We start from the raw sequence: 57671 nt of genomic DNA on the forward strand, positions 1-57671 counted from the left end.
AGACGGTGTGCCGGTCGGTGGCCGGGGTTCCGAACGCCACCGAAGAGCTGCTGCAGCGGGTGATCGCTGCCGCGTCGCGGTGCACTCCGGGTGCGGTGGCAGCGGCGGTCGATCGGATTCTCGCGGAGTTCGACGCGGAGTGGCACCGCATCGCTCGGGGGCGCGCGACGACGGAACGGTACGTCTCGGTCAGGAAGCTGCCGCGAGGTCAAGCCGAGCTGAAAGTTCGTGGCCCCGCAGAGCAGATCGCCGGGATGAAGCGGGCCATCGTCGAGGCGGCCCGAGGGGTGTGCGATCCGAGTTCGCTGCCGGCGCGGTTGTTCGACGCTGCGCATGCGATCATCACCGGCACACCTCTGCCGTGCGACTGCGTTGACGAGAGGTGCGCCCACGCGCCGTCGCCGGCCGCACCGGCCCATCATGCCGTCATCGTCCTCGACGCCGCCACGGCGGCGGGGTTGGCAGGGGAGCCGGGGCACCTCGTGGGTTGGGGGCCGGTTCCTGCGGACACTGCACGGAGGATCGCCGGGGATGCGACGTGGCAAGCACTCATCACCGCAGCCCGCGGAACTGAACCGCGGGCGGGATGCAGCTGCCGTTGCCCGGAGCACGACCCACCCACCGTCCCCGACCCGCCTGTGCCGATCACGGGTCGGGAAGTCCGCCGCACCCACCGTATGCCCGCAGGCTGGACACCGACCGCGGGGAAGCTGGGCAGCACGACAGCCCGCAAAGCCAGGGAGCAGGTCGACTATCTCCGCGCGCTCCCACCATCGGCGCTGGACCGCGCCGTCGCCGACCCCGACGGCCACGGTGACTTCGCCGTACCCCCGGCCGGGGCGTTGACCTACCGGCCGTCCGAGGCGATCGCGTCGCTGGTGACAGCCCTGTATCCGACGTGCGTCCATCCGGGATGTGCTGTGCCCAGCGAGGACTGCGACCTCGATCACGTCGTCCCGTTCGACCACACCGACCCCCGGAGAGCCGGATGACGGTCGCCGCCAACCTTCAACCCCTGTGCCGCCGGCATCACGGGTTGAAGACACGGGGGCAGTGGCATTACCGGAAGCTTTGCAACGGCATCGTCCACATCTGCGACTCGCAGGGGAACGACTACCTCACCGCGCCCGGCGAATGATCACCAGGCGCTGGTGCGCATCACGATCTCGGTGGCCAGTGCTGCGGCCGCGGCGTCCGGGGTCGACGAGTCGAGCGTGACGACGCGGTAGTCGCCGTAGACGTAGCGGCTCGTCGCGGACGCCTCCTCCGCGAAGGTCGGGTCCACGACCACCATCGTCGTACGCAATTCGACTGCCGGGCAACCGGAGCCGTCACGAACAGCCGGGTGACCCCGGTCGATGACGACCAGGCTCGACACGCGCCCGAACGTGCGGGCGGCGAGCGACCAGGCGCGGTCGGCGCCCTCTCCCCTGCCGACCAGATTGACCCACGGCAACCCGAGAGCATCGAGCAGCGCCACGAGATCGGTGTCGTTCGGACTCACGCCGGGCTCGAGCGTGACGGTGCGCAGATCCGAGGTCGTCAGCCGCGCCGCCGTGTCGTCGAAGACGTCTGCGCCGTCGTCGTCGGCCGGGAGCAACAGCACCGCGTGGCCACTGTCCGGCCCGTCGATTCGCACGGTCAGATCGCCGGAGGGCAGGGAGACGGTCTGCTGCTGCATGGGACTGGACGCTACCCGACCGTCGGCGGGGAGGACGTCAGCGCACGTCCAGGATGCGCAGCGACGGTGACGCTCCGTCGGCGACGAGCGTGAGAAGCGCGTCGACGTCGAGGGAGCTCTCCATGAGGTCGGCCAACAGGTCCACCTGGGCGGTGCGCATCGCGTCGACATCCGTGTCCGGGGCCACCACGAAACCGGTGCGGCCGGCCTGCTCCGCCACCTCCGTGAGGAAGGCCCGACGGAAGTCGTCGTTCTCCAGGAGGCCGTGCCAGTGGGTGCCGCGCACCCGTCCACGAACGCTGCCCTCGGGTTCGTCACCGGTGCCCGTGAACCAGGGCTCGTCGCCGCTTCGGGTCACCCGGCCGTGGTGGATCTCGTAGCCGGTCACGGGGACCGCGCCGGCATACCCGCTGACCCGGGAGAGCACCTTGTCCGCCGCGAATTCGATGTCGAGGTCCAGGAGGCCGAGCCCCTGCACCTGCCCGGCACCCGACTCCACGGCGTCGGTGATCGTTCTTCCCAGCATCTGGTAACCGCCGCAGATCCCGAGGACCGGAGCACCGCGAGCCACGCGCCGCGCCAGCTCGTCCGCGATACCGGTGCGACGAAGCCAGTCCAGGTCCTGGACCGTGGCCTTGGAGCCGGGGAGCACCACCAGATCGGCATCTGCCAGTCGGGAGGCCTCGGTCGCCCAGTGCACCGTCACCCCCGGTTCGCACGCCAGGGCCTCGACGTCGGTGGAGTTCGAGATACGCGGTAACCGCACGGCGGCGACGCGGAGCCACTGCGATCCGATCGGAGGAGCGGGCCGGCCCAGCGGTGCGTCGGCCACGGTCCCGAGGGAGTCCTCGGCGTCGAGCCACAACTCGTCGCTGAACGGAACGATGCCCAACGTCGGTCGGCCCGTGAGAGCCTCGAGGGTGTCGAGTCCCGGTTGAAGCAGCGCGGGATCGCCGCGGAACTTGTTCACGACGAACCCCGCGATCAGTGCCTGATCCGCCGCGTCGAGCACGGCCAGAGTGCCGAAGAAGTGGGCCAGCACTCCCCCGCGATCGATGTCGCCCACGACGATCACGGGAAGGCTCGCAGCGCGCGCCAGTCCCATGTTCGCCAGATCGGTGGCCCGCAGGTTGATCTCGGCGGGTGAGCCGGCGCCCTCGCAGATCACCACGTCGAAGTCGGCCCGCAGAGCGTCGAGCTCCTCCGCCACGACCGAGCGCAGATGTTGTCGGTGCGTCATGTAGTCGGCGGCGCCCACGGTGCCGGTGGCACGACCGCGAACAACCAGTTGCGACGTCCTGTCCCCGCCCGGCTTCAGCAGTATCGGATTGAACCGCACGCTGGGCTCGAGGCCGCATGCTCTGGCCTGCAGTGCCTGCGCACGACCGATCTCCCCGCCGTCCAACGTGACGACGGAGTTGTTGGACATGTTCTGCGCCTTGAACGGCGCCACCCTCACACCGCGCCGAGCGAGGAGGCGGCACAACCCCGCCACGACGACACTCTTGCCCGCGTCCGAGGTAGTTCCCGCGACTAGAATGGCGCCGCGAAGGGTCAAGGGAGGGTGAGGATCTCGGCGCCCGTCTCCGTGACGACGAGAGTGTGCTCGAACTGGGCGGTCCAGGATCGGTCCCGCGTGACGACGGTCCAGCCGTCGTTCCACTGGTCCCAGTCGATGCCGCCGAGGGTGATCATCGGCTCGATGGTGAAGACCATCCCGGGCTCCAGCACCGTCTCGACGGTGGGCTCGTCGTAGTGCAGCACCACCAGGCCGTTGTGGAAGGTGGTGCCGATGCCGTGGCCGGTGAAGTCCCGGACGACGCCGTACCCGAAACGATCGGCGTACGCCTCGATGACCCGTCCGACGACGTTCAGAGCGCGACCCGGCTTGACCGCCTTGATCGCCCGCATGGTGGCCTCGTGGGTGCGCTCCACGAGCAGGCGCGCTTCCTCGGAGACGTCCCCGGCGAGGAAGGTGGCGTTCGTGTCACCGTGCACCCCGTCGATGTACGCCGTGACGTCGATGTTGACGATGTCGCCGTCCTGCACGACCGTCGAATCAGGGATGCCGTGGCAGATGACCTCGTTGAGCGAGGTGCAGCAGGACTTCGGAAATCCCTTGTAGCCCAACGTCGACGGGTACGCGCCGTGGTCGACCATGTACTCGTGGGCGATACGATCGAGTCGGTCTGTCGTGACGCCCGGCTCGACGGCCTTTCCGGCCTCCTGCAGTGCCTGCGCGGCGATGCGGCTCGCCAGACGCATCTTCTCGATGGTCTCCGGGGTCTGCACCCACGGCTCGTGGCCTTCGCGCGCAGTCTTCTTCCACGCGTACTCGGGACGCTCGACGGACTTGGGAACATCGAGAACGGGTGAGACGGTGCCGGGTTCGAGAACGGTGCGGACGGACATGGCACCAGCGTAGTCGCCGCCGGTCGAGGTCAGTATCCGGCGGGCAGCGCGGTGATCATGTCCCGCGTCACGGCGACGGCATTGTCCGAGCTGCCACCGCGCACGACAAGGGTCGCGAACGCGAGATCACCGCGGTATCCGACGAACCAGGCATGGGATCCGCCCTCGACCTCGGCCTCACCCGTCTTGCCGTACACCTCGCCCTGGTCGGCGATCCGGTCCGCGGTGCCGCTCGTGACCACCGAGCGCATCATCCCGCGGAGTCCGTCGACCATGGCCGGCTCGATCTGCGGGTGGTCACCGTCGATCGTGGTCTCCTCCCCCTGGATCAGCCGGGGAACGGGCGTCGATCCGTGTGCGACGGTCGCGGCGGCGAGAGCCATGCCGAACGTCGACACCAGCACCTTTCCCTGTCCGAACCCGTCCTCGGTGCGCTGCACCAATTCCTCTGCGGGCGGGACGGATCCCGACTCGGTGGGCAGACCCACGACGCCGTAGTCGGGCCCGACGCCGAACATGGCCGCCGCGTCGGTGAGAGCACTCGCGGACATCTCACTGGCGAGCTTCGCGAACGAGGTGTTGCACGAGCGCGTGAAGGCCGTGTTCATCGAGACGTCCCCGAGGGAGAACTCGTTGTAGTTGGGCACGCTGCGCTCGCCGATGACGATGCGGCCCGGGCACGGCACGGTGGTCTCGGGCGTCGCGAGTCCCTCCTCGATCGCCGCACCCGCCGTGATGATCTTGAAGGTGGAGCCCGGCGGGTAGAGGCCGGTCGAGGCCACGGGACCGTCCCGATCCGCCGCCGGGTTCTGCGCCACCGCGAGGATGTCGCCTGTCGACGGCTGGATCACCACCATCATTGCCTGGTCCCGTGACACGTTGACGGCGTTCTGTGCGGCCACCTGCACCGGACGGTCGAGGCTGATACTGATCGACGGAACCGGCTGCGGCGCCGTCTCGGTCAACACACCGATGTCCGCGCCGTTGGTGTTGACCGCCACGACGCTCCAGCCCGCGGCACCGTCGACGCGGTCCATCACGGTCTTCTTCACCTGGCTCACCAGGTCGGGGGCGAACGTGCGATCGGTGGAGACCAGGTCGGACTGCTCTGTCACCGACACCCCGGACAACGCGAGCAGACCGGGCGCGACGGCGTCGTAGTCCTCGTCCCGGAGGGTCATCAGGCGGTACGGGCCCTGCGTCGCGGTCGCCGACTCCACGATGGACTGCGCCGTGATCGACGCGTCGAAGGGCTTCAGGATGCGTTCGAGGGTGCGCGCCGTGCCCACCACGTCGGTCGACTCGGCGGCGTCGAAGGACACCCCCTGGACCACCCCGGGGACCAGGACGTCCGACCCCGCGTGCTCGTTGACCCGCGCCCGCGGCGCCGACGTGGACCGCAGCACCATCGACTGGGTGTCCCCGAGCTTGGGGTGCAGATCGGTCGAGTTCCACCGGACCACCCAGGCCCCGTCGCGTCGGCCCATCTGCAGGGCCCCGTCGTAGGTCCAGGTGCGGTCCTTCGGAAGGTGCCACGTGTAGGTGTAGTCGACGGTCGCGGTGTCGCCGTTCACGCTCACCGCGCCGGTCGCCGCGTCGAGCGACTCGGCCTGCAGGCCGTCCCACGCCTGATCGACGGCGGCGGTCGCGAGGTCCGGCCGATCCGTGGCCTGCGCCGCGGCGGCACTGTCACGCTCGGCCAGCGCGGAGACGAACGAATCGGCCGCGGACTCGGGGCCCTGCGGTTTCGGGGTGCACGCCGAGGCCGCCACCGCGGTGATCGCCGCGACGAGCACGATCAGGACGCGGGTGGCACGGCCGTGTTCACGAGAGGTCATCGATCCTCATCGTAGGGCGACGGGACGCCCGCGGCCCTCACCCTGACAGCGTGTCAGTCGAGCAGAACTGTGGAGAAGGTGGCGACGCGCTCGAACCCGACACGCTCGTAGGCACGGCGGGCGGGCACGTTGAAACTGTTGACGTACAGGCTGGCCGTGCGGCCGCTGTCGACCACCGCGGCCGCCACGGATGCGGTCCCCGCGGTGCCGAGCCCGCGCCCGCGGTAGAGCGGGTGCACCCACACGCCCTGGATCTGACCGACCGAGGTGGACAGCGATCCGACCTCGGCCTTGAAGACGACGCGGCCCTCCTCGAACCTCGCCCAGGCGCGACCCGCCGCGATCAGCGAGGCGATGCGCCGCCGATAGCCGCGTCCGCCGTCGCCCGCGCGCGGATCGACGCCCACCTCCTCGATGAACATCGCCACGGCAGCGGTGAGGTACACGTCCAGCTCGTCGACGGTGACGCGTCGGACGTAGGGGTCCACGGCGGTAGGCGCGCTCGTCAACGCCAGCAGTGGCTGCTCGGCACGCACCTCACGCGGGGTCCCCCAGTCCGCGGCGAGCATGTCCCACAACGGCAGCGTCAGTTCGGCTCGCCCCACCAGCGACGAGCAGACGCGGGGAGAGCGCAACGCGCGCTCGGCGAAACTCCGGAGATCGTCGTAGGTACCGAACAACGGCACGAGATTGGCTCCCGAGAAACACAGGGACGATGCCGGACCTCCGCGTGACCACAGTTCACCGTGGTTGTCGCGGGGCTCCACGCCCGATTCCTCGACACGTGCCAGCACCATGCACGATGCGACGGGATCACTGCGCAGCACACGGACGACCTCGTTCGTGTCGCGGCTCGTCAGCGCCTTAGCGCCGAGCAGCTTGAGCATCCCGCCACCTCCGTGACCACCGATCCACACCGAGCACACCCGTTGTCATGGTGACACTGCCAGGAAATGTCGCCGCAGACGAGGAGAATCAGCTGACCGACACGACGGGCGATCCGCCGGCGGCTTCCTGGTCGGACTCGTACGACTCGGCGATACGCATCGCCTCCTCGATCAGGGTCTCCACGATCATCGCCTCGGGCACCGTCTTGATGACCTCGCCCTTGACGAAGATCTGTCCCTTGCCGTTTCCGGACGCCACACCGAGATCGGCGTCGCGCGCCTCACCGGGACCGTTGACGACGCAACCCATGACGGCGACGCGGAGCGGGATCTCCATGCCCTCGAGTCCGGCCGTCACCTGGTCGGCGAGGGTGTAGACGTCGACCTGTGCGCGTCCGCAGGACGGGCAGGAGACGATCTCGAGCTTGCGGGGACGGAGGTTGAGGGACTGCAGGATCTGCGTCCCCACCTTGATCTCCTCGTTGGGCGGCGCGGACAGCGAGACGCGGATCGTGTCGCCGATGCCGTCGGCCAGCAGCGATCCGAAGGCGACGGCGGACTTGATGGTGCCCTGGAACGCCGGCCCGGCCTCGGTCACGCCGAGGTGCAGCGGGTAGTCGCACTTGGCGGCGAGCTGACGGTAGGCCTCGACCATGATGACCGGGTCGTTGTGCTTGACCGAGATCTTGATGTCGCCGAAACCGTGTTCCTCGAAGAGGCCGGCCTCCCACAGCGCCGACTCCACCAGCGCCTCGGGCGTGGCCTTGCCGTACTTCTGCATCAGGCGCGGATCGAGGGATCCTGCGTTGACTCCGATACGGATGGGGATGCCCGCGTCACCGGCCGCCTTCGCGACCTCCTTGACGCGGCCGTCGAACTCCTTGATGTTGCCGGGGTTCACGCGCACGGCGGCGCACCCGGCATCGATGGCCGCGAAGATGTACCGCGGCTGGAAGTGGATGTCCGCGATGACAGGGATCTGCGACTTGCGCGCAATGGTCGCCAGGGCGTCCGCATCCTCCTGACGCGGGCACGCGACGCGGACGATGTCGCATCCCGCGGCGGTGAGTTCGGCGATCTGCTGCAGGGTGGAGTTGATGTCGTGAGTCTTGGTGGTGCACATCGACTGCACCGAGATCGGCGAGTCGCTGCCGACACCGACGCTGCCCACCTGAAGCTGACGAGTCTTCCGTCGCGGTGTGAGCACCGGTACGGGTCCGGCCGGCATGCCCAGTCCAACGGTCACTTCGATCCTTTCGAGCTTCTGACGGCATCTGGTGCCGACTGACTCTCCCCACTGTAGTCGCGCCGGGAGGACCGCCGTGTGTTCGCGCCGTCACGCCGGACCTGCGCTTCTAGCGGAAGATCTGAATGGGGTTCACGATGTCGGCGGTGAGGGTCAGGAGCATGAACGCGCCGCCGATGAGAATGACGACGTACGTCACCGGCATCAGCTTGAGGTAGTTCACGGGCGCACCCTTGCCCAGCCCCCGCAGCGAGCGGATCTTGTTCCGGATGCCCTCGTAGACGGTCACCGCGATGTGACCGCCGTCGAGCGGGAGCAACGGGAGCAGGTTGAAGGCACCGAGGAAGAAGTTGAGGGTCGCCAACAGCGTGACGAAGACCTCCCACAGGCCGCGTTCCGCCGCCTGACCGCCGATGACGCTGGCACCGACCACGCTGATAGGAGTGTTCGGATCCCGCTCACCACCGGTGATCGACGTCCACAGTGCACCCACCTTGCTGGGGAGATCGACGATGGCCTGCACCGTCTGCCCCGCGATGAACACTGTGTAGGAGGCCGATCCCCCGATGGCGGACACAGGGTCGTAGTCGAGGGTGAGTGGGGTGCGGGCGACGCCGATGGCGCCGACCGTGCGCAGCTCCGTAGCGTCGGGTGCGCCGTTCTCGACGGCGAAGAGACGGTCCGTCTCCTGCACGTCGACGGGCACGGTGAGTGTCTCACCGGCCCGCTCGACCGTGACGGACACCGATCCACGCTCGTCCTGGATCGCCGCGACGACGTCGCCGAACGTGGGCGTCGACTCGCCGTTCACGGCGGTGATGACGTCACCGTCCCGGATGCCCGCGGCACCCGCGGGACCGGGACCCGAGCAGGGCGCCATGTCGCCCTCGACGTTCTGCGGGGCCACGCACTGGGTCCCCGCCACGGTGGCCGTCGTGTCGCGATTGGGCAGACCCCAGCCGAGGGCGAGGGTGTACACCAGCACGAACGCCAGCACGAAGTTCATCGCGATCCCGCCGAACATCACGGCGAGGCGCTTCCAGGTCTTCTGCTTGTACATCGCGCGCTCGACCTCGTCGGGAGCGAGCTCGTCGACCGCCGTCATGCCCGCGATGTCGCAGAAGCCACCGGCCGGGATCGCCTTGAGTCCGTACTCGGTCTCGCCGCGACGCCAGGAGAAGATCTTGGGCCCGAACCCGATGTAGTAGCGGCGCACCTTCATGCCGGTCGCCTTGGCCACCCACATGTGCCCGCACTCGTGGAGCGCGATCGAGATGCCGATGCAGATCGCGAAGGCGATCACACCGAGAACGAACACCATCTTCTCGTTCAGCCTTTCGATCGTGTGGCGGCGAGTGTGCGGGCGGTGCCCCGAGCCCACGTGTCCGCTGCGAGAACGTCGTCCACCGTAGACGGTTCAGCGGACCAGTCGCCGCGTCCGGCGTCGACCACGTCGGACACGACGTCCACGATCTGCGGGAACGACAGGCGCCCGTCGAGGAACGCCTCGGCGGCGATCTCGTTCGCCGCGTTGTAGACCGCAGTCATGCAGCCGCCCAGCGCGCCGGCGGTGCGCGCGAGCTCGACCGCGGGGAACACCTCGTCGTCGAGTGGTTCGAAGTCCCACGTGTGGGCTCGGGTGAAGTCCAGGGCCGTCGCGGCGCCGGCGATGCGATCAGGCCATCCGAGTGCCAGCGCGATCGGCAGCTTCATGTCCGGCGGGCTGGCCTGAGCGAGCGTCGATCCGTCGGTGAACGTGACCATCGAGTGGACGATGGACTGCGGATGCACGGTGACGTCGATGCGGTCGTACGGGATGCCGAACAGCAGATGCGCCTCGATCACCTCGAGGCCCTTGTTCACCAGGGTGGCCGAGTTCAACGTGTTCATCGGACCCATCGACCAGGTGGGGTGCTTGCCGGCCTGCTCCGGCGTCACGGACTCGAGGCCCTCGCGATCCCAGCCGCGGAACGGCCCACCGGACGCCGTGACCACCAGTCGGGCCACCTCGTCGGCGCGACCGCCGCGCAGGCACTGGGCGAGAGCCGAGTGCTCGGAGTCGACGGGAACGATCTGGCCCGGAGCCGCCGCGGACGTGACCAGCGAGCCGCCCGCCACGAGAGACTCCTTGTTCGCCAACGCCAGTCGAGCTCCCGATTCCAGCGCAGCGAGCGTCGGCGGCAGACCGAGAGACCCGACGAGCGCGTTGAGGACCACGTCGGCCTGCACCTCGCGGACCAACGACGTCGCCGCGTCGGCCCCCGAGCGCAGCCCCGGCGTGTCCACGGTCCGCGCGGCGTCGACGTCGGCCACCGCCACGTCGCGGACACCGGTCTCGGCGATCTGTCGACGCAACAGATCGACGTTGCCTCCGCCGGCGGCCAGCCCGACCACGGTGAAACGGTCCGGTCGAGCCGCCATCACCTCGAGCGCCTGGGTGCCGATGGACCCCGTACTGCCGAGCACCAGCACCCGCACGGGTCCGTCGGTCCCACGTGCCTTCTGTTCCGTCACCTGGACAGTGTGGACGACCTCACTGAGAGCACGGTGAGCGGGCAACTGCGGCTCACCGTGTGAGGATGGACGGCGTGCCCCTGCTCCCGTCCGCCGATCCGGACTCGTACTTCTCGACGCCCCTCACGTACGCCGAGATCGGAGGGACCGCGCACGAGTCGATGCCGGCGGGTTACCACCACGTCGACGTAGAGAAGCGCATCGGGACCGGCCTCGAACTCTTCGAGCGGGCCGGACGCCGCATCGTCGAGTGGGACATGCATCGCGGCGCCGGGCTGCGGGTGCGGTCGAGCGCGGCGTCGGCGACCGTCGACACCGTGGTGGTCCTGCTGCTGGGTCCGGTCCGCATCCCGTGCCGGGTCGTCGAGGTGATCGACGAACCGCACCACCGGGGCTTCGCGTACGGCACGCTGCCGGGTCACCCCGAGTCGGGTGAGGAGCGCTTCACCGTCCGACACGATCCGGTCACCGACGCCGTGACCGCCCACATTCGCGCTTTCTCGCGGCCCGGCAACAGGGTCGTCGCACTGGGCGGGCCCCTCAACAGGGCGACCCAGCGCATCGCGACCGGTCGCTACATAGCGGCCCTCACCGCCTGACACGTCGTGGCGACTGCCCCTACGACGGCCGGTCGTACAGCGCGCTAGGATTCAGCCCACCAGGGACCACCTGCATCACAGACTTTCAGGAGGATCGGCCGTGACCGACATCAGCCGCAACCAGGCTTCGGACGTCGAGCGCGTTCCCACGACCAAGGTCAGCACCGCCGAGGTGCCGTCCGCGGAGTGGGGGTGGAGCGGCGAAGGCCCCCGTACCTCGCGCATCGCGGGCTGGGTCACCGTCGCGATCCTGCTGGTCATGATCATCGGTAACCACACGGGCCGGGTCGAGGACATCTGGCTCGTCGGCTTCGCCGTGGCCATCGCAGGCCTGCTGGTCCGCGACATCCTGCTCCGCCGCAAGCCGCGCCGCTCCTGACGGCTCAGTTCTCGGCGGCCAGCTGCCCGCAGGCCGCCGCGATCTCCTGACCCCGCGTGTCACGCACGGTGCACGAGACTCCGTGCGCACGGACGCGTCGCACGAATTCCTGCTCCACCGGCTTCGGACTGGCGTCCCACTCGCTGCCGGGTGTCGGATTGAGCGGGATCAGGTTCACGTGGACCAGCGCCCCCAAGGCGCGCTTGAGCTTCTTGGCCAGCATGTCCGCTCGCCACGGCTGATCGTTGATGTCGCGGATCAGCGCGTACTCGATGGAGACCCGTCGCCCCGTGGTGTCGGCGTAGTAGCGCGCCGCGTCGAGGACCTCGGCGATGGGCCAGCGGTTGTTGACGGGGACGAGCGTGTCGCGCAGTTCGTCGTCCGGGCAGTGCAGCGACACGGCCAGCGTCACCGTCAGACCCTCGTCGGCCAGCTTGCGGATCGCGGGCGCGAGCCCGACGGTGGACACCGTCACCGAGCGCTGTGACAGGCCGAGGCCCTCCGGCGCGGGCGAGACGATCCGTTTGACCGCCGCGACGACGCGCTTGTAGTTCGCGAGCGGCTCCCCCATCCCCATGAAGACGACGTTGGACAGTCGCCCCTCGCCGCCCTCGACCGCACCGTCGCGGAGATCCGCCGCAGCGCTCCGCACCTGGTCGACGATCTCGGCCGTGGAGAGGTTGCGTTGCAGGCCGGCCTGGCCGGTGGCGCAGAACGGGCAGGCCATGCCACACCCGGCCTGGCTCGAGATGCACAGCGTCGCGCGATCCGGGTACCGCATGAGAACCGACTCGAGCAGTGTGCCGTCGGCGGCCTTCCACAGCGTCTTGCGCGTGTCCCCGCCGTCGCAGGCGATGTGCTTGACGGGCGTGAGCAACGTCGGGAACAGCGCGTCCCCGACCTTCTCGCGGACCGACGCCGGAAGATCGGTCATCTTCGCCGGGTCCGCCTCCAGCCGGGAGTAGTACTGCCGCGCCAGCTGGTCGGCGCGGAACGCCGGCAGGCCCAGCTCGGCGACGGCCGCTCGACGCTGGTCCGCGTCGAGGTCGGCGAGGTGCTTCGCGGGCATGCCGCGACGGGGAGCGTCGAACACGAGAGGGAGAGCGATGGGTGCCATAGTGAGCACCATTCTCTCACTGTTCGGCGACACTGTCGGGCACGGTCGGGGCAGACGTGCATTCGCCACCTCCGTACAGCATGATCTGTACATGGCCCGCTCATCGCACGACGCATCCGATCCGAACGCCCTGACCGGCACGGACGCTCCTCTGGACACCTCCTCCACCGCCGCGGGTCTCCCCGTCGAGCAGACCGGGCCCACGGACACCCGCCTGGCCCAGGGAAAGACGCCCGACGGCGTCAAGCACACCCGTGCGGCGGCGCTCTACACCGGTCTCGTGGTGGGCGCGATCATCCTGGTCGTCCTGATGGTGTTCATCATCCAGAACCTCGACAGCGTCCCGATTCACCTGTTCGGCTGGACCTTCGACCTGCCCATCGGCATCGGCATGCTCCTCGCCGCGGTCGCCGGTGCGCTCGTCATGGCCACCGCGGGTGGAGTGCGCATCCTGCAGGTCCGCCGGGCCGCCAAGCGCAAGTAGTTTCTCGGCCGCCGTCGTGAGCGATCTCACGTCGCGGCCGTCGGTGTTCCGTCGCGCACGTGAACACTATTGACACAACCTTCACGTGTGATGGTCTGCCGTGCACAGTGGTGATCGAACGGTACGAGTCGCAGCTCGACGCGACCCACGAGCGACACACCGAGCGAGGACTGCACACGTGACGACCTTCCTGGAGAACCCCGTGCTATCTGGAGTGGCCGCCGACAAGGCGCGCTCGTGGCTTCTCGTTCCTGCGAGCAAGCCGGAACTCTTCACCCCGGCCGCGGAGTCCGCCGTCGACGCCGTGATCCTGGACATCGAGGACGCCGTCGCACCGGGCGCGAAGCCCGCCGCACGCGATGCCGTCGTGTCCTGGCTCCGTGCCGGCGGCCGCGCCTGGGTACGCATCAACGACGCCACGACGCCGTACTGGGCCGACGATCTCGACGCGCTGCGCGGCATCGACACCCTCGAGGGCGTCATGCTCGCCAAGACCGAGAGCGGAAGCCAGGTCGAGGCCACCGCCGACCGATTGGGTCACGGTTGCCGGATCGTGGCGCTGGTGGAGTCGGCCATGGGTCTCGAGGCTGCCCCCGAGATCGCGCGCGCCGAGGCCACCTTCCGCCTGGCGTTCGGCAGCGGCGACTTCCGGCGCGACACCGGCATGAGCGACGACCCGATGGCGATGGCCTACCCGCGCGCCCGGCTCGTCGTGTCGAGCCGCGCCGCCCGGCTTCCCGGCCCCATCGACGGCCCCACCCTCGCCGTCAACGACAGCATGCTGAGCCGCGACAGCCAGCTCACCGTCTCCATGGGCATGACCGGCAAGCTGTGCATGCACTCCGATCAGGGCCCCATCGTCAACCGCGAACTCGCACCCAGCGCTGCCGATGTGGCGTGGGCTCGGGACGTCATCGCCCAGCTCGGTGAGGACGGCTCCGGCGTGCGCGACGGCAGCGATCTCCCCCGCCTGGCCAAGGCGAAGAAGATCACCGCTCAGGCCGCGGTCTTCTCGATCGGCTGACGGTCACCGCTCGACGTACGCGGCGAGGTGTTCACCCGTGAGGGTGGACCGTGCCGCGACCAGGTCCGCGGGTGTTCCTTCGTAGACCACGGTGCCACCGTCGTGCCCGGCGCCCGGTCCGAGGTCGATGATCCAGTCCGCATGGGCCATCACGGCCTGGTGATGTTCGATGACGATCACCGACTTCCCGGCGTCCACCAGCCTGTCGAGCAGGGCGAGCAACTGCTCGACGTCGGCGAGATGCAGTCCCGTCGTGGGCTCGTCGAGGACCAGGATGCCGCCCTTGTCCCCCATGTGCGTCGCCAGCTTCAGCCGCTGACGCTCGCCGCCGGACAGTGTGGTCAGCGGCTGACCGATCTTCAGATAGCCCAGGCCCACGTCGTTCAGCCGGGTCAGGATTCGATGCGCCGCCGGTAGCGCAGCGTCACCGCCGGCGAAGAACTCCTGTGCCTGCGCCACCGACATCGCGAGCACCTCGCTGATGTCGCGGCCGCCGAGGTGGTACTCGAGGACCGAGTTCTGGAACCGTCGGCCCTCGCACAGCTCGCACACGGTGGCGACTCCGGCCATCATCGCGAGGTCGCTGTAGATCACCCCGTTGCCGTTGCACGTCGGGCACGCTCCCTCCGAATTCGCGCTGAAGAGAGCCGGCTTCACTCCGTTGACCTTGGCGAAGGCCTTCCGGATCGGCTCGAGGAGGCCCGTGTAGGTCGCGGGGTTGCTGCGCCGCGAGCCGCGGATCGCGCCCTGATCGACGGCCACGACGTCCTCGCGTCCCGAGAGCGAGCCGTGGATCAACGAACTCTTGCCCGACCCGGCGACCCCGGTCACGACCACCAGGACCCCGAGGGGCACGTCGACGTCCACCGACTTCAGGTTGTGCGAATCGGCGCCGCGGATCTCCACCGCTCCGGTCGACGTGCGCACCGCGTCCTTCACCGCGGCGCGGTCGTCGAAGTGCCGGCCCGTGATGGTGTCACTCGTCCGCAGCCCCTCGACGGTGCCCTCGAAGCACACCGTGCCACCGGCCGTTCCGGCGCCGGGTCCGAGATCGACGACGTGGTCGGCGATGACGATCGTCTCGGGCTTGTGCTCGACGACGAGCACCGTGTTTCCCTTGTCGCGCAACCGGATCAACAGATCGTTCATGTTGGCGATGTCGTGGGGATGGAGTCCGGTGGTGGGTTCGTCGAAGACGTAGGTGACGTCGGTGAGCGACGATCCGAGGTGTCGGATCATCTTGGTGCGCTGCGCTTCACCACCGGAGAGGGTGCCCGCCGGCCGGTCGAGACTCAGATAGCCCAGTCCGATCTCCCGGAACGAGTCGAGGGTGTCTCCCAGCGAGGTGAGCAGCGGGGCCACGGACGGTGCCGACACTCCGCGGATCCACGTCGCGAGATCGCTGATCTGCATGGCGCACGCGTCGGCGATCGACACGCCGTCGATCTTCGAGGACCGTGCACCCTCGTTGAGCCGCGTGCCGTCGCACTCCGGGCACACGGCGAAGGTCACCGCGCGTTCGACGAACGCCCGGATGTGCGGCTGCATCGCGTCGACGTCCTTGGACAGGAACGACTTCTGGATCTGGGGAATCAGACCGGAGTACGTGAGATTGATACCGTCCACCTGGATCTTGGTCGGCTCCCGGTACAGCAGGTCCTCGCGCTGGCGCTTGGTGAACTTCGCGATGGGCTTGTCCGGATCGAAGTAGCCGGAGCCGCGGAAGATCCTCCCGTACCACCCCTCCATGCTGTAGCCGGGGATCGTGATCGCACCCTCGTTGAGCGACTTGCTGTCGTCGAAGAGCGCCGTGAGGTCGATGTCGGAGACGGAGCCGCGCCCCTCGCACCGCGGACACATCCCGCCGGTGATGCTGAAGGTGCGCTTCTGCTTCGTCTGACGTCCGCCCTTCTCCACCGTCACCGCTCCCGCACCGGAGATGGACGCCACGTTGAACGAGAACGCCTGCGGGGAGCCCACGTACGGCTGTCCGAGACGGCTGAAGAGGATGCGCAGCATCGCGTTGGCGTCGGTGGCGGTACCGACGGTGGACCTCGGATCGGCGCCGAGCCGCTGCTGGTCCACGATGATGGCCGTCGTCAGACCGTCGAGCAGATCCACGTCGGGCCGCGCGAGACTGGGCATGAACCCCTGCACGAACGCGCTGTACGTCTCGTTGATCATGCGCTGGGACTCGGCGGCGATCGTGCCGAACACCAACGAACTCTTGCCCGATCCGGACACGCCGGTGAAGACCGTCAGACGGCGCTTCGGGAGGTCGACGCTCACGTTCTGCAGAGTGTTGACTCTCGCCCCCTGCACCCGGATGACATCGTGGGTGTCGGCGACGTGCCGTGCGGTACTCGACTTCGTGGCCATGGCTGATGTCCTTCGTGGTGCAGCGAACGGGTCAGCGGACACGGTAGCCGGTGCGCATCGGGGCTGCTTCTCGATTCCTGATCGCCGACGCGGCGGCTCAGGCCGTCTCGAGTCCGTGCGGTCTGCGACGAGTGTGCACCCGGTATCCGACCTCGACGGACGTGCCGGTGAGCTGCCGCAGCGCGCGAGCGGCCACCCGCGGCGAGAACTCGATTCCCAGCACCGCAGCGGCCTCCTCGCGGTCCGCGAACGACCACCGCGTCCGGACCCGGCGCAGGTCGAAACCCTGCGCGGCGAAGAATCGTTCGACGGTGAGGGGGTCGTAGTGCAGCAGGTCGCGGCGCATCCATCCTCCGTACGGATCGACCGTGGCGTCGAGATCCACCACCACCAACACACCCCCGGGACGCAGGACCCGCATGGCCTCGGTGATGCCCGGCCCGCATCCCGGCCCGAAGAAGTAGGCCGTCCTGGCGTGCACGACGTCCGCCGAGCAGTCATCCAGCGGCAGCCGATCCGCAGTCCCCCGGAGCACCCGCACAGCGGAGCCCGCGACCCGGTGCCGAGCACGCTCGATCAGTGGTGGGTGTGGTTCGACACCGACCACGGACCGTGCAGCGCGGGCGAACAGAGGCAGATGGAATCCGGTTCCGCATCCGACGTCGACGACGTCGCGTCCCGCCCACGGCGTGAGATCCCGCAGCACCGCCTCGATCTCGCCGGTGACGTCCTGGGCGCGATTCTCGGCCTCGTACACATCGGGCCAGTTCCAGATGTTCGGACTGGCAATCACGCCGTCGCGACCGGGCACAGGATCAGACGAAGATCGTCAGAACGATCCACGTCACGAGGATGCTGGGCAGAACGGAGTCGAGGCGGTCCATCAGTCCGCCGTGACCGGGAAGCATCGTCCCCATGTCCTTGATCCCGAGCTCCCGCTTGACCTGCGACTCGACCAGGTCGCCGAGCGTCGCGGAGAAGACGATGAGCACGCCCAGCAGGGCCCCCACGAACGGGTTCGCGTCCAGCAGGAACGTGACGGTGAGGACGCACCCGACGACACTGAAGAGCAGCGATCCGCCGAGCCCCTCCCAGGACTTCTTCGGGCTGATGGCCGGCGCCATCGCATGCCGTCCGAACAGGACTCCGGCCGCGTAGCCGCCGACGTCCGAACACACCACCGCGATCATGAGCACGAGGACGCGCGAGCCGCCGTCGTCCTCGAGGGTCAGCAACGCCGCGAACGCACCGAACAGCGGCAGCCACGACAGGACGAAGATCGAGATCGCGCAGTCGCGCAGGTAGTTCTTCGGTGCCACGTCCAGACCACCGGACAACAGGCGCCAGACCATCGTGACCAGAACCGTCGCGGCGAACGCACTGAGCGCGCCCAGTGCGCCGAACGGCCACGCGAGCCAGATCATCGCCTGACCTCCGAGGATCACCGGGATCCGGGGCACCGAGATGTCGGACTCCCGCAGCCGCTTCGTCACCTCCCACGAGGCGACGGCGACCGCGGCCGCGGCGATGCCGATGAACACGAGCGGAACCAGGACCAGGACGACGATGAGCGACACGCCCAGTGCGCCGCCGACCGCGATCGCCGCGGGGAGGTCGCGGCCCGCCCGCGAGGTCTTCGGGGCGGGATCGGCGGTCGAACCGTTGTCGGCCGATACGGACACTGCTTCTCGTTTCACTTCATCTGGGCCACCGGGACGTGCGGAGGTCACACCTCCATCAGTTCCGCTTCCTTGTTCTTCACGATCTCGTCCACCTGCGCCACGTACTTCGCGGTGGTCTTGTCGAGCTCGGCCTCCGCACGCGTGACCTCGTCCTCGCCTGCCTCGCCGTCCTTCTGGATGCGCTTGAGCTCGTCCATCACCTTGCGGCGGACGTTGCGGATGGACACCTTCGCGTCCTCACCCTTGCTCTTGGCCTGCTTGACGTACTCGCGGCGCCGCTCCTCGGTGAGCTGCGGGATCGAGATCCGGATGATGTGTCCGTCGTTGGACGGGTTGAACCCCAGGTCCGAGTTGCGGATCGCAGTCTCGATGGGGCCCAACTGGGCCTGCTCGTACGGCTTGACGATCACCATGCGCGCCTCGGGCACGTTGATGCCCGCGAGCTGGGTGATGGGGGTCAGCGAGCCGTAGTACTCGACCACGATCTTCGAGAACATCCCCGGGTTCGCGCGACCCGTCCGAATGGACGACAGATCGTTCTGCGCGACCGTGACGGCCTTTTCCATTCTCTCTTCGGCGTCGAAGAGCGCTTCGTCGATCACGACCGTTCCTTCCGAAAACCTCGAGTGTGCAGCGACTGCACGTGGTGACTCACTTGACCAGGGTTCCGATCTTCTCACCCGACACCGCTCGCGCGATGTTTCCCTCGGTGAGCAGATTGAAGACCATGATCGGCATCCCATTGTCCATGCAGAGGCTGAAGGCTGTGGCATCGGCCACCTTCAGCCCCTTCTCGATGACCTCGCGGTGCGAGATCTCGGTGTACATCGTGGCGGTCGGATCCTCTCGCGGGTCCGCGGAGTAGACCCCGTCGACACCCTTGGCCATCAACACCACTTCCGCGCCGATCTCGAGCGCACGCTGCGCCGCCGTGGTGTCGGTGGAGAAGTAGGGCATGCCCATGCCGGCTCCGAAGATGACCACGCGCCCCTTCTCGAGGTGGCGTTCGGCGCGAAGCGGGATGTACGGCTCGGCGACCTGCCCCATGGTGATGGCCGTCTGCACGCGCGTGGTGATGCCCTGCTTCTCGAGGAAGTCCTGCAGGGCGAGGCAGTTCATGACGGTGCCCAGCATGCCCATGTAGTCGGAGCGGGACCGGTCCATACCGCGCACCTGGAGCTCGGCTCCGCGGAAGAAGTTCCCGCCGCCGATGACGACGGCGACCTGGACACCCGAACGGACGACGTCCGCGATCTCCTCCGCCACCTTCTGCACCACGTCGGGATCGAGTCCGACCTGACCACCACCGAACATCTCACCGCCCAGTTTGAGCAGCACTCGGGTGAATCCGGTGCGGGCGGGCGACGACTCGGTCATGAAGGCTCCTGTCCGTGGGGCGTGTGCGGGTCGGTGTCCGCACGACACTGTTGCGCCTGATCTTGCCCCATGCGTCGGCACGGGGCGCACATGACTGTGCCGTCCACCCCTCGGGGTGGACGGCACGGTCATGACGTCACTCGGGTGTCACGAGGCTCAGTTGGAGCCGACCTCGAAACGCACGAAGCGCGTGATGGTGACTCCGGCGTCGGCGAGAAGAGCCTTGACGGTCTTCTTGCTGTCCTGGACCGAGGACTGCTCGGTCAACACGACGTCCTTGTAGTAGCCGTTGACGCGACCCTCGATGATCTTGGGCAGTGCCTGCTCGGGCTTGCCCTCCTCGCGGGCGGTCTGCTCCGCGATGCGGCGCTCGCCCTCGACGATGTCGGCGGGGACCTCGTCGCGGGTGACGTACTTGGCCTTGAGCGCGGCGACCTGCATCGCGGCGCCGCGAGCGGCCTCGGCTGCGGCCTCGCCCTCACCGGTGTACTCGACGAGGACACCGACGGCGGGCGGGAGGTCAGAGCTGCGCTTGTGCAGGTAGGTCGCGACCGGACCGTCGAAGGAGACGACGCGACGGATCTCGAGCTTCTCGCCGATCTTGGCCGAGAGCTCCTGCAGTGCGGCGTCGACGGTCTTGCCGTCGAGCTGCAGCGCCTTCAGGGCGTCGACGTCGGCCGGCTTGCCCTCGGCCGCCACGTCCGCGATGGACTGCGCGAAGTTCTGGAACTCCTCGTTCTTGGCGACGAAGTCGGTCTCCGAGTTGATCTCGAGGAGGACACCGTTCTTCGCGACGACGAGACCCTCGGCGGTGGAACGCTCGGCGCGCTTGCCGACGTCCTTCGCGCCCTTGATACGGAGCTGCTCGACGGCCTTGTCGAAGTCGCCGTCGTTGTCGGCGAGCGCGTTCTTGCAGTCCAACATGCCGGAGCCGGTCAGCTCACGGAGCCGCTTGACGTCGGCGGCAGTGTAGTTCGCCATCGTGGGCGAGCCTCCTTGCATTGCTCGTGGAGACGCACGGGTGATGCGTCTCGTGTGTGACGAGAGAGGGGGTGAATCAGAACGAGACCCGGTGCGCCACTAACGGGCACACCGGGTCTCGACCGTGATCAGTTCTGCGCGGTGGGAACGTCCGCGACGGGTGCCTCGGTCTCGGCGGGAGCCGCCGCACCGTTCGCGCCCTCGGCGGCCGGAGCCTCCGTGACAGGTGCGTCGGTGGTTGCCGGGGTCTCGGCAGCGGCCTGCTGCGTCGCCTCGGCGGCCGGGGAGGCCTGCGAGAGCTGCTCGAGCTCCCACTCGGCCAGGGGCTCGCCGGCACCGACCTCGGGCTTCTCGTCCGTACCGGCGTTGCGGCCGGCACGCGCCTGCACGCCCTCGGCCACGGCGGACGCCACGACCTTAGTGAGGAGTGCTGCGGAACGGATCGCGTCGTCGTTGCCCGGGATCGGGTAGTCGACGACGTCGGGGTCGCAGTTGGTGTCCAGGATCGCGATGACCGGGATGTTCAGCTTGCGAGCCTCGGCGACCGCGAGGTGCTCCTTGTTGGTGTCGACGATCCAGATCGCCGACGGGACCTTGGACATGTCCCGGATACCACCGAGGGTGCGATCGAGCTTGGTCATCTCACGCGTGAGCATGAGGATTTCCTTCTTCGTGCGGCCCTCGAAGCCACCGGTCTGCTCCATCGACTCGAGTTCCTTGAGCCGGATCAGACGCTTGTGGACCGTGGTGAAGTTGGTGAGCATGCCGCCGAGCCAGCGCTGGTTCACGTAGGGCATTCCGACCCGAGTCGCCTCGGCCGCAATGGACTCCTGTGCCTGCTTCTTGGTCCCGACGAAGAGAACGGTGCCACCGTGGGCGACGGTCTCCTTGACGAATTCGTACGCCTGATCGATGTACGTCAGCGTCTGCTGCAGGTCGATGATGTAGATGCCGTTGCGATCGGTGAAGATGAATCGCTTCATCTTCGGATTCCAACGACGGGTCTGGTGCCCGAAGTGCGTGCCGCTGTCGAGCAGCTGCTTCATGGTAACGACAGCCATAGCTGTGGATCTCTCTTTCGTGTGCCGGTTGATGCGCGAGCACCGTCGATCGCCGAACCCGTGGGTCCGTCGTACCGCAGGTGTGTCGTGCCCTGGCGCTCGTCGTCCGTCGGACCTGCAGTGCAGGACCAGCCGACGAACCCGTGCTCCGGTGGAGGATCGACAGGTGCCGTTCCGTACCGAAGCGCGACGAGCGCGCGAAGTCGACCCGTGTGGACAGGCCGCAGAAGTCAGTGTACGTCCGCGACGCCGCAGGTCATAACCGGGTCGACCGCCTGTGCACGGAGGACGGTCCGTCCCCGGGTGCGGTGGCTCGACGCGGGACCACTGTCGTCGCGTTCGCAAGAGTGCGGGGATGACCTGTCTCCGCTCCGCCCGCCGTGGGTCGCCGCGTTCGGCGCTCGTGTCCGCGGCGCTGGCGGCAGCCCTGCTGGCGTCCGGATACGTAGCAGCCGCGGACACGGACGGACACCCGTTCGACTGGCCGCTGCAGCCCCGTCCCGCCGTGGTGACCCCGTACGACCCGCCACCCGAGCGGTGGCTGCCGGGCCATCGCGGCGTCGACCTCGACGGGGGCTCCGATCCGACACACACCGTCGTCGCGGCCGGGGACGGGGTCGTCGTGTTCGCAGGTGCGGTCGCCGGCCGCCCCGTCGTCTCGATCGACCATGCCGGCGGCCTCCGGACCACGTACGAACCGGTCACGCCCACCGTCACGGTCGGCACCCGGCTGCGACGAGGTCAGCCGATCGGTGTCCTCGAGGCAGGTCACCAGGGGTGCGTCGCCGCGTGGTGCCTGCACTGGGGAGCGCGTCGCGGCGGCGACTACCTCGATCCCACGGCTCTCGTCGACCGCGGTGTGGTGGTGCTGAAACCCCTGGCCGAGCCCGAGTGACGCGGGTTCAGTACGCGCGGTGACGCTGCGGCATCGACTTCGGCGCGGACGCGTGGCGGCCCTCCGCGTCGGGAAAATCGTCCGCCATCATCGCCGCCAGGTCCATGAAGGCGGCGCGCGTGCGGGGGCGCAGTCGATCGAGATCGACGACGGAGCCCTCCGCCAGATGATCGTCGAAGGGAATCACCACGACGGCGCGGCAGCGCGCGAGGAAGTGCCGGGTGAGTTCGTCCATGTCGATGCTCGCGGCGCCCGGTCGGTGGGCGCTGATGACGACGACGGTCCGCTCGACGAGGTGCGCGTACCCGTGCAACCCGAGCCAGTCCAGGGTCGCGGCGGCGCTCTTGGCACCGTCGACCGCCGGCGAGCTGACGAGCACCAGTGCGTGCGCCAGCGACAGCACCCCCTCCATCGCCGAGTGCATGATGCCCGTGCCGCAGTCGGTGAGGATCAGGTTGTAGTGCGCTCGAAGGGTGTCGATGACCGCGCGGTAGTCCTGTTCGGTGAACGCCTCCGACGCGGCCGGGTCACGCTCCCCCGCGACGACCTCGAGACGACTCGACGACTGGGAGGTGTGCTCCCTGATGTCGGCGTAACTCCGGATGGTCGGCCGGGCAGCGAGGAGATCGCGCACCGTGGACATCGTCTGCCGCGAGACGCGCTCCCCCAGCGTTCCGAAGTCGGGGTTCGCGTCGACGGCGATGACGTCGTCGCGTCGCAGGGAGGCGAACACCGACCCCAGCCCGACGGTGACGGTCGTCTTGCCCACCCCGCCCTTGAGGGACAGGAAGGCGATCCGGTAATCGCTTCGCAATGGCTGTCGGATGCGGTCGATCTGGTGGCGACGCTCCGCCTCGGAGGCGACCGCACCACGGTCACCCGGTCGCCCACTGCTTAGGACGCGATCCAGGGCGCGGCGCCACCCCGGCCGAGTGGAGGACGGGGCCGGCGAGACGAAGGGCGACCCGGGTCGGCGCACCGGGCTCTCCGCACCGAAGGCGGCCGAGTCGCGTCGCGGATCGGCGAGGCCCGGATGGTGCGGTGCGGGAACGTGGGAGGGCGGAACGGACGGCCGAGAGAATCGTTCCGGTTCGGGCGGAGACCAGGATCCGTTCGTACCCGCCCGGCTGCCGGGACCGGAGGAGTGCGGGCTGTCGTCTCGACGATCCACGGTCCCACCCTCCTGTCGACGGTCTGCTCCGATTGCCGATCAGGGACGAACGGTGTGGTTCACAGCGCCGGCACGGTCACATCCCCCGTGCAGACGGTACCAAACGTGCACGAGCGTGCGAGGTGGTCGACAGGACCCGACGTCAGGCTCGCGGATGTGCCTGATCGTGGACCGCGCGCAGCCGCTCCACGGAGACATGGGTGTAGATCTGCGTCGTGGCGAGCGACGCGTGCCCGAGCAGTTCCTGCACGACGCGGAGATCGGCGCCGCCCTCGAGCAGGTGGGTCGCGGCGGAGTGTCGGAGGCCGTGCGGACCCAGGTCCGGGGCACCGGGCACGGCGGACAGCACCTCGTGCACCACCGAGCGCGCCTGCCGCTGGTTCAGGCGTCCGCCGCGACGCCCCAGGAGCAGGGCCGCGCCGGAGTCCGGTGTGGCCAGGGCGGGGCGGCCCACGGTCGACCACTGCACCACCGCGTCCTCCGCGGGCGCGCCGAACGGTACGACGCGCTCCTTGTCGCCCTTGCCGAGGACGCGGAGCACCCGTCTGTCGAGATCCACGTCGTCCACGTCGAGACCGCACAGTTCGCCGACCCGGATTCCGGTCGCGTACAGGAGCTCGACGACGACCCTGTCGCGCAAGGCCATCGGATCCTGTTGCTCGGCACCGGATGTCGCGGCCGTCATCGCGTCCCGAGCGTCGGGCTCACGCAGCACGCCCGGGAGCGTCCGACGCGACGGCGGTGCCGACAGTCGCACCGCCGGGTCCGCGGTGAGTGCTCCGACGGTGCACGACCACGCGGTGAAGGTGCGCGCCGAACTCGCTCGACGCGCGAGAGTCGAGCGGGACACTCCCGCGACCGACATCGAGGCGAGCCACGAGCGCAGGGAGCGAAGTGTGATCACGTCGTCGAGTGCCGCGGACGGATCACCGTGCGCGTCTCGACAGAAGCCGATCAGAGCACGGGCGTCGCCGACGTACGCGCGCACGGTGTGCTCGGAGCGGTTGCGTTGCAGAGCGAGATGCTCGGTGAATCTCGCGAGGAGCGCGAGATCGTCAGGATTCGCTGGCAGCGAGTTCTCGCTTCCAGGTGCGGAATCCCTCCTCGGTGCGGCCACGACGCCAGTATCCCGATATCGAGGCCCATTCCGCAGTCACGCCACGCTCTTTGCGGATGTACGGCCGGATCTCGTGCATCACGGACTGCGCTTCACCGTGCACGAAGACATGAGGCTGACCGGGCAGCCACTCCACCGCACGGACGGCGGCGGCCAGCGGTGAGCCACCCGGATCCTGGTCGCGGTACACCCAGCGGATGTCGGCAGAGGTCGGCGCCGCGATCTCGACGCGGTCCTCCGGACTCGCTGCTTCGAGCACCACTCGCGCGACGGCTCCCTCGGGAAGCGCCGCGAGTGCTGCGGAGATGGCGGGCACGCCCGTCTCGTCGCCGGCGAGAAGGTGCCAGTCTGCGTCCGCACGAGGCGAGTACGCGCCGGCGGGACCGAAGAACGAGAGCTGGTCCCCCGCCGCGGCGCTCAGTGCCCACGGGCCGGCGACACCCTCGTCGCCGTGGACGACGAAGTCGATGGCGACTTCGCGGGCCTGCGTGTCCACCGATCGCACCGTGTAGGTGCGCAACGTCGGCTCGTCGGCGTCACCGAAGTGCAGCTTGACGTAGCTGTCGGTGAACTCGGACGGCGCGAACTCGTCGAAGTTCGCACCGCCGAGCACCACGCGCACCATGTGCGGGGTGAGCCGCTCGGTGCGGAGAACGGTCAGGGTGGTCAGTCGTCGCGCCACAGGGCACCTCCATCGGGTACGGGCCTTGCCGCCGGTGGGGCGCAAGACGTGGTTAGCCTACCCTAATTCGCCGACCGGCCCCACGACAGGTCAGTGCGCGGCGTCGTACGCGTCCTGGATCTCCTGGCTGATGCGCCCGCGGGTGCTGACCTCGAAGCCGTTCTCCTTGGCCCACGCCCGCACGTCCTGCAGATTCTGGCGGCCCTTCTTCGGCGCCGCGGCGGACCCGTTCCGGCGAGACTTCTTGCCGCCCACCTTCTCCGCGTGTTCGATCCAGAATGCGAATTGGTCGTACAACTCGTTGGCGTGCTTGCTGTTGAGATCGATCGAATAGGACACGCCTCCGACCGCGAACTCGACCGTCTCGCCCTGCCCGTCCTTGATGAGTGAACCGTCGACATCGTCGATCATTTGGACGGTGGTGCGTCGTGCCATTGTTCTGCGCTCCTCGATACCGGGTGGAGAAAGAATTTCCTCCAAGATAACAGCCGAGATGGCCGACATCGTGACACCGACCCGACACCGCCCTGACAACATCCGAATCACGACATCTCGGTCGTGAATTCGACGACCTGTTGTTCGTGACCGACACGGGACGATCGGGCTCACCGCGGTCGCCGGTACTGTGACGAACGCATACTCGACGCGGCCACTCCCGTCGACGTCGGCCACGAAGGGTTCACGGATGACCGCACAGAGTTTCTCGGAAACGCGTGCCGTGTCGTCGACGACGAGACCGTCCGGTTCGCTGACCTTCGTCGATCTCTTCAGCGGTGCGGGCGGAATGAGTTGCGGCTTCGCACGACACGGCGCCTTCGATGTCGTCGGCGCGGCGGACGCACAACTGGGTAAACCGAGCAGTGCACGCGGATCTCTCGAATGCAATGCGTCCTATGAGGCGAATATCGGAACGGTGCCGCACGCCGTGGATCTTTCCGCTGTCACCGGGGCCGAGTTGGCGCGACTCTTCGCCCCGCGTCTGAACGGACGACCACTCGACGTACTCAGCGCGTGCCCGCCGTGCACCGGCTTCTCCCGTGCAAATCCTCGAAATCATCTCACCGACGATCCACGCAATTCGCTCGTGACCCGTGTCGCCGACTCCGTCGAGGCTCTGCGCCCGATCGTCCTCGTCATGGAAAACGCACGAGAATTGGTCGGCGGTAATTTCCGTGGTCATCTCGACGCGTTGGCTCTGCGGTTGGATCACCTCGGCTACGACGTCGATGCCTCGGTGCACATGCTCAGTACGGTCGGCTTACCGCAACGACGCGAGAGATCCCTGGTGGTCGCGGTGCGGCGCGATCACGAATTGCACACTCTTTCCGAATTGTGGGAGGGCACGACCATCGCACCGGAGGCGATCACGGTGCGTCGCGCGATCGGCCACCTGCCCCGCGTCGAGGCCGGTGAGACGGCGTCCGGCGATCCGATGCACCTCTCGCCCAGCATCGGTCGTGAGTCGACCCGCCGCCGCCTCCACGCCCTCCCCCACGACGGCGGTTCCTGGCTCGACCTCAGGTCCGCCCCCGGCGGCGACGACCACCTGACGCCCGCGATGCAGCGCCTCGTCGCCGCCGGGCGCCTGGGGTCGCACCCCGACGTCTACGGCCGACTGTGGTGGGACCGTCCCGCGCCCACCGTCAAACGGGAGTGCGCCCACTTCGGCAACGGCCGCTACACCCACCCCGAGCAGGACCGGCTGTGCACGGTGCGAGAGTTGGCCCTGCTGAACGGTTTTCCGGACGACTACGTGTTCCGCGCGCGATCGCTGTCGAACATGTACCGCCACATCGGGGACGCGGTACCGCCGCTCGTGTCCGCTCAGCTCGCCGCGCTGTGCACCTGGATCATCAGCGGCGTCAAGCCGGACCTGCGCGACGCGATCCTGCCCGGCACCTCCCTGCGGGCAGAGGACCTGCTCCCGGCACAGCCCTCACCGGATCTTCTCGATGCGCACCCATCCCGCCTCGTCGCGGCCGGCGTGTCCCTCGATCTCGAGGACCACCAGCGCTGACCGCACCGCCGACACGGGCACGCCGGAGTCCACGGACAGTTGCTGCACCGTTCGGGCTCCCGTGGCCGGGAACGCGTCCAGCACGCGGGCGGGAGTCTGCGGCAGGCGATCGAGATCGCGGCCGAACAGGGCGTCCCGGTCGTCGTCGTCCTCGACACCCGCACCCACCGCACCCGCCTCGGCCACCACGTCCCGGGCACCCGTCACCAGACGCGCTTCGCCCTCGCGGATCATCCGGTGGCACCCCGTCGACGACGCGGACGTCACCGGCCCCGGTACCGCCATGACCGGTCGCCCCAGTGCCCGTGCCCACGACGCCGTGTTACGCGCCCCGCTGCGCCATCCCGCCTCGACCACGACCACGCCGTCACACAGTGCGGCCACCAGCCTGTTGCGGGAGAGGAAGCGGTACCGGGCGGGTGGTGTGCCCGGCGGATACTCCGACACCACCGCACCCGTCTCCGACACTCTCCGCAGCAGACGCTCGTGCCCCGCCGGGTACGCCCGGTCGACGCCGCACGCCAGCACCGCCACCGTGCAGCCGCCCACGCCCAGCGCGGCGCGATGCGCCGCACCGTCGATGCCGTACGCGCCGCCGGAGACCACCGTCCACCCGTCCACGGCCAGGTCGCCCGCGATCTCACCCGTCACGTGCTCCCCGTAGCTCGTCGCGGCGCGCGTTCCCACCACGGCCACCGCCCGCTCCGTGGACGACGCCACCGGCGCCGGACCCACCACCCACAACGCCAACGGCGCACCGCCGTCGCGAGTGGGCAGAGCCCCGTCCGGCCGCTCGAATCCGAGGAACCGCCAGGCGGGCCACTCCTCGTCCGACGGCACCACCAGTCGACCGTCCATCGCAGCCATCAGGTCGAGGCTCGCCGCGGCGGTGTCGAGATGTGCCCGCGCCGACACGCGGTCCCACACCGCCTTCGGAACGTCCCCGGTGCGCATCGTCGCCGCGGCATCCACCACTCCGCGCGAGGCGATGAGCTGCTCGACGGCGCGCGACGGACCCTGCACCACAGTCGAGACGTACGCCCACGCCAAGGTCTCCGGATTCTCCGCTCCACTCACACGCCACTCCCCTGTTCGCGAAAACTCATCGCCGACGCCACGCACTCGGGTCCCGGAGACATCCGCCCCTCGAGGTCGCCGAGCGTCCAGGCCAAGCGCAGGATGCGGTCCGCGCCCCGCGCCGTGATGCCACCGCGCCGCAGCGCCCGTTCGATCGGGATCAACGCCTCGCGTTCGAGCCGAAAGCGCTGTCGCAGTGCCGATCCGGGTACTTCGGCATTGGTCTGCCAGCCGAACTCGGACCACCGTTCCGCCGCCGCCTGCCGCGCTGCCGTCACTCTGCCGCGCACCACCTCGGTCGTCTCCCCCACGTCGTCGGTCAACATTCCGGTCGCAGCGGGCTGCATCGACAGCCGCAGGTCCACCCGGTCGAGCAGTGGTCCGGACAGCTTGCCGAGGTAGCGCCGACGGGCGTTCGGCGCACACACGCAGTCGGCGGTCCGCGGCGAGGCGCACGGACACGGATTGGCCGCCAGCACCAGTTGGAAGCGAGCGGGATAGCGGGCGACCCCGTCGCGCCGCGCGATGCGCACCTCGCCGTCCTCCAGCGGGGTACGCAGTGCCTCCAGCACGCGCACCGACATCTCGGCACACTCGTCGAGGAAGAGCACGCCGTGGTGCGCCCGGCTCACCGCACCCGGTCGCGCCATGCCGCTTCCGCCGCCCACCAGTGCCGCCACCGAGGTGGTGTGATGCGGCGCGATGAACGGGGCGGTGGTGATCAACGGACACTCCGCCGTGAGTGTCCCCGCGACGGAGTGCACCGCCGTCACCTCCAGGGCCTGACCCTCCGTCAGCGGCGGCAGCAGGCCGGGCAGCCGACCCGCGAGCATCGTCTTCCCGATACCGGGCGGTCCCGTGAACATCAGATGGTGTGCGCCGGCGGCCGCGACCTCGAGAGCCCAGCGTGCTTCGGACTGTCCGACCACGTCGGCGAGATCGCCGTACCGGGGCTCCGGACCCGGCCGTGTCGGCATCGGTTCCGGGAGCGTGCACCGGTGCGAGAGCCACTCGATCACCTGCCTCAGATGCGCGGCCCCGAGGACCTCGATCCCGCCCACCAGGCCCGCCTCGGCGAGGCTGTCCTGCGGCACCACCACGCGGGTCCATCCCGCTCCGCGTGCGGCGAGCACGGCGGGAAGGACCCCGCGCACGCTCCGCACCCGCCCGTCGAGTGCCAGCTCACCCACCAGCACCGTCGAGGCCAACAGACCCGGCGGCACCACCTTGGCGGCGCCGAGCACCGCGCACGCCAGTGCCAGGTCGTACACGGATCCCACTTTGGGGAGTGTGGCCGGCGACAGCGCGAGCACCACCTTGGACGCGGGCCAGCTCTGGCCGGAGTTGTTCACCGCGGCCCGCACTCGGTCCCGTGACTCCTGCAGCGCCGCATCGGGGAGTCCGACCACGTGCACGCCCGGCAGGCCCCGCCCCACGTCGGCCTCGATCTCCACGAGGATGCCGTCGATGCCCGTGACGGCGACCGAGAACGTCCGTCCCAGCGCCATCAGAACGCCGCCCTCAGATGCGAGAGCAGAGGCCCCCGGCCGTCGGCGATCACGACCTCCACGACGTCGAACCGCACCGGCACCCACGGACCGGACCGCTCGGCGAGCCACAGCCCGGCCAGCCGGTGGATGCGCTGCGCCTTCGCCGGCGTGACCGCCTCGGCCGGAGTGCCGTACCCGTCGCCGGAGCGGGTCTTCACCTCGACGAACACGACGGTGTCGCCGTCCACGCCGATGATGTCGACCTCGCCGTGCCGGCACCGCCAGTTGCGGTCGAGAATGCGCAGACCCACCGTCGTCAGATACGACGCGGCAGCCTCCTCGCCCGCTCTGCCCATTTCCGCGTTCGTCGCCATGGCTCCCCTCGCCGACCCGGTGCCCGGTGGTGGGCACACCCGGTGTCGGAGCACGACTGTGCAGGCACGCGGCGACCGTGCCGCGGCGCCGACCTGCGGCCGCAGAAAACCCGGGGACGACGCTCGACCCGGGGATGACGGACCACCGAAACCCCCTGTTGCGCGGCGCTCGGCCGTGGGGTTTGCGATGATCGGGTCATGAACACTGCACGCGACTCGTCGGCGAGCGGGACGCCGTCCAGCAGTGAGTTCCTTCTCCGCCGCGTGCCGGACGATCGGCGGCCCGCTCACCCCTATGCACTGCTGTGGACGTCGAACGATGCGCTGGGTCGGGAATCGACCAGGGAGGTGGGGTGCGGCGACTACTCGTGGGCGCTACGGACGGCACGCATCCTGTCCATTCCGCGCGCGTCGATCGAGCACGACCAGCGCGGCGGCGTGGACGACGGCTACGAGGGGTGGCACCTCAACGCGCGGATCCTGGGAACGGATCAGCGCTGATTCACTCGGGAAGTCCCCGTCACTCGGGAAGTCGCAGATCCGGCTTGTCGAGTTCCTCGATGTTGACGTCCTTGAACGTGATCACCCGGACGTGCTTGACGAAGCGCGCGGGTCGGTACATGTCCCACACCCACGCATCGGACATCCGCACCTCGAAGTAGATCTCGCCGTCCGCGTTCCGCGGGATCATCTCCACCGAGTTCGCGAGATAGAAGCGACGCTCGGTCTCCACCACGTAGGTGAACTGGCCGACGATGTCGCGGTACTCCCGGTACAGCGACAGTTCCATCTCGGTTTCGTACTTCTCGAGATCCTCGGCACTCATGCCGCCATCATCGCGCATCGGCGCCCTCGTGTTCCCATCGACCCCGCTCCTGCGGCGACACCGTCGGTGCGGCGCCGGCATCCTCGAGGCAGGCGACGTTCGACCACGAGCGACGGTGCTCCCGGCTCGCCCCGAGACGGGCGAGGGCGTCCGTGTGCAGCGTCGTGTTGTAGCCCTTGTGTACGGAGAAGTCGTAGCCGGGGATGTCTCCGTCGAGTGACCGCATGATGCGGTCGCGATGCACCTTGGCGAGCACGCTCGCGGCGGCGATACAGGCCGCGGTGGCGTCACCACCGATCACCGGGAGTGACGGCGCGGGAAGCCCGGGCACCCGAAAACCGTCGGTCAGGACGTACCCGGGGTCGACCGACAGTCCGGCGACCGCGCGGCGCATGCCCTCGATGTTGGCGACGTGGATACCGATGCGGTCGATCTCGGCCGCGGGGACGGTGACGATCGAGTATGCCGTCGCCCAGCGGATCACCTTCGGGAACAACGACTCCCGCGTCTTCTCGCTCAACTTCTTCGAGTCGTCCAGAAGGTCCAGCGCGGCGCGGGCGCGATCGCCCAGGATGCACGCGGCGATGACCAGTGGGCCCGCACAGGCGCCACGACCCGCTTCGTCCACGCCCGCCACGGGCCCGAGCCCCGACCGGAGAAGGGCCGACTCCATGGTGCGCATGCCACCCGCACGCCGGATGACGGTGCGCGGCGGCCATGACGTCCGGGAGAGCCGCGTGGTCGACTTCATGGGCCCCGAACTCACTGCCCCTGGATGTCCGGATCGTCGATGAGACCCCAGCGACCGGGCGGCAGCACGATGGCCTGCGCCTTGCCGATCACGTTGTCCAGCGGGATGGTTCCCTGCAGTTCGTCGGCGACGTGGAAGCGCGAGTCGGCGGAGTTGCTGCGGTTGTCACCCATGACCCACACGTTGCCCTCGGGCACGGTGACGGGCCCGAAGCACCGCCCGGAACGGATCGGGGTGTCGCACGTGAGCGTGCCGGGCACGAAGTCGAAGTCCATGGTGATGTACGGCTCGTCGAGCGGCTTGCCGTCGACGAGAACGCGCCCCTGCTCGTCGCAGCACTCGACGGTCTGACCGCCGGTCGCGATGACGCGCTTGACCAGATCGTTCTCGTCCGGTGCGACCAGGCCGACGAGGGATCCTAGTTCCTGGGCGCCGCGGACGACGACGTTGGACGACCGCGTGGAGACGTAGTCGCCGTCCCAGGACGGCGGTCCGCGGAACACGACGACGTCACCGGCCGTCGGATCGCCGAAGCGGTACCCGATCTTCTCCACGACGATGCGGTCACCGGTGCAACCAGTGCAGCCGTGCAAGGTCGGCTCCATCGATTCCGAGGGGATCAGGTACACCCTCGCGACGAAGGTCTGCAAGAGGAAGCTGAGCACCAGGGCGACCAGGATGAGAATCGGGAGCTCACGCCAGAAGGACCGTGGCTTCTTGGTTCGCCGCGCCTCGTCGTTGTCGTCGCCCGCGCGCTCGTCCGTCACGGGTCAAGATTAGCGGCAGCGCCGCGGTGCAGAACGGCCGGGACGCAGAACGGCCGGACACCGGGGAACGAGTCCCCTGTGTCCGGCCGTCCAGCGAGTGGAACGCCGAAGATCAGCGCTTCTCCTTGATCTTGGCTGCCTTGCCGCGCAGCTCGCGCAGGTAGTACAGCTTCGCGCGACGCACGTCACCGCGGGTCAGCACGTCGATCTGGGCGATGTTCGGGGTGTGGACGGGGAAGGTGCGCTCCACGCCGACGCCGAAGGACACCTTGCGGACCGTGAAGGTCTCGCGGATGCCGCCACCCTGACGCCGAATGACGACGCCCTTGAAGATCTGCACGCGCTCCTTGGAGCCCTCGATGACCTTCACGTGCACGTTCAGTGTGTCGCCCGGGCGGAACTCGGGAATGTCGCTGCGCAGCGACTGCTTGTCCAGGAAATCCAGGGTGTTCATGGTTCATCCTTGCTGTGACGAGATCTCGAGCAGAGGACCCGAGCGGCTGCCGTCGGCGGATGCCGTCGACGCTCGACTGGTTCGTACTCCGAATAGGTGTCCACCGGATGCCGGGCATGCGAGTAGCACGCCCGGTGTCAGGCAACCCCACGATTGTGCCAGAGAACCGGTGCCCGACGAAATCGGCCGGATCAGCCCGCGCCGACCGATTCGCGATCGGGGCGCGACTCCCCCGGCGCCGGCGCCGGAACGACGATGCGATCAAGTTCGTCCTCGGCAGCGGCGCGCACGTGCGCGACGTCGGGCGTGCCCGCGATGGCGTCCTGCATCCAGATCTTCGCGCGGACGACGGGACGGCGCAGGTTGCGCTCGCGCCGCAGGGCCTTCTCCATCCGCCGCGGGCGTCGGGTGTAGCGCCAGCGCGCCCAGGGTGACCCCGGCCGGCCGATCCGGATCGCGCCGATCACGAGCAGCGGCAGGAAGAACAGGCCGGCGAGCCCGGTCCAGATCTTGCCCTTCGCGAGGACGATCGCGGCGAGGAGGAGGTTGAGCGCGGCCAGGACGACGATGATGCTCCGCACCGCGACGCTGGGATCGTCACGGAAGCCGGCCACGTCGAAGAACTCGAGCGGTTTGAGACCGAACAGCAGCATGACGGTGGCGGCCACGGCGACGAAGACCGCGTCGACGGAGGTGCGGCCCTGCTCGGCCCAGTACACGTCCTCCAGATAGAAGATGAGCGCGAACTCGTCGAGTACCAGTGCCGCACCGATACCGAAGAACGCCGCGAGCGCCGCGCCCGTGGTCTGGGTGCCGTCGACGTACACGGTGATCATCGCGATACCCGAGACCAGCATGGCGACCACACCGAACACGACGTGATGCACGTGGTGTCCGCCCGGCGTGACGTTGCCCGGCCACCAGGACACCTGCGCGCGGATCATGCGGACGCTGAACCGGATGAAGACGAACCCGGCGATGAACCCGACGAGGAAGAACAGCAGCGGGATGCGCCCCTCGTCGGAGACGTGGTGCATCCACCGCTCCATCGCAGCGCCTTCCTGCCGTGCCCGTCCTGTGACGAGGAAGTCTATCCGCGCCGCCGCGACACCCTCTACTTTCCGAAGCCCGCCTTCCGCAGGGCATCGGCCATCGATCCCGTTGCCGCGGCCGGTGCCGACGACTGCGCTCCCTTGCGCGGTCCGGCTCCGGTCTTCTGCCGGTTCCGGGTGCCCTGGCCTCCCGACCCGCCGCGTGGAGCCGATGCCGCTGCCGTACCGCCGATCTCGTCGGTCAGTCGCAGGGACAGGCCGATCCGCTGGCGCGGCAGGTCGACCTCCATGACCTTCACGCGCACGACCTGTCCGGACTTGACGACGTCGTGCGGGTCCGAGACGAAGCGGTCGGACATCGCCGAGACGTGGACGAGTCCGTCCTGGTGCACGCCCACGTCGACGAAGGCGCCGAAGGCCGCCACGTTGGTCACCACTCCCTCGAGCACCATGCCCGGTCGGAGGTCGGCGACCTTCTCGACACCGGCCGCGAAGGTGGCGGTGGCGAACTCCGGACGCGGATCGCGGCCGGGCTTCTCGAGCTCGGACAGGATGTCGGTGACGGTCGGGAGTCCGAACCGGTCGTCGACGAAGTCCTGCGGGCGCAGGGACCTCAGCACCCGCTCGTTGCCGATCACCTCACGGACTCCCATGCCGGCCCTGTCGACGATGCGGCGCACCACGGGATATGCCTCGGGGTGCACGCTCGACCGGTCGAGGGGGTCGTCGCCGTCGGTGATGCGGAGGAACCCGGCGCACTGCTCGAAGGCCTTGGGCCCGAGCCGCGGAACCTTCTGCAGTGCGGATCGGGACCGGAAGGGGCCGTTCTCTTCGCGGTGCGCGACGATCGACTCGGCGAGAGTGGTGGCCACGCCGGAGACGCGCGCGAGCAGAGGCACGCTGGCGGTGTTGACGTCGACGCCGACCGCGTTCACCGCGTCCTCGACGACGGCGCCCAGGGAACGCGCCAACATGGATTCCGAGACGTCGTGCTGGTACTGCCCCACGCCGATCGACTTCGGGTCGATCTTCACCAGTTCCGCGAGCGGATCCTGCAGACGACGGGCGATGGAGACCGCGCCGCGGATCGAGACGTCGAGATCGGGCAGTTCGCGCGACCCGTAGGCGGACGCGGAGTACACGGAGGCGCCGGCCTCGGAGACCATCGCCTTGGTCAGGTTCGCGTCCGGGTATTTCGCGATGAGTTCCGCCGCCAGCGCGTCGGTCTCACGCGACGCGGTGCCGTTGCCGATGGCCAGCAGATCGACACGGTGCTTCGCCGCCAGTGCGGCCAGGGTCGCGAGCGCCTCGTTCCACTTGCCCTGGGGCTTGTGCGGATAGATGGTGTCGTACGCGAGGACCTTGCCGGTGGGGTCCACGATCGCGACCTTGGTCCCCGTGCGGAACCCGGGGTCCAGGCCCATGGTGGTGCGACTGCCGGCGGGCGCCGCCAACAGCAGGTCCTCGAGATTGGAGGCGAAGACGTCGACCGCGCGCTCCTCCGCGGACTGCCGCAGGCGCATGCGGGTGTCGATGCCCAGGCTGACCAGAAGCTTGGTCCGCCACGCCCATCGCACCGTGTCGAGGAGCCACCGGTCGGCCGCACGGCCGTGGTCGCCGATACCGAAGCGCGCCGCGATGCGGGTCTCGTACACCGACGCGGTACCGGGCGCGGGTTCGTCGGTGTTCGGCTCCGGATCCATCGTGAGGGAGAGCACCTCCTCCTTCTCCCCGCGCAGGACTGCCAGTACTCGATGGGACGGAACGGAGGTGAAGGACTCGGAGAACGCGAAGTAGTCGGAGAACTTCGCACCGTCCGTCTCCTTGCCCGGTCGCACCGCGCTGGTCAACCGGCCACGGGTCCACATCAGCTCGCGCAGCGACCCGACGAGGTCGGCGTCCTCGGCGAAGTGCTCGACGAGGATCGCGCGCGCACCGGCGAGCTGCTCCTCGTCGAAGGACGTCGGATCGGTGGTCGGATCGGACAGCAGGGCGTCCGCCACGGGCTGGTGGCCGGCCTCGCGCGCGATCTGCGCCTTGGTGCGGCGCTTCGGTTTGAACGGGAGGTAGATGTCCTCGAGGCGCGCCTTGGTGTCCGCGAGCACGATCGAGTCCTCGAGCGCGTCGTCGAGCTTGCCCTGCGAGCGGATGGACTCGAGAATCGCGGCGCGGCGCTCGTCGAGCTCGCGCAGGTATCGCAGTCGCTCGTCGATCGTGCGCAGCTGGGTGTCGTCGAGCGTGCCCGTGACCTCCTTGCGGTAGCGCGCGATGAACGGCACCGTCGCACCCCCGTCGAGCAGGTCCACGGCGGCGCGTACGCGCTCCTCCGCGACGTCGAGCTCCTCGGCGATCCGGCGATTGACAGATTTCACAGCGGTCGTCACGGCGATGGACCCTACCGCGCCGGTAACGTGGAGTGACGGTGCCGCCCCGGGTTCCGAGCGCCGACGCGCCCGGTACGTCCACTCTCGAATGTGGGGGCACTCGATGACAGAACGGTAGTCACGTGACAACTCCTTCGGCGCGCCTGCGACGAGCCTCCACCATGATGGCGGCGGTGGCGCTCGCCACCACGATGGCGGCGGCCTGCGCGCAACCGGCCGAGCCGGCCGCGACGACGATCCCGGTCGCACCGGAGTTCCCCGAACCCGAGATGCCGATGGCACCGGACCTCACCGGTCGCCTGCAGCAAGCACTCGACGGCGCGGCCGCTCGCGGCGCCACGCTCTCCATCGGCTTCCTCGACCGGGAGACCGGGACGTACATGGGTTCCGGTGACAACGATCCGATCGAGACGGCGTCGGTGGTCAAGCTGTTCATCGCTGACGATCTGCTCTATCGCTCGTCGCGCGGCGAGTTCGCCCTCGACGAGGAGTCCCGTGCCCTCATCGCGCCGATGCTCTCGTCGTCGGACGACAGTGCGGCACAGGTCCTGTGGGACGCCGCCGGTGGATCCGACGTCGTGGCACGCGTCGCCGGCCGCTACGGCCTGCCCGCCACAGCCGCGTCGGCGGACGGGATCTGGTGGAACACCCGGACCACCGCGGCGGACCTGGTGCGGTACTACGACGCCGTCCTCGACGGCACCGGCGGACTGAACCCGGCGGACCGGGCGACCGTCGTCGGAGACCTCGAGGCCTTCACCCCCGAGGGAGCGGACGGCTATCCCCAGACCTTCGGCATCCCGCGGGCACTCCCCGGCGAGACGGTCCGCGGGGTCAAGCAAGGGTGGATGTGCTGCGTCGACGGTCGGTGGATCCACCTGAGCACGGGGTTCGTCGGCGACGGAGAACGCTATGTGGTGGCGGTGCTCTCGCGGGAGGATCCCTGGTACGGCGCGGACGGCGGCAGCGCGGAGACGACGGCGGACACCGCGGTGACGGACGACGACGGCGCCAAGCACGCGCGCGTCACCGTCACCGGCGCGCTGAAGATCCTGTTCCCCACCGGGGTCGTCGCCTGAGAGATCGCGTCAGGGCAGGAGGTCGGGCCGGCGCTGAGCGGTACGCTCGAGCGACTGTTCCCGCCGCCACTGTTCGATGCGGGAGTGGTTGCCGGACAACAGGACCGGCGGCACGTCCAGGCCGCGCCACGTGGCCGGTCGGGTGTAGCCAGGCCCCTCGAGGAGACCGTCGGAGAACGAGTCCTGTTGGTGCGAGAGCTGATTGCCCAGGACGCCGGGCAGCAGCCGCGTCACGGCCTCGGTCATCACCAGCACCGCGGCCTCGCCGCCGATGAGCACGTAGTCCCCGATGCTGACCTCCTCGACGCGCACCCGGGTCGCCGCGTCGTCGAAGACTCGCTGATCGATGCCCTCGTAGCGGCCGCATGCGAACACCAGATGATCCTCGCGCGACCATCTCTCGGCGGTGCGCTGGGTGAAGGGCACTCCGGCGGGCGTGGGCACCACCAGGATCGGGTCGGCGTCGCGCATGACGTCGTCCAACGCGTCTCCCCACACCGTCGGCTTCATGACCATGCCGGGGCCGCCGCCGTAGGGCGAGTCGTCGACCGCCTTGTGCACGTCGTGTGTCCAGTCCCGGAGGTCGTGGACACCGAGGGTCACCAGACCGTTCTGCACGGCCTTGCCCAGCAGCGCGGTACGCATGGGCTCGAGGTACTCGGGGAAGATCGTCACCACGTCGATACGCATGGTCACTCGCCGTCCAGAAGCCCTTCGGGCGGGTCGATCTCGACGGTCCGCGTCTCGCGGGAGACCGACACCACGATCGCGGACACGAACGGTACGAGCAGTTCGCGGCCGACGTTCTCGTCGGCCGGCGTGATCGACAGCAACTCCCCCGCAGCGGAGTGCAGCACCTCGCTGACCGTGCCGATCACCGTGCCCGCCGACTCGTGATCCGGAGCGAACTGCACCGTCATGCCCTCGAGCTCGTGGTCGTAGAACTCGTCCGGATCGTCGGACGGGGGTAGATCCGCGGTGTCGACGACGAACAGGGTGCCGCGCATCGCGTCGGCGGTACTGCGATCGTCGATTCCCTTCAGACGCAGCAGAAGCCGCCCGGAATGCTCCCGAGCGGCTTCCACCGTGTAGTCGGTCGTGCTGTTGTCGCGACGCGCACGGCCGTGCAGAACGGATCCCGGAGCGAACCGCTCGTCAGGATCGTCCGTGCGGACCTCCACGACGACCTCGCCCTTGATGCCGTGCGACTTGGCCACGCGGCCCACGACGAGCTCCACGTCGGTGATCAGCGATCGGTGTCGACGACGTCGACACGGATCCCACGGCCGCCGATACCCGAGACGAGGGTACGGAGCGCGGTGGCGGTACGACCGCCACGGCCGATGACCTTGCCCAGATCGTCGGGGTGCACGTGCACCTCGACGGTCCGGCCACGGCGACCGGTGATCATCTCGACACGAACGTCGTCCGGATTGGACACGATGCCGCGAACCAGATGCTCGACGGCGTCGGCGACCATGGTGCTCACAGGTGGGTCCTACTTCTCGGTGGACTCGGCGGTGGCGTCCGCGGTCTCGTCTGCCGGTGCGCTCTCGGCGTCGTCGGCCTTGGCGGCCTTCTTCTTCTTCGGCGTGGTGGCCTCGGCGACGGGCTCGTTGTCGGCGGCGGCGAGCGCAGCGTTGAACAGGTCCAGCTTGGACGGCTTCGGCTCCTTGACGCGGAGCGTGCCCTCGGCGCCCGGCAGGCCCTTGAACTTCTGCCAGTCACCGGTGATCTTGAGGAGTGCCTCGACGGGCTCGGTGGGCTGTGCGCCCACGCTCAGCCAGTGCTGCACGCGATCGGAATCGATCTCGATCAGCGACGGCTCTTCCTTCGGGTGGTACTTGCCGACGGTCTCGATGGCACGGCCACCGCGACGGGTACGCGCGTCGGCGATGACGACACGGTACTGCGGGTTGCGGATCTTGCCGAGACGGGTGAGCTTGATCTTGACTGCCATGTGAAACGAAGCCTCTTTCGATGTGGTCGCAGGACGCGACCGCTGGTCACGGCGCAATTCAGCGATGCGCACGGCATGCGCACCCGGTTTTGCGGTGGATGGGTGTTGTGACCGCCGCTCGGTACGGAACCGGAGACGGGCGAACAGCGACTTATTCTGCCAGACGCTGCCCGCCCCTCATAATCCTCGGCCTTCCCGTCCCCGGGGACCCGCCCGTCAGTCCTCCGGCTTCACCGCCAGCACCGGCTTGGGGCACGTGAGCAGGATCCGCTGCGCGGTGCTGCCCATCAACAGCTTGCCCACCGGAGTGCGGTGCCGGATGCCGATGACCAGGACGTCGGCGTCGGGCTTCTCCATCGCGGTGAGCAGAGCCTCGACCGGATCGGTGGTGGTGTCCTGCTCGACGGTGAAGGGCACGCCGGACGACTCGAGCGTGCTCTGCAACTGGTCCACCGCCGCGGAGTCGGCGAAGTGCGGGTCGGCCAGCGCATCGCCCTTCGAGGCGTTGACCACGGTCACCTCGGTGCCGTGCGCCTTCGCCTCGGCGATGCCGTGCTCGAGGGCGGCTCGGCCATACTTGTCCGGGGTGTAGCCGACGACGATCATGCGTTCTCCTTCTGAAGTTCCCGGTCCGCGGTGGCGGACACACGGGGTCGGACGAGACGGGCCAGCAACGGCGCGATCAACAGGACGGCGATGATCGCGTAGACCACCACGGCGATGGGCTCGGTGAAGATGCCGCTCCAGTCGCCTTCGTTGAGTTGCAGCGTCTGGCGGAGCTGACGTTCGATGCGCGGTCCGAGGATCACACCGATGATCAGCGGGAGCACGGGGAGTCCGAAGCGCCGCATCATCAGCCCCAACAGGCCGAAGATCAACAGCATCGCCAGGTCGAGCCACTGCAGGTTGACGGCGTACGCACCCAGGACGGCGAAGAACAGAATGCCGGCGTACAGGTACGGACGCGGAGTACGCAGGAGCTTGGCCCACACCGGCGCGAGCGGCAGGTTCAGCACGAGCAGCAGGAAGTTGCCGATGAAGAGGCTGGCGATGAGCGTCCAGATCAGCAGCGGTTCCTTGTCGAACAGCGTAGGGCCGGGCTGGATGCCGTAGGAGACGAACGCTGTGAGCATGACCGCGGCGGTGGCATTGGTGGGCAGCCCCAGTGAGAGCATCGGGACCAGGGTGCCGGCCGCGGACGCGTTGTTGGCGGCCTCGGGTCCGGCGACGCCCTCGATGGCGCCCTTGCCGAATTCCTCGGGATGCTTCGACAGCTTCTTCTCGGTGATGTAGCTCAGAAATGTCGGTAGTTCGGCGCCGCCGGCGGGAAGAGCACCGAACGGGAAGCCGTACGCGGTTCCGCGCAGCCAGGGCTTCCACGACCGCTTCCAGTCGCTTCTACCCATCCACGGACGCCCGACGGGAATGACCTCGGCCGGCTTGCGACGCAGGTGCGCGGCGACCCAGAGAGCCTCGCCGAGGGCGAACACGGCGACGGCGATCACGACGATGTCGATGCCGTCCGACAGCTGCGGGATACCGAATGTGGCACGCGGCTGGCCGGTCAGGAAGTCGATGCCGACCAGTCCGATGGACAGTCCGAGCAGCAGCGAGATGCACCCGCGGAGCTTGGACGAGCCGAGGACCGCGGTCACGGCGACGAGGGCCAGCAGCATGATGGCCAGATAGGACGGCGCACCCAGGGATACGGCGAACCGAGAGACCATCGGGGCGAAGAGCACCAGCAGCATCGTGCCGATCGAGCCGGCGATGAACGACCCGATGGCAGCGGTCGCGAGCGCTTGTGCAGCTCGACCCGCTCTCGCCATCTTGTTGCCCTCGATGGCCGTGATCACCGACGACGACTCACCCGGCGTGTTGAGCAGGATCGAGGTCGTCGAACCGCCGTACATACCGCCGTAGTAGATGCCGGCGAACATGATGAACGCCGCACTGGGACTGACGTTGTAGGTGATGGGGAGCAGCAGCGCGACCGTCATGGCCGGGCCGATTCCGGGGAGCACTCCCACGGCGGTGCCGAGAAGCACACCGATGCAGGCGTAGAGCAGGTTCATCGGCGTCGCAGCCTGGGAGAACCCCTCCATGAGCCAGTTCAGATTGTCCATCAGAGAATTCCGTCCAGGATGCCTGCGGACAGCGGGATCCCGAGTCCGACGTAGAACACGTAGAAGCTGACGAGCGAGAGCACCAGACCGATCCCGAGATTGCGGATCCAATGCCTGTTGCCCAGGATCGTCGCGGCGCCGCCGAACAGCACGGCGCCCATGATCACCCAGCCGAGAACGTCGACCAGTGCGATCGTGGCGACGAACAGGGCAACCAGCAGTCCCACCGTCTTCCAGTCGGCCGGCGTGGACGTGTCGATGTCCTCACCGTCGTCGGGGGGGCCCTTGCTGCCGCGCGCGGTGGCGATGGCCAGCAGCACGGAGCACACCAGCAGGCCGGCGCCGATGACGAGCGGGAACAGCTTGGGGCCCACCGGGTCCACCTTCGCGAACTCCGCCGTCAGGGACAGGGCGTCGACGATCAGGAAGATCCCCACCACCAGCATGACCGCGCAGACGACGAACTGCGCCCAGTCCGGACGGTTCTGCGCAGCCGCGTCGTCCGGTCGTTCCACCGTGGCCGTCACACCAGCCCCAGTTCGGTCAGAGTCGACTCGACCCGTTCGTCCTGCTCGCGCAGGAACTGCTCGAAGCCCGGTCCCGTCTCGAAAGCGTCGGTCCAGCCGTTGGTCATCAGTGCGTCCTTCCATTCCGTCGTGGCGTGCAGCTCTGTCAGCGCCTCGACCATCTCGGCGCGGACCTCGTCGGAGAGTCCGGGCGGCGCGAGAATGCCGCGCCAGTTGGTGAATTCGAGATCGATGCCGGCCTCGCGCAGCGTGGGGGCGTCGACCCCGCGAACGCGCTCCGCTCCCGAGACGGCGAGAACACGGACCTGGCCCGCCTCGATCTGGTCGACGTACTCCCCCAGACCCGACGTGCCCGCGGTGATCTTGTTGCCCAGCAACGCCGTCAGCAGATCGCCGCCGCCGTCGTAGGAGATGTAGTTGACCGCGGTGGGATCGACGCCCACCGCCTGCGCGGTCTCCATCGGGAACAGGTGGTCCGGGCCGCCAGGCGACGAGCCGCCACCGATCGTCACCGACCCCGGATTCGCGCGCCACGCTTCCACCAGCTCGTTCACCGTGGTGAACGGCGAATCGGCGGGTACCAGGATGCCCTCCTGCTCTTCGACCACCTTGGCCAGCGGAGTCGCGTCGGACACTCGGGCAGCGGACCCGTTCGTGTATCCCGCGCCGACCACACCCAGGCCCATCATCATCATGAGGTCGTCGTTACCCGACTCGTTCATCAGACGGGCCATGGCGACAGAGCCACCGGCGCCGATGACGTTGAACACCTCGACACGACCGGTGATGTCGTCGTCCTCCATGATCTTCACGGCCGTGCGCGCCGTCAGGTCGTATCCGCCGCCGGGGCTGTTGGGCACCATCATGCGGATGCGGTGCAGCCCTTCGCCCTCGTCGCCCCGCGTGACGCCGCACCCCGCCAGCAGGAGTACGAGCGCCAGAACGGCTGTCAGCCTTCTCGGCATCGGTCCTCGATTCGTCTCGATCGTGATGTAAGACTGTGATCGAGAGCAATCATGGATGTTTCAGTGATTCAGGTCACCCATTCGTTACCAAGGAAAGTTGAGTTCTTTGTGGTCACGACGGTCGACCCGGACCGCCCTGGTCCGGCACGCGCGCGGCAGGTCGCTGGCCGGCCAGTTCCTCGTGTTGCAACTGGCCGTCGTCGCCGTGGTGTTGGGGGCCGTGGCCGCGATCTCGATTCATCAGTCGACCACCGAGTTCCGGGACATCCAGGGCGGGCGCATGCTGTCCGTCGCGGAGAGCCTGGCCTCCACCCCGATCGTGCGGGAGCAGCTGAACGCGCCGCTGGTGGAACAAGTGCTCGCGCCGGACGTCGACCGCGCGGTGTCTCTCTCCGGAGCCACCCTGGCCGAGATCGTCTCGACCGAAGGCGAGGTTCTGGTGTCCACCGATCCGACCCGCGTCGGATCCGCCGCAGAACTCGGTGACAGCGACGTCTTCGGCGGCCGCGGCTGGTACGGCGACGTCGACGTGGAGGGCCACCCTTCCATTGCCGGACACGTGCCGATCCTCGACACCGACGGTGGTGTGATCGCTGTGGTCACCGTGTCGGAGAACTATCCCTCGACGTGGATGCTGTTGTCCGACTCCGGTGCTCGCCTCCTGATCTATCTCGGAATAGGCGCCGGCGTCGGCGCCGCGGGATCGTGGCTGCTCTCCCGGCGCATCCGTCGCCACACTCTCGGGCTCGAGACCACCGAGATCGCGAGCCTTGCCGACCACCGAGAAGCGTTGCTGCACAGCATCCGTGAAGGCGTCATCGCCGTCGGCAACGACGGCCGGATCACGATGATCAACGACAGCGCGTGCGCCCTGCTGGATCTACAGCCGAGCGTCGTCGGGAGTCACGTCGCCGAGGTCGACATCGACGCCGGGATACGCGAGGTACTTCTGTCCGACGGTGACGTCGAGGACGTCGTCGTCACCACCTCGACGCGGGTCCTGGCCCTCAATCGCCGCAGTGCCACCAGTCGCCGTGCGGAGAACCGCGGGCAGCACATCGGCACCGTGACCACAATGCGTGACAGCACCGAACTCGCCTCGATGCAGAGCCAACTGACGTCGCACAAGAGTGTGACCGACACCCTGCGCGCCCAGACCCACGAATTCGCGAACCAGCTGCACACCATCTCCGGCTTGGCACAGCTGGGCAGCTACGACGACGTGACCCGGTTGGTGGGCACGCTCACCCGCCGCCGCGCGGAGATCAGCGATTCGATCACGGCGCACGTCCACGACCCGGCGGTGGCGGCACTGCTCATCGCGAAGACGTCACTCGCCGCCGAGGCCGGGGTGCGGCTCGTGTTGGATCCGGAGTCGGATCTGGGTGCGCTCGATCCGGCGCTGTCGACGGACGTCATCACCGTCCTCGGCAACCTCGTGGACAACGCGCTCGACGTCTCCCGCGACCACGGCGATCGCTCCATCACCGTGCTCGTCCGGGACGATCCGGAACTGTGTGTCGAGGTCGTCGACTCCGGCCCCGGAGTTCCCCCGCAGATGCGCGAGTTGATTTTCTCGCGGGGCGTGACGTCCAAGACGGACGTTCCCGGCGGACGCGGCATCGGTCTCGCGCTCGTCCGCTTGGTCAGCGTGCAGCACGGCGGCACCGCGACCATCGAGGACGCAGATTCCGGCGGTGCCCGTTTCCGCGTCCGCATGCCGCTCGGTTAGGTTCTGCACATTCCCGACCCGACGAGAGAGGACGTACCCCGAGTGCCCACGGTGCTGGTGGTGGACGACGACTTCATGGTGGCGGACATCCACCGCCGCTTCGTCGACCACACACCTGGCTTCACGGCGGTCGGTGTCGCGCACTCCGCGGCGGCAGCCCGGACCAGCATCACCGAGTTGACCCCGGACCTCGTCCTTCTCGACGTGCACCTGCCCGACGCCTCGGGACTCGACGTGCTCCGTGCTTTGCGGGCCGAGAAGAATCCCGTCGGCGTCATCATGATCACCGCCGCAAGGGAACTCGACACCGTCGCGGATGCCTTGAGCGGCGGCGCCGCGGACTACCTGATCAAGCCCTTCGAGTATCCGCAGCTGCGCGACAAGCTGGACGCCTTCGCCGCGCGCTTCGATGCCCTGTCCTCCGGGCAGGCTGATCAGTCACTCGTCGATTCGCTGTTCGGTGCCGCAGCGCGGCCGGACCAGTCGACTTCGGACGCCGCCGCCCGGCTGCCCAAGGGTCTGTCGCCGGAGACCGGCGGCGTGGTACTCGGGCAGATGACCGGAGGAGCCGAGCTGTCGGCCACGGAATGCGCTGAAGCCGTCGGCATCTCGCGAGTCAGCGCGCGCCGGTACCTCGAACACTATCTGGCCTGCGGCGTGCTGGACGTCCGTCTGCAGTACGGCCGGGCAGGGCGCCCGGAACGCCGCTACCGGGCACGCTGACCATCGGAGCCGCCGGTCACCAGATCCGGCCGCGCAACACCACCACGTCCGGCGCCGACAGGACGTCCGGCCCGGTTCGTGGGTCCGTGGAGTAGAACACCAGATCCGCGGGTGCGCCGTGCTCGATGCCCGCACGCCCGAGCCACCGCCGCGCCGTCCAACTGGCCGCACCCAGGGCGTCGGTCGGCGACAGGCCCACGCCCACCAGCGCCGCCACCTCGTCGGCCACCCGCCCGTGCTCGATGCTGCCGCCCGCGTCGGTGCCCGCGTAGATCGGGACTCCGGCGTCGTGCGCGCGCCCCACCGTGTCCGCCACTCGGGCGTGCAGATCGCGCATGTGATCGGCGTAGCGCGGGTAGCGGGTGGCCGAGTCGGCGATCGACGGAAATGTCTCGATGTTGATGAGCGTGGGCACCAGTGCGGTTCCGTGCTCGACCATCATCTCGATGGTCTCGTCGGTCAGGCCGGTGCCGTGTTCGATGCAGTCGATGCCGGCACCGATCAGCCCGGGCAGCGCGTCCTCGCCGAAGACGTGCGCAGTGACCCGGGCGCCCTCGGCGTGGGCGGCGTCGATGGCCCGGCGCAGGACCGCGTCGTCCCACAAGGGTGCGAGGTCGCCGACCTCGCGGTCGATCCAGTCGCCGACCAGCTTGACCCACCCGTCGCCGAGGCGCGCCTGCTGAGCCACGGCCTCGGGCAGTTGCGACTCGTCCTCGAGATCGACGGCGAGGCCGGGAATGTAGCGCTTGGGCATCGCGATGTGCCGACCCGCGCGGATGATGCGCGGCAGATCCTCGTGGTCGTCGAGTGCGCGGGTGTCGACGGGCGATCCCGCGTCACGCAGCAGCAGCGCACCCACCTCGCGCTCGGTGGTGGCCTGCTCGACGGTGCCGTCGTGATCCTCGTGCCCGCCGCCGTACGTGATACCGACATGGCAGTGCGCGTCGACGAGACCCGGAACGATCCAGCCGCCCCGCGCCACCGTGGTGGCACCGGGAACCGGATCCAGTGAGACGAGGCCGTCTCGCACCCAGACGTCCACCTCGTCGTGGCCGGGCAGCACGACGCCGCGCAGATGCAGACTCGGCGAGATGCGCACCGCGTGCTCCGCCCTACTTCTTGGGGAGCTTCAGCTGCGACAGGTCGATGCCCTCGAGGCCCGGCGGAAGCTGGTCGAGGCCCTTCGGCATCGAGGACAGATCGGGCATCCCCGCGGGCATTCCGCCCGGCATACCGGGGAAGCCTCCCCGCACGCCCTTCGGCGGTGTGGGTCCGCGACCGCCCTTCTTCCCCTTCTTGCCCTTCTTGTTGCTGCGCTGAACCTGCTTGCGCGCGCCGGGCATGCCCATGCGGCCGGCCATCGACGCCATCATCTTGCGGGCCTCGAAGAAGCGGTCGACGAGCTGGTTGACGTCGGAGACCTTCACACCGGAACCGTTGGCGATGCGCAGACGACGGGAGGCGTTGATCATCTTCGGATCGGCCCGCTCGGCGGGTGTCATACCGCGGATGATGGCCTGCACGCGGTCGAGCTGCTTGTCGTCCACCGACGCGAGGGCGTCCTTCATCTGACCGGCACCGGGCAGCATGCCGAGCAGGTTGCCGATCGGTCCCATCTTGCGGATCGCCATCATCTGCTCGAGGAAGTCCTCGAGCGTCAACTGGCCGGACCCGATCTTCGCGGCGGTGTCCTCCGCCTGCTTCGCGTCGAAGACGGTCTCGGCCTGCTCGATGAGGCTGAGCAGGTCGCCCATGCCGAGGATGCGGCTCGCCATGCGATCCGGGTGGAAGATCTCGAAGTCCTCGAGCTTCTCGCCCGTCGACGCGAACATGATCGGTCGACCGGTGACCTCGCGGACGCTCAGCGCGGCGCCACCGCGGGCGTCGCCGTCGAGCTTGGTCAGCACGACGCCGGTGAAGCCGACACCGTCCTGGAAGGCCTGCGCCGTGCTGACGGCGTCCTGGCCGATCATCGCGTCGAGCACGAACAGGATCTCGTCGGGGTTCGTCGCGTCGCGGATACCGGCGGCCTGGCCCATGAGCTCGGTGTCGATACCGAGACGGCCCGCGGTGTCGACGATGACGACGTCGTACTGCTTGGCCCTGGCCTCCGCGACACCGGCGCGAGCGACCTCCACCGGATCGGCCGCGGTCACGCCGAGGGCATTCTCGCCGCCGCCGATCGACGTGCCCGGATGCGGCGCGAAGACGGCGGCGCCCGCACGCTCGCCGACGATCTGGAGCTGACTCACCGCACCGGGGCGCTGGAGGTCGCAGGCCACGAGGAGCGGGGTGTGGTTCTGGTCCTTGAGCCACTTGGCGAGCTTGCCGGCGAGTGTCGTCTTACCGGAGCCCTGCAGACCGGCCAGCATGATGACGGTCGGCGGGTTCTTCGCGAACTCCACCCGCCGGGTCTCGCCACCGAGGATGCCGACGAGCTCGTCGTTGACGATCTTGACGACCTGCTGCGCGGGGTTGAGAGCAGCGGAGACCTCGGCGCCCTTCGCGCGCTCCTTGATCCGAGTGATGAAAGCGCGCACGACCGGCAGCGCGACGTCGGCGTCGAGCAGTGCCAGGCGGATCTCGCGGCACACCGCATCGATGTCGGCGCCCGAGAGCCGACCCTTGCCTCTCAGATCCTTGAGGCTTCCGGTCAATCTGTCGGACAGTGATTCGAACACCGATACTCCTGAACATCGCGAGAGAAGTGAAGACTCCGTCGACCAGACTAACGGTCGATCGACCCGGCGGTGGCCCGGCCCGACGCGTACCTCAGTCGTCCGACTCGGGCTCCTTCGGACGCAGGGCGGGGACGACGGCCAGCAGCGCGCGTTCGAGCTCCTCGCGCTGTGCCCGCGATCCGGCGCCGCCCTCCGACGCCCCGCTGGTGTCGACGCAGAACGCGTCCACCACCGAGGATCCGCGGGTGGTGACCTTGGCCCAGCGCACGTCGGCACCGTGCTTCTCGAAGACGGACGAGAGCCGGCACAGCAGCCCGAGCCGATCCTCGGCGCGGACCTCCACGATCACGGAGTCGCCGTCCGGACCGTCGAACCACAGCACCCGCGGCGGCGCCTGCGCGTACAGCAGCACCTCCGACGAGTCGAGCGTTCCGAGTTCGCCGTCCGAGGCGGCGATCCGTGCCCCGGCCTCCTTGAGGTCGAGTTGCGCGAGCAGGTCGAGGTCCCCGTCGAGTGCCCGGATGAGCTCCTGGCGCAGTAGGCCGGGCTGGGGCGGCGCCCCGAAGGTGGGCGTGACGACGAAGCGGTTGATCGCGAACCCGTTCGCGCTGACCACGGATGCGGACAGCACCCGCAGCGCGGCCAGAGCGAGCACGCCCGACGCGTTGGACAGCAGGCCGAGCCTGTCCGGCGCGGTCACCGTCACCTCGAACGTGTGCGGACTGTCCGACGGCTGCAGATCGACGTCGACTCCGCCCTCGGCGGCGCGGGCCGCGAGCGCCGCGTCGATCGGATCGGGCGTCGGCAGCGATTCACCGGCCATGATCATGCGGCAGCGCCGCACGAGCTCACCGATGAGCGAGGACTTCCAGTCCCCCCAGACACCGGGTCCCGTCGCGAGCGAGTCCGCCTCGGCCAGCGCGTGCAGGAGTTCGAGCAGGATCGGATCGCCGTCCAGCGCGTCGACCACCCGCTGCACCGTCGCGGGATCGTCCAGGTCGCGTCGGGTCGCGGTGTCCGGCAGGAGCAGATGGTGGCGCACCATCGCCTCGAGCAGCCGGACGTCCGACGGCCACAGACCGAGCCGCTTGCCCACCTGCGTGGCCAGATCCGCGCCGACGATGCTGTGGTCTCCCCCGCGGCCCTTGCCGATGTCGTGCAGCAGTGCGCCGAGGACCAGCAGGTCCGGCCTCGCGACCCGGGTGGTGAAACCACTCGCGTGCGCGGCGGTCTCGACGAGATGGCGATCCACCGTCCAGGTGTGCACGGCGTCGCGCGGCGGGAGGTCGCGCACCGCCCCCCACTCGGGAAGCAGACGCCCCCACAGGCCCGTCCGGTCCAGAGCCTCGATCGCGTCGATGGCGCGGCGGCCGGAGCCGAGGACCACCAGCAGGTCGTTCAGTGCCTCCTTCGGCCACGGCTCGCGCAGTTCCGGTGCACTGTCGGACAGCCGACCCAGGGTCGACGCGGACATCGGCATCCCGGTCACCGCGGAGGCCGCCGCGACACGCATGATCAGTCCCGGATCCTTGTTGGGGCGGGCGTCCCGCGCCAACACCACCTCGCCGGCGTGCTCGACGACCCCCTCGTCCAGGGGCCGACGCACAGGTACCCGGCGGAGCCGCGAGAGTCCGCGTCGCGGTATGGCATTCCCGGCGGTACGCAGGCCCACGTCCGTCGAGTAGACGATGGTGCGCGCCGAATCACTCAGTACGCGTGCAAGATCGAAGCGATCACCGATGCGGAGCGCGGCGGCGATCTCGTCCGCGTCCTGCGCTCGCAGCTGATCACGGGCACGGCCCGCCACCCGGTGCAGCTCGGTACGGACATCGAGGATCCGCCGGTGAGCGAAATCCAGTCCACCGCCCGGTGATTCGGGCCCGAGGCCCGGCATCGCGTCGGTGAGCTGCGCGATGGAGAGCGCGTCGAGCAGCTGCACGTCGCGCAGTCCGCCGCGTCCACTCTTGAGATCGGGCTCGGCCCGGTGGGCGATCTCGCCGCTACGCCCCCAGCGAGTGCGGGTCAGCGCGTGCAATTCGTCGAACCGATCGCGGATCCCGATGCGCCACTGACGCCGGATCCCGTCGATCAACATCGAACTGAGTTCGGCGTCGCCCACGATGTGTCGGGCGTCGAGCAGACCGAGGGCCGCGGTCATGTCGTGGGCGGCCACGTCCAGAGCCTGCGGAACCGTGCGGACACTGTGATCGAGCTTGATGTGCGCGTCCCACAGCGGGTACCAGAGTTGGTCGGCCACACCGCTGACGAGCGCGGGATCGAGATCGTCGTGCAACAGCACCAGGTCCAGGTCCGAGTACGGCAGCATCTCGCGACGACCCAGCCCGCCGACGGCGACGATGGCGAATCCGCTGTCCGGCTTGATACCCACCTCGGAACCCTTGGTGGTCAGCCAGAACTCGTGGAGATCGACGAGCGCCTGGCGCAGCGCCGTCGCGTCCAGTCGTCGATTCCGGCCCTGGCCGGCGAGCAGTTGCTCGCGCGCTCGGACGAGATCCGCCGCTGCTTCGGAACCTCCCACGGGGCTCACTCCTTCTGGTGTCGTGTCGCCGAGAAACAGATCGGCCGCGGATCCGCCCCGTCGAACGAGGCGGATCCGCGGCCGGACTGACGGGAACTACAGAGCGTCGGAGCCACGCTCGCCGGTGCGCACGCGCACGACTGCCTCCACGGGCGAGACCCAGACCTTGCCGTCACCGATCTTGCCGGTGCGGGCTGCCTCGACGATCACCTCGACGACCTTGTCCACGGCCGCATCGTCCACGACGACCTCGACGCGCACCTTGGGAACGAAGTCCACGGAGTACTCGGCACCGCGGTAGACCTCGGTGTGGCCCTTCTGTCGGCCGTACCCCTGTACCTCGCTCACGGTCATACCGAGAACGCCTGCCTGCTCGAGAGCCGTCTTGACGTCCTCGAGAGTGAACGGCTTGACGATTGCAGTGATCAACTTCATGTCTCACGCCTCCTTGCTGGGAACACGTCCCAGTGTTGACCCACCGAGTGCCGCAAAGTCGTAGGCGGTCTCGGCATGTTCCGATTCGTCGGCTCCCATGGATTCACCATCGTCGTCGATCCGGAGGCCCACGGTGTACTTGACGATGAGCGCGACGATGGTCGTACCCACCAGAGAGTAGAGCAGCACCGCACCGGCACCGACTGCCTGACGCCACAGCTGGTCGAATCCGCCGCCGTAGAACAGCCCCTCGACACCGGCCGGTGCCTCGGAGGTGGCGACCAGTCCGACGAGCAGCGTGCCCACCAGACCGCCGACGAGGTGGACGCCGACGACGTCGAGCGAGTCGTCGAAACCGAACTTGAACTTCAGGCCGACGGCCAGTGCGCAGAGCACACCGGCGACGACGCCGATGACGAGTGCACCGAGGATGTTGACCGAGGAGCAGGCCGGGGTGATCGCCACGAGTCCGGCGACGATGCCCGACGCACCACCGAGACTCGTCGCGTGCCCGTCACGGATGCGCTCCGTGAGGAGCCAGGCCAGCATGGCTGCGGCCGTGGCCGCGATGGTGGTGACGAAGGTGGCACCGGCGATGCCGTTGGAGCCGACGGCGGAACCGGCGTTGAAGCCGAACCAACCGAACCAGAGGAGGCCGGCACCCAGCATGACGAACGGCAGGTTGTGGGGGCGGAACGGAGTACCCGGCCATCCCTTGCGCTTGCCCAGGATGACGGCGAGCACCAGACCCGCGGCACCCGCGTTGATGTGGACGGCGGTACCGCCGGCGAAGTCGACCGCCGCGAGCTTGTTGGCGATCCAGCCACCGGTCGTGGTGGTGACCTCGTCGAAGGAGAAGACCCAGTGCGCGACCGGGAAGTAGACGAGGGTCGCCCACAGTCCGGCGAACAGCAGCCACGGACCGAAGCGCATGCGGTCCGCGACAGCGCCGGAGATCAGCGCGACCGTCAGGATCGCGAACATGGCCTGGAAGGAGACGAACACGGTCGCGGGAATGGTGCCGACGAGCGGGATCGCGGCATCGGTGAGCACACCGGCCTCGTCCTCGGAGGCGAGGTACGTTCCGCCGATCAGGCCCTTGAGCCCGAAGTACTGGAACGGGTCACCGATCAGGTTGCCCTTGTCCTCGCCGAAGGTGACCGAGTAGCCGTACAGCACCCAGAGAACGCCGACGACGCCCATCGCGCTGATGCTCATCATGATCATGTTCAGCACGCTCTTCGCGCGGACCATGCCGCCGTAGAAGAACGCAAGACCCGGAACCATGAGCAACACGAATGCCGCGCTTGTCAGCATCCATGCGGTGTCACCGGTGTCGGGCGCACCGATAGTGGGAAAATCCACCTTGAGCCTCCTCCTTCTTCCTCGCCCCAGCCGATGGCGGCTGACGACCTGAGGAGAAGGGTGCTCACTCGACGTTTCGGCGACGACACTGCGGTGTTTCGTCGGTGTGAACGCACAGCCGAATCATGTTGCGACCGTGTTGCGTCTCGGTCTTTTCACCCGATTCGGCCGCCGAGGACTCGACGAGAGTCGAATTCTCGGCGGCCCGAGCGGAGCTCGCGGTCAGCCGAGAAGAGCGTCGACGAACGCGCCGGGCTCGAACGGAGCGAGGTCGTCGGCGCCCTCACCGAGGCCCACGAGCTTCACCGGGACACCGAGTTCACGCTGCACCTGGAACACGATGCCGCCCTTGGCGGTGCCGTCCAGCTTGGTCAGCACGACGCCGGTGATGTCGACGACCTGAGCGAAGACCCGGGCCTGCGCGAGACCGTTCTGACCGATGGTCGCGTCGAGCACGAGCAGGACGTCGTCGACGGGCGCCTTCTTCTCGATGACGCGCTTGACCTTGCCCAGCTCGTCCATCAGTCCGGTCTTGGTGTGCAGTCGGCCCGCCGTGTCGATGAGCACGGCATCGACTCCGTCGGCGATCCCGCGCGTCACAGCGTCGAACGCGACGGCGGCCGGATCGGCGCCCTCCTTGCCGCGCACCACCTCGGCGCCCACGCGCTCGGCCCACGTCTGCAGCTGGTCGGCCGCCGCGGCGCGGAAGGTGTCGGCCGCGCCCAGCACGACCCGACGACCGTCCGCCACCAGGACGCGGGCGAGCTTGCCGGTCGTCGTGGTCTTGCCGGTGCCGTTGACGCCGACGACGAGCAGGACCGACGGCCGGTCACCGTGCGGCAGCGCACGGATCGAGCGGTCGAACGACGGGGTGAGCTGCTCGATCAGCACCTCGCGCAGCAGGGCGCGGGCCTCGGGCTCCGTCCGCACGTTGCGCACGGCCATCTGTTCACGCAGCGTCGCGACGATCTCGGCGGTCGCCGCACTCCCCAGGTCGGCGACGAGGAGGGTGTCCTCGACCTCCTCCCACGAGTCCTCGTCGAGGTCGCCGCCACCGAGCAGTCCGAGCAACGACCGGCCCACGGCGTTCTGCGACCGAGACAGTCGACCACGCAGCTTGGTCAGGCGGCCCGACGTCGGCTCGATCTCGTCGAGCACCGGAGCGGAGCTCGCCGGTTCTGCGGGCGTCTCCTCCTCCACCGGAGGGACGACCACGGGCGGGGTCTCGACAGGCGGTGCCTCCGTGGCCGGAGCGGGCTCGTCGAGCACCGGGTCGGGCAGCGAGATGTCGGTGATGCCCCGCTTGGGCGCGTCGCGAGGAACCGAAGCGTCGTCACCGACCCGCGGCTGATCGTCGGTGTCGGTGCGCTCGAGGGTGGGTTCGGGGATCGGCTTCCGGGGCGCCGGCGCGGGCGGAGCCGCCGTGCCCTGCGAGAAGTCGAATCCGGTCCCGGCCTTGTAGCCACCCGATCGGTCGACCTCGCGGACCTGCTCGGTGGTGTCCGGACGGGCCAGGGAGATGCGGCGACGACGCTGCAACACCAACCCGACGACGAGAACGACGACGAGCAGTGCGAGGACGGCCGCCACGACGATCCACAGTTCGGTAGTCACGTCGACCATCCTGTCAGGACGGTGGCTCGGGAGTCGCCACCTCCCCCGCGGGCTCGAGGACGGCACGCTTGGGCAACCGCTGCGAGATCACCGTCGTGATGCCGTCGCCGCGCATGCTCACGCCGTACAGCGCGTCGGCCACCTCCATGGTGGGTTTCTGGTGCGTGATGACGATGAGCTGCGACTTCTCCCGCAGCTGCTCGAACAGGCCGATGAGGCGACGGAGGTTCGTGTCGTCCAGCGCCGCCTCGACCTCGTCCATGACGTAGAACGGGGACGGCCGGGCCCGGAAGATGGCGACGAGCATCGCGACCGCGGTGAGCGACTTCTCGCCGCCGGACAGCAGCGACAACCTCTTGACCTTCTTGCCCGGCGGACGGGCCTCGACCTCGATGCCGGTGGTGAGCATGTCCGAGGGGTCGGTCAGTACCAGTCGGCCCTCACCGCCCGGGAAGAGCTTGGCGAAGACGCCGACGAACTCGCGCTCGACGTCGGCGTAGGCCTCGGTGAACACCTGCAGGATGCGGGCGTCGACGTCCGCGACCACGCCCAACAGATCCTTGCGCGCCGACTTCACGTCCTCGAGCTGGGTGGACAGGAAGTTGTAGCGCTCCTCCAGGGCGGCGAACTCCTCGAGAGCCAGCGGGTTGACCTTGCCCAGCGTCGCGAGGTCCTTCTCCGCACGCTTGACCCGGCGCTCCTGCTCCGCGCGGTCGAACGGCATCGGGGCCGGGGCCACCACCTGCTCGCCGCGTTCCTTCGCCTGCTCGTACTCCGCCATCTCGAGGTCGGTCGGCGGCAGCGTGACGTCGGGTCCGTACTCGGCGATCAGGTCGTCGGGCGCGATGGAGAACTGCTCCACCACGTTCTGTTCGAGCTGCTCGATGCGGAGCACCGCCTGCGCCTTGGCCACCTCGTCGCGGTGCACCGCGTCGGTCAACTGCGTGGCGCGCGCGGCGAGGGCGCGAACCTGTTCCCGCGTTCGGTCCAGCTCGGCAGCTCGGTCGGAACGACGGCGAGCCAGTTCGTCGCGGCGCACGGCAGCGTCCGCCACGACGCGCTCCAGCCGTCCGGCGACACGAGTCCCGGCCTCGGCGACCGCGGCGGCCACCGCAGCGGACTGCACGCGGCGTGCCCGTGCCCGCTCGGCCCGCGCACGGCCTTCTCGTTCCATCCGTGCCTGCCGACGGAGCTGGTCGGCCTTGCCGCGGACCGAGTCGGCGCGCTCCTCGGCGGTGCGTAGGGACAATCTGGCCTCGACCTCCACGGAGCGCACCTCGGTGACCGCTGCGGCAGCGTCCTCGCGGGCCCGCGCCCACTCCTCCGCCTCACCGTCCCCGTCGGCGTCGCCGCCCTGGTCGTCCTCGGCCCGGCGCACGCGCTCCTCCAGTTCGGCGAGCGCGGTCACCGCCTCGTCCCGCTGATGCTCGGCCCGTTCGCGCTGGGACTGCAGCCGGGTCGACTCGGCATGCGCGACACGGGCGACCTGGCCCAGTCGGCCGAGTTGCTCGTACACCGCGGACATCGCGGCGTCGGACTCCGTGAGCGCGGCCAACGCCTGATCGGCGGCCTCCCGGCGGTCCGCCTGTTCGGCGAGCGCCCCGGACAGCGCCGCGGCGAGTTCCTCGGTCCGACGCTCCGTCGTCGCCAGTTCGGTCACCGACTCGTCGATGGCCGCCTGCACCTCGAGCGTGCTGGGTCGGCGGTCCGACCCACCGGTGATCCACCCGCGCCCCACCAGGTCGCCGCCGCGTGTCACGACGCGCACGTCGGCGCTGTCCTCGACCAGGGCGGTGGCCTCCTCCAGCGTGTCGACGACGCTGGTGCCCGCCAACAACGAGGCGAGCGCGCCGCGCGCCGACTCGGACGCCTCGATCACCGACAGGATCGAGGTGCCGGAGCCGATCGTCCGCTCCTCGGACGCCGCGCCCGTGGGGTAGACGATCGCCGCGCGGCCGGCGTCCTCGCTCTTGAGCGCCGACACCGCCTCGCGGGCGTTCTCGACCGACGAGACCACCACGGCGTCGGCCGCGGCTCCCAGCGCCACGGCCACAGCCACCTCGTACCCCGGCCGCACGGTGAGGTGATCGCCCAACCTGCCGACGACGCCGTGCTGTTGCTTCTCCCCCAGCCACGCACCGCCGTCGCCGCGTTCCAGGTTCATCGTGAGAGCGTCGATCCGGGCGCGCAGCGATGCCACTCGCTGGCTCGACTCCCGTTCTCCCGTCTGCAGTTCCGCGACGCGGGCGTCGGCGATGGCCAGTGCCTCGACAGCATTCTCGTGCTGCGAGTCCAGTCCCGCCTCACCGGCGTCGAGTTCGCCGACCTTCTCCTGGACGATGTCGAACTCGGCCTGTGCGGCGTCGCCGCGGTGCCTCGCGTCCTCGATCGCGGTCGCGAGACGGGCCACCTCCGTGTCGTACGACTCGGCCCGAGCGCGCAGCCCGTCCACCTGACCGGAGAGCCGCGCGAGGCCCTCCCTGCGGTCGGCGACCGCGCGCACGGCAGCGGCGTGGGCGCGCTCCGCGTCCGCCGCAGCCGCTTCCCGTTCCGCGAGCTGCTCCCTCGCGGCATCGAGGGTGGCGCGCGCGAACTCCACCGCCTCGGTCAGCTGCAGCTCCTCCTCGGCGACCCGGTCCGCACGCTGCTCGAGCTCGTCCGGGTCGGGACCGCGGCGGTCCTCCGGCTCGTCACCGAGGTGACGTGCCCGCTCGGTCGCGATGCGCACGGTGGCGCCGACACGCTCGGCGAGAGCGGACAGCTGGAACCACGTCTGCGCCGCCGCCTCCGCGCTCGGGGTGAGTCGCGCAAGGTCCTGCTCGCCCTCGGCCAGCACCGCCTCGCCCTCGGCCAACGCGTCCTGGACAGCGGCGTACTCCTCGCGAGCCTTCGTCTCGTCGTGCGACTGTTCCGCCAGTTCGGTCCGGCGTGTCACCAGATCGTCGGCGGCGATGCGCAGGCGCGCGTCGCGGAGGTCCGCCTGCACGGTCTGCGCGCGCCGGGCCACCTCGGCCTGTCGGCCCAGGGGCTTGAGCTGCCGACGCAGTTCGGTGGTGAGGTCCGTCAGACGCGCGAGGTTGGCCTGCATGGAGTCGAGCTTGCGGACGGCCTTCTCTTTGCGCTTGCGGTGCTTGAGGACGCCGGCGGCCTCCTCGATGAAGGCGCGACGGTCCTCCGGCCGCGACTCGAGAATGGCGGCGAGTCGAC

55 protein-coding genes (1 of these 55 only partly in view) are annotated in these 57671 nt (G+C 68.9%); 11 read left to right on the top strand and 44 right to left on the bottom strand.

Going from position 1 to position 57671, the window contains the following annotated elements; all coding sequences use genetic code 11:
* The coding region (locus ASG69_RS12155; protein WP_235578927.1) for a DUF222 domain-containing protein at positions 1 to 992 on the top strand (992 nt) is incomplete at its 5' end.
* A 146-nt stretch (positions 993 to 1138) separates the two neighbouring features.
* Here the strand turns inward: ASG69_RS12155 and ASG69_RS12160 are convergent.
* From ASG69_RS12160 to dxr, 8 genes are all read right to left on the bottom strand, one after another.
* Entirely contained in the window at positions 1139 to 1681 is a 543-nt protein-coding gene (locus ASG69_RS12160) for an alpha/beta hydrolase (protein WP_056445022.1), read from the bottom strand.
* A 37-nt stretch (positions 1682 to 1718) separates the two neighbouring features.
* Entirely contained in the window at positions 1719 to 3239 is a 1521-nt protein-coding gene (locus ASG69_RS12165; protein WP_056445025.1) for a cobyric acid synthase, read from the bottom strand.
* Positions 3236 to 4093, bottom strand: coding sequence for a type I methionyl aminopeptidase (map, locus tag ASG69_RS12170; RefSeq protein WP_056445029.1), 858 nt, complete (start codon positions 4091 to 4093; stop codon positions 3236 to 3238). Before map ends, ASG69_RS12165 begins: the two co-directional genes overlap by 4 nt.
* Before the next feature lie 29 nt (positions 4094 to 4122).
* The gene (locus tag ASG69_RS12175; RefSeq protein WP_056445032.1) at positions 4123 to 5931 is read right to left on the bottom strand and encodes a penicillin-binding transpeptidase domain-containing protein; all 1809 of its coding nucleotides are present in this window, start codon (positions 5929 to 5931) and stop codon (positions 4123 to 4125) included.
* A gap of 53 nt (positions 5932 to 5984) precedes the next feature.
* Positions 5985 to 6818, bottom strand: a complete 834-nt coding sequence (locus ASG69_RS12180; RefSeq protein WP_027505050.1) for a GNAT family N-acetyltransferase — start codon at positions 6816 to 6818, stop codon at positions 5985 to 5987.
* An 88-nt stretch (positions 6819 to 6906) separates the two neighbouring features.
* Entirely contained in the window at positions 6907 to 8070 is a 1164-nt protein-coding gene (gene ispG, locus ASG69_RS12185) for a flavodoxin-dependent (E)-4-hydroxy-3-methylbut-2-enyl-diphosphate synthase (RefSeq protein ID WP_155956970.1), read from the bottom strand.
* A 103-nt stretch (positions 8071 to 8173) separates the two neighbouring features.
* A complete protein-coding gene (locus tag ASG69_RS12190; RefSeq protein ID WP_056445035.1) occupies positions 8174 to 9385 on the bottom strand; it encodes a M50 family metallopeptidase in 1212 nt (403 codons plus the stop codon).
* Positions 9386 to 9393: 8 nt separating this feature from the next.
* A complete protein-coding gene (dxr, locus tag ASG69_RS12195; protein WP_056445324.1) occupies positions 9394 to 10536 on the bottom strand; it encodes a 1-deoxy-D-xylulose-5-phosphate reductoisomerase in 1143 nt (380 codons plus the stop codon).
* Between the two features lie 107 nt (positions 10537 to 10643).
* Between dxr and ASG69_RS12200 the strand changes: the two genes are divergently transcribed.
* Together ASG69_RS12200 and ASG69_RS12205 are read left to right on the top strand one after the other, a co-directional pair.
* Complete coding sequence (locus ASG69_RS12200) at positions 10644 to 11177, top strand: DUF1990 family protein (RefSeq protein WP_056445038.1); 534 nt, start codon at positions 10644 to 10646, stop codon at positions 11175 to 11177.
* A 100-nt stretch (positions 11178 to 11277) separates the two neighbouring features.
* Entirely contained in the window at positions 11278 to 11556 is a 279-nt protein-coding gene (locus tag ASG69_RS12205; RefSeq protein ID WP_037185298.1) for a DUF2631 domain-containing protein, read from the top strand.
* 4 nt (positions 11557 to 11560) lie between these two features.
* Here ASG69_RS12205 and rlmN read toward each other — a convergent pair whose 3' ends face one another.
* On the bottom strand, positions 11561 to 12673 hold the full coding sequence (gene rlmN / locus ASG69_RS12210; RefSeq protein WP_027505044.1) for a 23S rRNA (adenine(2503)-C(2))-methyltransferase RlmN: 1113 nt from the start codon (positions 12671 to 12673) through the stop codon (positions 11561 to 11563).
* A gap of 91 nt (positions 12674 to 12764) precedes the next feature.
* On the opposite strand from rlmN, the gene ASG69_RS12215 reads away from it, so the two are divergent.
* Both ASG69_RS12215 and ASG69_RS12220 read left to right on the top strand, forming a co-directional pair.
* Positions 12765 to 13157, top strand: coding sequence for a LapA family protein (locus tag ASG69_RS12215; protein ID WP_027505043.1), 393 nt, complete (start codon positions 12765 to 12767; stop codon positions 13155 to 13157).
* A gap of 178 nt (positions 13158 to 13335) precedes the next feature.
* The gene (locus ASG69_RS12220) at positions 13336 to 14181 is read left to right on the top strand and encodes an HpcH/HpaI aldolase/citrate lyase family protein (RefSeq protein ID WP_197027755.1); all 846 of its coding nucleotides are present in this window, start codon (positions 13336 to 13338) and stop codon (positions 14179 to 14181) included.
* 3 nt (positions 14182 to 14184) lie between these two features.
* On the opposite strand, the gene ASG69_RS12225 is transcribed toward ASG69_RS12220, so the two are convergent.
* The 7 genes from ASG69_RS12225 to rpsB form a co-directional block, all read right to left on the bottom strand.
* Entirely contained in the window at positions 14185 to 16560 is a 2376-nt protein-coding gene (locus tag ASG69_RS12225; protein ID WP_056445040.1) for an ATP-binding cassette domain-containing protein, read from the bottom strand.
* A gap of 97 nt (positions 16561 to 16657) precedes the next feature.
* Positions 16658 to 17353, bottom strand: a complete 696-nt coding sequence (locus tag ASG69_RS12230; protein ID WP_056445327.1) for a class I SAM-dependent methyltransferase — start codon at positions 17351 to 17353, stop codon at positions 16658 to 16660.
* A gap of 22 nt (positions 17354 to 17375) precedes the next feature.
* Positions 17376 to 18242, bottom strand: a complete 867-nt coding sequence (locus tag ASG69_RS12235) for a phosphatidate cytidylyltransferase (RefSeq protein WP_037185291.1) — start codon at positions 18240 to 18242, stop codon at positions 17376 to 17378.
* Between the two features lie 44 nt (positions 18243 to 18286).
* A complete protein-coding gene (frr, locus tag ASG69_RS12240) occupies positions 18287 to 18844 on the bottom strand; it encodes a ribosome recycling factor (RefSeq protein ID WP_027505038.1) in 558 nt (185 codons plus the stop codon).
* Between the two features lie 49 nt (positions 18845 to 18893).
* A complete protein-coding gene (pyrH, locus tag ASG69_RS12245) occupies positions 18894 to 19619 on the bottom strand; it encodes a UMP kinase (RefSeq protein ID WP_056445043.1) in 726 nt (241 codons plus the stop codon).
* Between the two features lie 156 nt (positions 19620 to 19775).
* Positions 19776 to 20600, bottom strand: coding sequence for a translation elongation factor Ts (gene tsf, locus ASG69_RS12250; RefSeq protein WP_027505036.1), 825 nt, complete (start codon positions 20598 to 20600; stop codon positions 19776 to 19778).
* A 128-nt stretch (positions 20601 to 20728) separates the two neighbouring features.
* Positions 20729 to 21661 carry a 30S ribosomal protein S2 gene (gene rpsB / locus ASG69_RS12255; RefSeq protein WP_056445046.1) on the bottom strand — a complete coding sequence of 311 codons (933 nt, stop codon included), beginning with the start codon at positions 21659 to 21661 and terminating at the stop codon, positions 20729 to 20731.
* A 355-nt stretch (positions 21662 to 22016) separates the two neighbouring features.
* Here rpsB and ASG69_RS12260 point away from each other — a divergent pair, with 355 nt between their 5' ends.
* Positions 22017 to 22556: a M23 family metallopeptidase gene (locus ASG69_RS12260; RefSeq protein WP_056445048.1), complete on the top strand. Its 540-nt coding sequence runs from the start codon at positions 22017 to 22019 to the stop codon at positions 22554 to 22556.
* A 7-nt stretch (positions 22557 to 22563) separates the two neighbouring features.
* On the opposite strand, the gene ASG69_RS12265 is transcribed toward ASG69_RS12260, so the two are convergent.
* The 4 genes from ASG69_RS12265 to ASG69_RS12280 form a co-directional block, all read right to left on the bottom strand.
* Positions 22564 to 23727 carry a MinD/ParA family ATP-binding protein gene (locus ASG69_RS12265; protein ID WP_082544493.1) on the bottom strand — a complete coding sequence of 388 codons (1164 nt, stop codon included), beginning with the start codon at positions 23725 to 23727 and terminating at the stop codon, positions 22564 to 22566.
* A gap of 142 nt (positions 23728 to 23869) precedes the next feature.
* Entirely contained in the window at positions 23870 to 24799 is a 930-nt protein-coding gene (locus tag ASG69_RS12270; protein ID WP_056445333.1) for a tyrosine recombinase XerC, read from the bottom strand.
* Positions 24783 to 25526, bottom strand: a complete 744-nt coding sequence (locus ASG69_RS12275; RefSeq protein WP_027505032.1) for a siderophore-interacting protein — start codon at positions 25524 to 25526, stop codon at positions 24783 to 24785. The genes ASG69_RS12270 and ASG69_RS12275 overlap by 17 nt, the downstream gene beginning before the upstream one ends.
* Positions 25527 to 25616: 90 nt before the next feature.
* Positions 25617 to 25961, bottom strand: a complete 345-nt coding sequence (locus ASG69_RS12280; RefSeq protein ID WP_027505031.1) for a histone-like nucleoid-structuring protein Lsr2 — start codon at positions 25959 to 25961, stop codon at positions 25617 to 25619.
* 250 nt (positions 25962 to 26211) lie between these two features.
* On the opposite strand from ASG69_RS12280, the gene ASG69_RS12285 reads away from it, so the two are divergent.
* A complete protein-coding gene (locus ASG69_RS12285; RefSeq protein WP_082544494.1) occupies positions 26212 to 27543 on the top strand; it encodes a DNA cytosine methyltransferase in 1332 nt (443 codons plus the stop codon).
* Here ASG69_RS12285 and dprA read toward each other — a convergent pair.
* The 3 genes from dprA to ASG69_RS12300 are packed head-to-tail and all read right to left on the bottom strand — an operon-like array spanning position 27463 to position 30484.
* On the bottom strand, positions 27463 to 28620 hold the full coding sequence (gene dprA / locus ASG69_RS12290; protein WP_235578930.1) for a DNA-processing protein DprA: 1158 nt from the start codon (positions 28618 to 28620) through the stop codon (positions 27463 to 27465). The genes ASG69_RS12285 and dprA overlap by 81 nt on opposite strands.
* Entirely contained in the window at positions 28617 to 30128 is a 1512-nt protein-coding gene (locus tag ASG69_RS12295) for a YifB family Mg chelatase-like AAA ATPase (protein WP_056445051.1), read from the bottom strand. Before ASG69_RS12295 ends, dprA begins: the two co-directional genes overlap by 4 nt.
* Positions 30128 to 30484 (bottom strand): YraN family protein, encoded by a 357-nt coding sequence (locus ASG69_RS12300; RefSeq protein WP_027505028.1) that lies wholly within the window; start codon positions 30482 to 30484, stop codon positions 30128 to 30130. Before ASG69_RS12300 ends, ASG69_RS12295 begins: the two co-directional genes overlap by 1 nt.
* A gap of 198 nt (positions 30485 to 30682) precedes the next feature.
* On the opposite strand from ASG69_RS12300, the gene ASG69_RS12305 reads away from it, so the two are divergent.
* Positions 30683 to 30985 (top strand): hypothetical protein, encoded by a 303-nt coding sequence (locus tag ASG69_RS12305; protein WP_056445054.1) that lies wholly within the window; start codon positions 30683 to 30685, stop codon positions 30983 to 30985.
* 19 nt (positions 30986 to 31004) lie between these two features.
* Here ASG69_RS12305 and ASG69_RS12310 read toward each other — a convergent pair whose 3' ends face one another.
* The 6 genes from ASG69_RS12310 to ASG69_RS12335 all read right to left on the bottom strand — a co-directional run bounded on the left by ASG69_RS12310 (position 31005) and on the right by ASG69_RS12335 (position 36718).
* Positions 31005 to 31310, bottom strand: a complete 306-nt coding sequence (locus ASG69_RS12310; RefSeq protein ID WP_027505026.1) for a DUF2469 domain-containing protein — start codon at positions 31308 to 31310, stop codon at positions 31005 to 31007.
* Between the two features lie 7 nt (positions 31311 to 31317).
* Positions 31318 to 32061 (bottom strand): ribonuclease HII, encoded by a 744-nt coding sequence (locus tag ASG69_RS12315; RefSeq protein WP_056445340.1) that lies wholly within the window; start codon positions 32059 to 32061, stop codon positions 31318 to 31320.
* Positions 32062 to 32072: 11 nt separating this feature from the next.
* Positions 32073 to 32828, bottom strand: a complete 756-nt coding sequence (gene lepB, locus ASG69_RS12320; protein WP_027505025.1) for a signal peptidase I — start codon at positions 32826 to 32828, stop codon at positions 32073 to 32075.
* A 112-nt stretch (positions 32829 to 32940) separates the two neighbouring features.
* A complete protein-coding gene (gene rplS, locus ASG69_RS12325; RefSeq protein WP_027505024.1) occupies positions 32941 to 33282 on the bottom strand; it encodes a 50S ribosomal protein L19 in 342 nt (113 codons plus the stop codon).
* Between the two features lie 191 nt (positions 33283 to 33473).
* Positions 33474 to 34331 (bottom strand): hypothetical protein, encoded by an 858-nt coding sequence (locus ASG69_RS12330; RefSeq protein WP_037185285.1) that lies wholly within the window; start codon positions 34329 to 34331, stop codon positions 33474 to 33476.
* A 65-nt stretch (positions 34332 to 34396) separates the two neighbouring features.
* Positions 34397 to 36718 (bottom strand): Tex family protein, encoded by a 2322-nt coding sequence (locus ASG69_RS12335; RefSeq protein WP_056445057.1) that lies wholly within the window; start codon positions 36716 to 36718, stop codon positions 34397 to 34399.
* A 122-nt stretch (positions 36719 to 36840) separates the two neighbouring features.
* Here ASG69_RS12335 and ASG69_RS12340 point away from each other — a divergent pair, with 122 nt between their 5' ends.
* Entirely contained in the window at positions 36841 to 37797 is a 957-nt protein-coding gene (locus ASG69_RS12340; protein ID WP_235578931.1) for a serine hydrolase, read from the top strand.
* A 9-nt stretch (positions 37798 to 37806) separates the two neighbouring features.
* Here ASG69_RS12340 and trmD read toward each other — a convergent pair whose 3' ends face one another.
* The 8 genes from trmD to ASG69_RS12380 form a co-directional block, all read right to left on the bottom strand.
* The gene (trmD, locus tag ASG69_RS12345; protein ID WP_056445343.1) at positions 37807 to 38487 is read right to left on the bottom strand and encodes a tRNA (guanosine(37)-N1)-methyltransferase TrmD; all 681 of its coding nucleotides are present in this window, start codon (positions 38485 to 38487) and stop codon (positions 37807 to 37809) included.
* A 2-nt stretch (positions 38488 to 38489) separates the two neighbouring features.
* Positions 38490 to 39035: a ribosome maturation factor RimM gene (gene rimM / locus ASG69_RS12350; protein WP_056445061.1), complete on the bottom strand. Its 546-nt coding sequence runs from the start codon at positions 39033 to 39035 to the stop codon at positions 38490 to 38492.
* Between the two features lie 8 nt (positions 39036 to 39043).
* Positions 39044 to 39286 carry an RNA-binding protein gene (locus ASG69_RS12355; RefSeq protein ID WP_027505019.1) on the bottom strand — a complete coding sequence of 81 codons (243 nt, stop codon included), beginning with the start codon at positions 39284 to 39286 and terminating at the stop codon, positions 39044 to 39046.
* A gap of 9 nt (positions 39287 to 39295) precedes the next feature.
* Complete coding sequence (rpsP, locus tag ASG69_RS12360; RefSeq protein ID WP_027505018.1) at positions 39296 to 39757, bottom strand: 30S ribosomal protein S16; 462 nt, start codon at positions 39755 to 39757, stop codon at positions 39296 to 39298.
* A gap of 216 nt (positions 39758 to 39973) precedes the next feature.
* Positions 39974 to 40363, bottom strand: a complete 390-nt coding sequence (locus tag ASG69_RS12365; protein WP_027505017.1) for a universal stress protein — start codon at positions 40361 to 40363, stop codon at positions 39974 to 39976.
* Positions 40360 to 41883 carry a tripartite tricarboxylate transporter permease gene (locus ASG69_RS12370; protein ID WP_051613188.1) on the bottom strand — a complete coding sequence of 508 codons (1524 nt, stop codon included), beginning with the start codon at positions 41881 to 41883 and terminating at the stop codon, positions 40360 to 40362. Before ASG69_RS12370 ends, ASG69_RS12365 begins: the two co-directional genes overlap by 4 nt.
* Positions 41883 to 42410 carry a tripartite tricarboxylate transporter TctB family protein gene (locus ASG69_RS12375; RefSeq protein ID WP_268788565.1) on the bottom strand — a complete coding sequence of 176 codons (528 nt, stop codon included), beginning with the start codon at positions 42408 to 42410 and terminating at the stop codon, positions 41883 to 41885. Before ASG69_RS12375 ends, ASG69_RS12370 begins: the two co-directional genes overlap by 1 nt.
* Positions 42407 to 43375 (bottom strand): Bug family tripartite tricarboxylate transporter substrate binding protein, encoded by a 969-nt coding sequence (locus tag ASG69_RS12380; protein WP_056445064.1) that lies wholly within the window; start codon positions 43373 to 43375, stop codon positions 42407 to 42409. The genes ASG69_RS12375 and ASG69_RS12380 overlap by 4 nt, the downstream gene beginning before the upstream one ends.
* A gap of 106 nt (positions 43376 to 43481) precedes the next feature.
* Between ASG69_RS12380 and ASG69_RS12385 the strand changes: the two genes are divergently transcribed.
* Together ASG69_RS12385 and ASG69_RS12390 are read left to right on the top strand one after the other, a co-directional pair.
* Complete coding sequence (locus ASG69_RS12385; RefSeq protein WP_197027765.1) at positions 43482 to 45107, top strand: sensor histidine kinase; 1626 nt, start codon at positions 43482 to 43484, stop codon at positions 45105 to 45107.
* A 42-nt stretch (positions 45108 to 45149) separates the two neighbouring features.
* Positions 45150 to 45830 carry a response regulator gene (locus ASG69_RS12390; RefSeq protein WP_156380502.1) on the top strand — a complete coding sequence of 227 codons (681 nt, stop codon included), beginning with the start codon at positions 45150 to 45152 and terminating at the stop codon, positions 45828 to 45830.
* A 16-nt stretch (positions 45831 to 45846) separates the two neighbouring features.
* Here ASG69_RS12390 and ASG69_RS12395 read toward each other — a convergent pair whose 3' ends face one another.
* The 7 genes from ASG69_RS12395 to smc form a co-directional block, all read right to left on the bottom strand.
* Positions 45847 to 46911, bottom strand: coding sequence for an amidohydrolase family protein (locus ASG69_RS12395; RefSeq protein WP_056445351.1), 1065 nt, complete (start codon positions 46909 to 46911; stop codon positions 45847 to 45849).
* 31 nt (positions 46912 to 46942) lie between these two features.
* Positions 46943 to 48511 (bottom strand): signal recognition particle protein, encoded by a 1569-nt coding sequence (gene ffh / locus ASG69_RS12400; protein ID WP_056445067.1) that lies wholly within the window; start codon positions 48509 to 48511, stop codon positions 46943 to 46945.
* 91 nt (positions 48512 to 48602) lie between these two features.
* A complete protein-coding gene (locus ASG69_RS12405) occupies positions 48603 to 51089 on the bottom strand; it encodes a [protein-PII] uridylyltransferase (RefSeq protein WP_056445069.1) in 2487 nt (828 codons plus the stop codon).
* A 57-nt stretch (positions 51090 to 51146) separates the two neighbouring features.
* A complete protein-coding gene (locus tag ASG69_RS12410) occupies positions 51147 to 51485 on the bottom strand; it encodes a P-II family nitrogen regulator (protein ID WP_027505009.1) in 339 nt (112 codons plus the stop codon).
* Between the two features lie 3 nt (positions 51486 to 51488).
* Complete coding sequence (locus tag ASG69_RS12415) at positions 51489 to 52850, bottom strand: ammonium transporter (protein ID WP_027505008.1); 1362 nt, start codon at positions 52848 to 52850, stop codon at positions 51489 to 51491.
* Between the two features lie 222 nt (positions 52851 to 53072).
* Positions 53073 to 54473 carry a signal recognition particle-docking protein FtsY gene (gene ftsY, locus ASG69_RS12420; RefSeq protein WP_056445072.1) on the bottom strand — a complete coding sequence of 467 codons (1401 nt, stop codon included), beginning with the start codon at positions 54471 to 54473 and terminating at the stop codon, positions 53073 to 53075.
* A 4-nt stretch (positions 54474 to 54477) separates the two neighbouring features.
* Positions 54478 to 57671, bottom strand: partial view of a chromosome segregation protein SMC gene (smc, locus tag ASG69_RS12425; RefSeq protein WP_056445076.1) — the 3' portion only. Its footprint extends 430 nt past the window's final position; 3194 of the gene's 3624 nt are visible here — the last part of the coding sequence; its start codon lies beyond the right edge, outside the window — the gene reads right to left on this strand; it ends in the stop codon at positions 54478 to 54480.

The sequence above is a fragment of the Rhodococcus sp. Leaf225 genome (assembly GCF_001426145.1).
Classification (GTDB): Bacteria; Actinomycetota; Actinomycetes; order Mycobacteriales; family Mycobacteriaceae; genus Rhodococcoides.

Bases quoted from the DNA above. Each gene is read 5' to 3' on its own strand.
- ASG69_RS12370 (WP_051613188.1), bottom strand. From the start codon at position 41,883: ATGGACAATCTGAACTGGCTCATGGAGGGGTTCTCCCAGGCTGCGACG.
- ASG69_RS12180 (WP_027505050.1), bottom strand. From the start codon at position 6,818: ATGCTCAAGCTGCTCGGCGCTAAGGCGCTGACGAGCCGCGACACGAAC.
- ASG69_RS12215 (WP_027505043.1), top strand. From the start codon at position 12,765: ATGGCCCGCTCATCGCACGACGCATCCGATCCGAACGCCCTGACCGGC.
- ASG69_RS12305 (WP_056445054.1), top strand. From the start codon at position 30,683: ATGAACACTGCACGCGACTCGTCGGCGAGCGGGACGCCGTCCAGCAGT.
- rpsB (WP_056445046.1), bottom strand. From the start codon at position 21,661: ATGGCTGTCGTTACCATGAAGCAGCTGCTCGACAGCGGCACGCACTTC.
- ASG69_RS12280 (WP_027505031.1), bottom strand. From the start codon at position 25,961: ATGGCACGACGCACCACCGTCCAAATGATCGACGATGTCGACGGTTCA.
- ftsY (WP_056445072.1), bottom strand. From the start codon at position 54,473: ATGGTCGACGTGACTACCGAACTGTGGATCGTCGTGGCGGCCGTCCTC.
- map (WP_056445029.1), bottom strand. From the start codon at position 4,093: ATGTCCGTCCGCACCGTTCTCGAACCCGGCACCGTCTCACCCGTTCTC.
- ASG69_RS12330 (WP_037185285.1), bottom strand. From the start codon at position 34,331: ATGGAGCGGTGGATGCACCACGTCTCCGACGAGGGGCGCATCCCGCTG.
- ASG69_RS12295 (WP_056445051.1), bottom strand. From the start codon at position 30,128: ATGGCGCTGGGACGGACGTTCTCGGTCGCCGTCACGGGCATCGACGGC.
- ASG69_RS12160 (WP_056445022.1), bottom strand. From the start codon at position 1,681: ATGCAGCAGCAGACCGTCTCCCTGCCCTCCGGCGATCTGACCGTGCGA.
- ASG69_RS12175 (WP_056445032.1), bottom strand. From the start codon at position 5,931: ATGACCTCTCGTGAACACGGCCGTGCCACCCGCGTCCTGATCGTGCTC.
- tsf (WP_027505036.1), bottom strand. From the start codon at position 20,600: ATGGCGAACTACACTGCCGCCGACGTCAAGCGGCTCCGTGAGCTGACC.
- ASG69_RS12300 (WP_027505028.1), bottom strand. From the start codon at position 30,484: ATGGCGACGAACGCGGAAATGGGCAGAGCGGGCGAGGAGGCTGCCGCG.
- ASG69_RS12380 (WP_056445064.1), bottom strand. From the start codon at position 43,375: ATGCCGAGAAGGCTGACAGCCGTTCTGGCGCTCGTACTCCTGCTGGCG.
- trmD (WP_056445343.1), bottom strand. From the start codon at position 38,487: ATGCGTATCGACGTGGTGACGATCTTCCCCGAGTACCTCGAGCCCATG.
- ASG69_RS12190 (WP_056445035.1), bottom strand. From the start codon at position 9,385: ATGGTGTTCGTTCTCGGTGTGATCGCCTTCGCGATCTGCATCGGCATC.
- ASG69_RS12225 (WP_056445040.1), bottom strand. From the start codon at position 16,560: ATGGCCACGAAGTCGAGTACCGCACGGCACGTCGCCGACACCCACGAT.
- ASG69_RS12285 (WP_082544494.1), top strand. From the start codon at position 26,212: ATGACCGCACAGAGTTTCTCGGAAACGCGTGCCGTGTCGTCGACGACG.
- ASG69_RS12260 (WP_056445048.1), top strand. From the start codon at position 22,017: ATGACCTGTCTCCGCTCCGCCCGCCGTGGGTCGCCGCGTTCGGCGCTC.
- ASG69_RS12310 (WP_027505026.1), bottom strand. From the start codon at position 31,310: ATGAGTGCCGAGGATCTCGAGAAGTACGAAACCGAGATGGAACTGTCG.
- ASG69_RS12200 (WP_056445038.1), top strand. From the start codon at position 10,644: ATGGACGGCGTGCCCCTGCTCCCGTCCGCCGATCCGGACTCGTACTTC.
- rpsP (WP_027505018.1), bottom strand. From the start codon at position 39,757: ATGGCAGTCAAGATCAAGCTCACCCGTCTCGGCAAGATCCGCAACCCG.
- rplS (WP_027505024.1), bottom strand. From the start codon at position 33,282: ATGAACACCCTGGATTTCCTGGACAAGCAGTCGCTGCGCAGCGACATT.
- pyrH (WP_056445043.1), bottom strand. From the start codon at position 19,619: ATGACCGAGTCGTCGCCCGCCCGCACCGGATTCACCCGAGTGCTGCTC.
- ASG69_RS12315 (WP_056445340.1), bottom strand. From the start codon at position 32,061: ATGAAGTCGACCACGCGGCTCTCCCGGACGTCATGGCCGCCGCGCACC.
- ASG69_RS12410 (WP_027505009.1), bottom strand. From the start codon at position 51,485: ATGAAGTTGATCACTGCAATCGTCAAGCCGTTCACTCTCGAGGACGTC.
- rlmN (WP_027505044.1), bottom strand. From the start codon at position 12,673: ATGGCACCCATCGCTCTCCCTCTCGTGTTCGACGCTCCCCGTCGCGGC.
- ASG69_RS12365 (WP_027505017.1), bottom strand. From the start codon at position 40,363: ATGATCGTCGTCGGCTACACCCCGGACAAGTATGGCCGAGCCGCCCTC.